Here is a 57671-nt window from a genome sequence, read left to right as displayed (position 1 = left end):
TAATTGTACAATCGAAGAGATGGAAGAGTACGAGCCACATGTGGCACGAGGCAATATCATCTATGCGGGCGTGGATTATGCAGATATTTTAGCGGCAGCGGAGAATGATCCGGACGGTTGTGACGTCATTCTTTGGGACGGCGGAAACAATGATTTCTCCTTCATCAAGCCTGACTTAGCCGTTACCGTATTGGATCCACATCGTCCAGGCCATGAGTTGAAATACTATCCTGGCGAAGTGAGCCTACGAACTGCTGACGTATCCATTATCAATAAAATTGATAGTGCAACGAAGGAAGCGATTGAAATCGTTGAAAATAATATTAAGTTCGCGGCGCCTGCTAGCACGATCATTAAAGCCGAATCCAAGATTACCGTCGACAATCCAGAAATCGTTGCTGGAAAACGAGTGTTGGTCGTTGAAGATGGTCCGACATTGACACATGGCGAGATGAAAATCGGTGCAGGTTCGGTCGCAGCTGAACGTCTAGGCGCGAAAGAAATTGTTAACGCGAAGCCATTTGCAGTCGGTACAATCGTCGACACATACAATAAATACCCACATATCGGGAATATCCTTCCAGCAATGGGGTATGGCGAACAACAATTGAAAGACCTTGAAGAAACGATCAATAACGCAGATTGCGATGCAGTGATTATCGGTACACCGATGGACCTCACTCGTATCATTAACATCAACAAACCTAGCACACGTGTGCATTATGACCTTGACGAAGTAGGAAATCCAAACTTGGGCGAAATCTTAAAAGGCTTCATCCAAGAACATGAACTGACGAAAAGTAATAGTCTATAAAACGATGACCGCCCCCATTCGAAGCGATTTGAATGGGGGCGTTTTTTTGTGACAAGCCATTGATCACTTTGTGTTTTTCATGTCGTATTAGCAGAAACTTGCTTGCTTCAGAGCCACATGCTAAGATGAAAGGGCATATGAAAAGAGTGATAGCCATGAGTAGATTGCATCTCAATGACATATATTTTTTAAAATTTCCCAACCCTTGACTGAAATCAGTCAAGGGTTTTTGTTTCCTTCAAGCAACAATGGAAGGAAGGGGCACCAATTGTTGTCTAGCGTTGGTTACTCAAAGTGATGATGGGGGCGAACGAGTTGAATGAGCAAAAGTATATCGAGCTTAAATTAGGAGAACGAGGCGCCATACTAAGTATAGTCGCTTACATCTGTCTTTCGACCATGAAACTAATGGTAGGCACGATCAGCGGATCAGAAGCTTTAAAAGCGGATGGTTTAAATAATGCAACGGATATCATTGCATCAATCGCTGTGCTGATCGGGTTAAGGCTATCCCAGAAGCCACCAGATAAAAATCATAAATATGGGCACTGGAAAAGCGAAACCATTGCAGCTATGGTTGCTTCGATTATCATGATGGCTGTCGGTATCCAAGTATTCATCAGTGCAGGCCTCTCTTTTTTCAATGAAGAAAAAGAATCACCGGATATGCTTGCAGGATATGTCGGGCTAGCCTCATTTGCGGTGATGTATTTCGTGTATCGATATAATAAGAAATTAGCGCAAAAAATTAATAGTCAAGCTGTTATGGCAGCTGCCAAAGATAATATTTCAGACGCTTGGGTAAGTATCGGGGCAGCAGTGGGGATATTTGGCTCCCAGTTGGGCATGCCATGGCTCGATACATTAACGGCCTTGATCGTAGGGTATTTGATTTGCAAAACGGCATGGGACATTTTCATTCAAGCCTCTCATGACCTAAGTGATGGCTTTGATGAATCAGTGATGAAAGTCTATAAAAATACAATTAAAGCAGTTCCTGGCGTGCAAAAAGTAAAGGAAATCAAGGCTAGAATGTATGGCAATAATGCTGTAGTAGATGTCGTCATCCTTGTGAGGTCAACCTTAAGTCTCGAAGCTGCCCATGATATCTCAACCTTAGTTGAGAAAGCGTTGAAAGACGAAAAAGGTGTATATGACGTTCATGTTCATGTTGAACCCGATGCACCAATCGAATAGTCCTGACGGTTACAGGAACTGCTCCCATTCGAAGTGATTGAATGGGGGCAGTCTTTTTTGCTTTGTGTGTAGGAATGATTTAAGCGCTTACAATTTATTAGAAGGTGGCAATGAAGCCTGAGTTGCTCAGGTGGATGTTTTCATTTCATGATTAATAATGGAATAAATTATTTTTTTAATAGGGGACGCGATAATTGAATTCTTTCGATATTGTACATAGACTCTGTTTGGAATATTTCCGATCTCTTGAATATCTTTAATGACTAAATCACTTTCATTTGATTTATTGATGCCAAGAGAGGGGGTGATTCCAATGCCTAGGCCGCTTTCTGCTATGGTTTTCAACATCTCATTATTATCAACTTCAAGCCGCTTAATATTGGAAATCCCAATGAGTCGTTGGTCAATTTCTTTCCATAGGTTGGAATTTCGACGATAACTAATTAATGTCTCATTTTGCAGATCATGAGGGGTGAGGAATTTCTTTTTTGTAAGTGGATGTTTTTGCCCAAGGACTGCAACTAGTTTGTTATCAAAAAGATATTCTGCGGCGATTTCCGGGCGGTGGGACTGAATGTTTCGGGTGAATACAAGATCGAGGTCGCCCGCCATGATTTGTTCATTCAAATTGCAGGAATCCAATCCTTCCATGATGGTAATGTTTAAATTATCGATCGATATGACAGCGTCTAATAACTCTGTTATGAAAGAATACGAATACCCCGGTGAAAACCCTATTCGTATTTCAGGGTACTTTGTGTATTTAGCGACTTCTTTCGAATGGTTCATGTAGGTCAAGATATTTGTTGCATATTCAAAAAAAACAGTCCCTTCTTTCGATAAAACGGTGTCTCTTCCAACTTTGATAAACAATGGACAGGATAATTCATTCTCTAGATTTTTTATGCGTGCTGTGATTGTAGGTTGGGTGACATTTAGGAGAGTAGCAGCTTTTGAATAACTTTTGTGTTTGGCAATCGTTAAAAAGGTCTCTAATTGGGTTTTGTCCATTTACTCGACTCCTTACCTTATCAGTAATTGAAATTAACGATATATTCAATTTTTACCAATGCTTCATTCATTCTAAGTGTAAAGTTCGGAATTGTCAAAATGATTTTTGCGAGAATTGGAATTCTTCTAATCCAGTAGGTAACCGATTAAGTGGCTAGGTGATGTATAGAAAAAAGTTTAATAAAGTCAGATTATACAAAATATTTTCAATTGGAGTTATAATTTAGCGCCCTTTATACTGAGGTTAAGTCAAATGCATTGCATCTTCACCCTACTCCAACCTTCTGTTCAAAAAGTAATCTTCAATTTGAATGCGATTACATGAAGGTGAACGAAATGAATAAGCACAAACTGGATTATTACTATCAAAAGAAAAGAGATGATCGGGAACAATGACTAACCAACTGTTAGAAGGAAAAGTTGCGATCGTGACAGGTTCTTCTCGGGGAATTGGGAAAGCGATAGCGATCGGTCTAGCGCAACAAGGTGCAAGAGTATTAGTAACTGGAACGAACGCGGAACGTACGAAAGCCGTCGCAGAAGAGATTGTCCAACAAACGGGTCAAGAATCGGAATACTTTATCGGAGATCTATCACAGGAAGAAAATGTGATTGCGATGGTTGAAACAGTTATTCACAAATGGGATAAGGTCGATATTCTTGTGAACAATGCCGGTGGCGGCGTCATTCTCCCTTTCCTTGAGCAAACGTCTGAAACGCTTAAAGCGACAATCGATCGCAACTTATGGACGATGCTTTGGTCCTGTCATAAGGTGTTGCCTTATATGGTTCAGCAAAACTTTGGGAGAATCATTAATATCGGCGCAGATTCGGTTCGTAACGGATTATGGGATCATGCCGCTTATAATGCAGCAAAAGGCGGGGTTCATGCAATTGTTTCTGGATTAGGAAGGGAGTTTGCCAAAAATAATATTACGGCGAATGTGATTGCTCCACCCGCAGTAGAGGGAGAGTTGCTGGATGATATCCGGGATCGGGACACCCGATTGGTAGATCGCTATATTGATATTATTCCGATTGGAAGAGGGGCCTACCCGGAAGAAGTTGCAGATGCAGTTGTGTTCCTAGCTTCTGATAAAGCCACGTTTATTAACGGCCAAGTGATCAGTGTCAATGGCGGTAGTACGATGCAATAAGAAAAGGAAGTTGCTACTAATCGATCATTCATAGGAGGAGAGCGTTAATGAAAAGCTATATTCGTGAAGATCATCAAAAATCCGAGTTTTCAGTGCACCGAAGTGTGTTTACAAGTCATGAGATTTTAGAAAAGGAACGGCAAGAAATTTTCAGTAAATGTTGGATTTATATCGGTCATGAATCGGAATTGCCGAAAAACGGTGATTTCAAAAGGAAAAAAGTAGGCGGACGAAATTTGTTGTTCACACGTGGTAGTGATGGGGTCATCCGGACGTTATATAATTCATGCCCGCATCGTGGCGCTTTGGTTTGTCGAGAAAATGAAGGAAACACAAAAGTTTTTCGTTGCTTTTACCACGCTTGGACTTTTAAGAACGATGGTGAATTAGTAGGTATGCCTGGTAAAGATGGCTTTTCGGAAGAGTTCAATTGTGATGGTTCCAAAAACCTGACGGAAGTGTCACGCTTGGAAAGTTATCGCGGCTTTATGTTTGTGAATTTCGATACAAATGCGATTTCGCTCGATGAATACCTTGGAAATGCGAAGGAATATATCGATTTGGTCGCGGATCAGTCAGAAGTCGGATTAGAAGTCTTACATGACCCACAAGAATATAGTGTCCGTGCGAATTGGAAGCTTATTTCTGAAAACAGTGTCGATCTCTATCACGGCATGCCAACACATAAAACGTATTTTGATATTAAAGCGAGCCAGGATCCAGGGTTGAAAAAAGCAGTACTTGAAGGTAAAGGGATTGACCTAGGAAATGGTCATGCGGTCATTGAATATATTGCGCCTTGGGGAAGGCCCGTTGCCAAGTGGACTCCGGCATGGCCAGAAGAGGATCGAGCTGAAATTGAAGAGCTGAAAAATAAGTTAGTCAAACGATTCGGTGAGGAAAGAGCAGAACGAATTACAGGATACAACCGTAATATTTTGGTATTTCCGAACCTGGTCATCAATGATATTATGGCGATTACTGCAAGGACTTATTATCCGATAGAACCGGGCTATATGGAAGTGACGGGATATTCGCTCGCGCCGAAAGATGAGAGTGAAAAGTTCAGGCTCAGAAGAAATGATAACTTCCTTGAATTCCTTGGGCCGGGTGGCTTTGCGACGCCGGATGATAACGAAGCACTTGAGCTCTGTCAGGAAGGGTATTTAAATAATCTAGAAGTCGAATGGAATGACATTTCAAAAGGAATGATCCGAGATGAGGCGCAGGCAACGGACGAAGAACAAATGCGCAGTTTCTGGCGCAAATGGAATGAAGTCATGACGAAACAATCAGTAAAGGAGGAGGTCTTAACATGACTGGAATACTTCAAGAGATGAAGACGTCCATATCCCATCAAGAAATTGTCGATTTCTTACATGAGGAGTCAGAACTTCTCGATGAATGGAAATTAGTAGAATGGGCGGACTTGTTTTCGGAGGATGGCACGTATCTTGTGCCTCCATTAGGAAATCCTGATGCGGATCCAGCTACATCCATCTTTTATATCAACGATGACCGGACCCGACTTGAAGAGAGAGCCAAACGATTATTGAAAAAAGAAGCCCATGTGGAATATCCGCATTCCACAACCGTTCGGAACATCCACAATATCCGCATTAAACAGCAAGAGGGAAATGTGATCCATGTGCGATGCAATTTTTCAACGTATCGAACGAAACGTGAAGTGCTTGACTGTTTTGTAGGAGTCAATGATTATCGATTGGTTGTGAAAGACCAAAGAATCGTCATTCAAGAAAAGAAAGTGACGCTCAAACTCGATAGTTTACGACCGCACGGGAAAATAAGCCTTATTTTATAAAACGGAAATGGAGATGCCATTGAAACGAGTTTAGTACAATGACGCATAATTGTGACTGAATATTCAATGTATTCTATTTGTACAGGAGGTTTAGATATGGATGAACGGTCTAGGGTAGTGGATATGACGGTTATCGGTGGAGGACCGGTGGGTTTATTTACAGCTTTTTATGCGGGGATGCGGCAAATGTCCGTCAAAATCATCGAAAGTCTTCCACAGTTAGGCGGACAGTTAGCGGCATTGTATCCCGAAAAATATATTTATGATATTGCAGGCTTTCCTAAAGTGAAAGCGCAGGAACTTGTCAATCGATTGGAAGAACAAATGCAGCAATTTGAATCGACGATCTGTTTGAATGAAACAGTGGAAGAACTGGAAAAGCAAGATGACGGTGTTTTCAAACTCACGACTAATCAAGCTACGCATTATACAAAAACCATTGTCATTACCGCAGGGAACGGAGCCTTTCAACCCCGGAAAATGAATGTGGAAGGGGAAGGCGCGTTTGCGGATCATAACTTGCATTATTTCGTGACAAATGTCGATGCTTTTGCCGGGAAAAAGGTTGCGTTATTCGGCGGTGGAGATTCAGCCGTGGATTGGGCATTGATGCTGGAGCGCATTGCAGAAAAGGTCACATTGATTCATCGAAGAGATACATTCCGCGCCCATGAACATAGTGTGGAGCTGTTGAAGCAGTCAACAGTGGAAGTGTTGACCCCGTACATCCCGACAAAGCTCGTCGGGCATGAACGAATCGAAAAAGTCATTGTCAAAGAAGCAAAAGGGGATGCCGTAGTGGAACTGGATGTAGACGACGTGCTCGTGAATTTTGGCTTTGTTTCTTCCCTTGGTCCCATAAATTTTTGGGGATTGGACATTGAAAAGAATTCCATCGTTGTGAATTCAAAGATGGAAACGAATATCGAAGGAATCTATGCGACTGGGGACATTTGCACCTATGAAGGAAAAGTGAAGTTAATAGCAACGGGGTTTGGTGAAGCGCCTATCGCTGTTAGTAATGCAAAGGTGTATATTGATCCAACAGCGAAAGTGCAAGCCCCTCATAGTACAAGCATTATGGGGGAAGAAAAAAGAGTAAAAGAACCAGCCGGTGTCACTTAATGAGACGTATATTTCCGCATACGAAAAGAAAAGAGGAGGTAGCAGATGACCAAATACACAATCGTTGATCAGGACACATGTATTGCTTGTAGTGCTTGCGGGATAGCGGCCCCTGATTTATTTGATTACAACGATGAGGGAATATCTTTTGCTTGCCTGGATGATAACCAAGGAATGACGCCAGTGCCTGAGGAAATGGAAGATGATCTGGAAGATGCTTATGAAAGCTGTCCATCCAATTCGATCAAAATGGCGGATGAACCATTTACCTGTAAGAAGGATGAGGCGAGTTAAACAAGAGCCTATCGTTGCTCCAACTTGAACACTATGTCTATCAAAATAAAGAAAATGGAGATGAATGAATTTATGATTACAAAAACAAAAGTGCAAGCCATCGATTGTCGCCACTTTATAAATGGGAAGTTCGTTGAGTTGGAAAAGAGTAAAAGCTTCGAAAATATAAACCCTGCAACGGAAGAAGTGATTGGACTTGTTGCAGAAGGTGGGAAGGAAGAAGTTGACGTTGCGGTCGCGGCAGCCCGGAAAGCACTCAAGGGTCCATGGAAAAATTACACGTTAGAAGAACGTTCCAAAGTCCTTCGCAGAATCGGTGATTTGATACTGGAAAGACAAGAAGAGTTGGCACGTTTGGAGTCTTTGGATACCGGAAAACCATTCTCACTGGCAAATTCCGTCGATATTCCGCGTGCAGCATACAATTTCCACTTTTTCGCGGACTATATCATTTCTGTCGGAACGGATACCTTCCAGCAAAACGAAGAAGCATTGCACTACGCAATCCGTCGCCCTGTCGGTGTCGTCGGGATTATTAAGCCATGGAATTTACCGTTGTTGCTACTTACTTGGAAGCTGGCTCCATGTCTCGGAATGGGGAATACGGCAGTCATTAAGCCGGCAGAATGGACACCGATGACGGCGACCGTCCTGATGGAAATACTAAAAGAAGCGGGTGTGCCGGATGGCGTTGTGAACCTCGTTCATGGATTTGGTCCAGGCTCTGCGGGTGGAGCGATTTCAGAACACCCGGATGTCGATGCGATTTCATTTATCGGTGAACCAAGAACGGGTGCCGCCATTATGAAAGCGGGTGCGGATACGCTGAAAAAACTATCTTATGAGCTCGGCGGAAAAAATCCGAATATCATATTTGCCGATGCGGATATGGACGATGTCATTGAAACGACAATGAAGTCCAGTTTTATTAACCAAGGGCAAGTTTGTATGTGCGGTTCACGTATTTACGTGGAAAGACCGGCATATGAGGAGTTTCTAGAGAAATTTACAGCGAAAGTGAAAGCATTGAAAGTCGGTCAGCCATTTGAAGCGGATACAAATGTCGGTTCGTTGATCAGTAAAGAACATTATGACAAGGTAACGAGCTATCTGGATATTGCCCGTGAAGAAGGCGGAATATTTTTGACAGGCGGCAAGCGGCCGGAGGAATTGGACAAGGGTTATTTCTTGGAGCCGACGATTATTACCGGTTTGGATAAAAACTCCCGTTGTGTCCGGGAAGAAATCTTCGGTCCCGTTGTAACAGTCATTCCGTTTGATACGGAAGAGGAAGTCATCGAGCAGGCGAACGATACGCATTATGGACTAAGTGCCTCGGTTTGGACGACGAATTTGAAGCGTGGCCATCGCGTTGCCCATCAAATTGAAGCGGGAATGGTTTGGGTGAATACCTGGTTCCTGCGCGATTTGAGAACACCATTCGGCGGTATGAAACATAGTGGAGTCGGTAGGACGGGCGGCATGCACAGTATCGATTTCTATACCGAGTTATCAAATATTACGATCAAAATGTAAAAGTGAGGGAACAATGATGGCAACTGAAGTGACAACGAAACGAAAACAACTTGCAGAACAATTACTTCAGGCCGAAACGACGTTAGTGGGGACGCTGCCGTTAACAGCGGCGGACCCCGATCTGACGGTCGAAGAAGCTTACGCGATTCAACTTGACAATATCAACAGGAAAGTGGCGCAAGGCAAGACAATTGTTGGCAAGAAAATCGGGTTGACATCGAAAGCGATGCAGGACCTACTCGGGGTAAATGAACCGGATTATGGGCATTTGCTTGACGGTATGGTTGTCGAAAATGGCAATGTCGTCCCGAAACAAAAAGTCCTTCAACCGAAAGTGGAAGGTGAAATCGCCTTTGTTTTGAAAAAAGAGCTGAAAGGTCCGAACGTCACGACATTGGATGTATTGCAAGCAACGGATTATATTTTGCCCGCCATCGAAGTGGTCGATAGCAGAGTTCGAGATTGGAAAATTCAACTGCCGGACACGATTGCAGATAATGCTTCTTCCGCCTTCTATGTACTTGGTGGCAAGCCGACCCGAATCGAGGATGTGAACCTTGAATTGTTGGGCATGGTGTTGACAAAGAATGGTCAGCTTGTGAATACCGGGGTCGGTGCGGCTGCACTTGGCAATCCTGCCCAATGTGTAGCGTGGCTTGCGAATCGGTTGGCGGACTTTGACATTTCGCTTCAAGCGGGGGAAGTCATCTTATCAGGTGCCCTTTCAGCTGCTGTGGATGCAAATGAAGGAGATACATTCACAGTGAAATTTGCCCATCTAGGGGAAGTAAGCGTTCATTTTTAATCAGTAAATATTTTAGTAAGGCTTCAAAAGGAGAGGGTCATGGTGAATGCAACAGCTATCAAAGAAATTGCGAATTATTTAGTTGCGGGAGAAGTCGAGAAACGGGAAGTTAAAAAAGTGACGGCCCACTTGAAACCGGATTTGACGGTAGAGGAAGGATATCGCATCCAGGAAGAAATCGTCACGATGAAACTGGCGGAAGGCCGGAAGATTGTTGGCCCTAAAATGGGGTTGACGAGCCAAGCGAAAATGCAGCAAATGAATGTCGACGAACCGATTTACGGATACGTTTTTGATTATATGCTCATTGATAACGGAGGAAAAGTTTCTTTAAGCGATTTGATCCATCCGAAAGTGGAGGCGGAAATCGCTTTTATCATCGGAGAAGATATTGAGGGGCCTGGTGTGACAGGTGCTCAAGTCTTGGCCAAAACGGAATCGGTTCTACCAGCATTAGAGATCATTGATAGCCGTTATGAAAACTTCAATTTTACATTGCCCGATGTGGTTGCGGACAATGCGTCAACCTCGCGGGTTGTCTTTGGAACGACTGTGAAATCACCAGAGCAGTTCGAATTGGATGTCGTCGGTGCGACTCTATCGATTAACGGGGAAATCAAGGAGTTAGGGGCGGGTGCGGCCGTACTTGGACATCCGGCCAATGCGATTGCCATGCTTGCCAATATGCTTGCACGTAAAGGCGACAAAGTCCGAAAAGGGGATGTCATTTTATCGGGGGCATTGACGGGTGCCGTCTTACTTGAAAAAGATGATGTCGTGGTCGGGAAGTTTGACGGGCTTGGCGAAGTGTCGTTCACAGTGACCGATTAACTGGAAGAAAGAAAGAAAGGAAGTAAGGGAATGCCGATTATCCATGTCAATCTAATCGAAGGTAGACCGAAAGAAAAAGTATCTGAAGTGATTCGGAATATTACCGCAACGGTTTCTGAAACATTAGATGCACCCGCCGAAAATGTCCGGGTGCTTGTCACCGAGATTCCTAGCACGCACTGGGGAGCGGCTGGAATGCCCATGTCGGAAAAAAGAGTACTAAACAATTAAATGAATAAAAGATGTAAAAAAACTAATAGGATAGGGGAAATGGCAGATGAGTATTTCAAACGATAAAATGATCGGGGAACAAGCACTTTTGAAAGAGTTGGAAAAATATACAACGAGCATCGCCCATCTCGGTCACGTCGAAATTGGTGTGACAAATTTGGAAAAATCCACATGGTTTTTTACAGAAGTAATGGGCCTTTATGTTTCAGCTGAAGAAGGGGACCGCGTTTATTTAAGAGCGTGGCAAGATTTCGACCATCATACATTAGTACTTAAACAGTCAGATGTATCCGGCGTTAAACAAGTCGGTTGGCGTGTAAGTTCGGAAAAAGCCTTGAACGCTTTTGGAAAACAATTCAAAGATATGGGCATTGAACATACATTGCTAGGTGCAGGAAAGAAAAAAGCGCAAGGAGATTCCATACAATTCAGATCACCGGCAGGTTTGCCAGTTGAACTGTATTGGGAAAAGGAAAAGTATGTGAATAATGATCCTGCGATTGCTTCGAAATTACCGAGTCACCCAAGTAAATATACAGGTAAAGGGGTAGCGCCACGCCGCTTTGACCATGTGAACTTTATGGTAAACGATGTGGAGAAAGAGCAAAAATGGTGGTCTGATCTATTAGGTATTCACCATCGATATTATGTTCAAAATCAGGATGATGTCCGTATCGGTTCATGGTTGAGTCGAACGAATATTGCCCATGAAATTGCATTAATGCGTAATGCGAATCAGAACGGTGCACTTTTCCACCACTTGGCTTACTACTTGGATTCACCGGACGAGTTAATCAGAGCGGCGAACTTAATGGCTGAAAATGATATTAAAATCGAATGGGGACCAGGTAAGCATGGGACAAGTGGTGCGCAGTTCATCTATGTCATCGAACCTTCTGGCAACCGGGTTGAAATTTGGACAGGTGGATTCTTGATCTTTGCACCAGATTGGGAACCGATCGAATGGAGCCCAGAAGTTGGTCTATTAGGACTTGACCTATGGGGAAGTGTTGCTCCTGAGAGTTACTTCACTTACGGAACAAAATTACTGTAATTACGATTCTTAGATGACATTAGAAAGACTAGCAATCGCCATGAATAATGAGATGGATGGAAATTTCTGTCTATCTCATTATTTTTTTAAGACAGTCTTTATTGAAAAGGGGATGTTTTCATTGGCAAACAAAATACTACGTGTGGATTTTCATACACATATTATTCCGGAAGATTTTCCGGATTTGGCGAGTAAATATGGAGATGCGCGTTTTCCAACTTTAACAAAAACCTGCGATTGTGGGGCAGAGATTTTTGTTCAAGGGAAATCGTTTCGGAAAATTACGGATCAGTCATGGGATGTTGAACAAAGAATCGCGGATATGGATAAGGAAGGCATCGATATTCAAGTTTTATCGCCGATTCCTGTTACGTTAGCGTATTGGTCAAGCCCGGAAGCCGGGTTAGAACTAGCGCAAGTACAAAATGATTTTATCGCTTCCATTGCAAAGGAATATCCAGAGCGCTTTATCGGTTTGGGCACCGTTCCATTGCAGCACGTTACGATTGCCATTCAGGAAATGGAGCGGGCCGTGCATGAATTAGGGTTGAAAGGTCTTCAAATCGGTTCCAATGTCAATGGGGTGAATTTGGACGATCCGTACTTGGAGCCATTTTTTGAAGCGGCGGAGAAATGGAATGTTCCGCTTTTCGTTCATCCATGGGCGACATTGGGCGGGGAAAGGATGCCGAGACATAACTTTATGTATATGGTCGGGATGCCTTCGGAAACGGCCCTTGCAGCGGGCAGCATTATTATGAGCGGTCTTTTGGACAAGTATCCGAAATTGAAAATATGCTTTGCGCATGGGGGCGGTTCTTTACCTTATTTATTGCCTCGAATGGATAAAGGCTGGGAAGTTTGGCCCGAAATCCGAAAAACGGAAAAACCACCGAGTTATTATGCCAAGAAACTCTATTATGACTCGCTCGTGTATGACCCCGTGAATCTTCACTATATGATTGAGCGTTTTGGGGCTGAACAAATCATTGCTGGATCGGATTATCCGTTTTTATTGCGCGAAGTCCCTTCGGGGAAAGTAGTGGACGAATTACAAGGGATTTCCGAAGAAGATGCACAATTAATTCACGGTCAAAATGCGTTGAAGTTTTTAGGGGTGCATGAATTGGCGGTTTCGAAGTAAAGTCCGACGTTTTAGCCTATTGATAGATCTGTATTGATAAGGGAGGAAAAAGCTTGAACTCGATCAATATTGCCCGTACTGTTGATGAATCAAAATTTAACCGCTTTCACGGATTAGTTGTATTTTGGTGTGCTTTCATCATTGTATTTGACGGATATGATTTAGTTGTATATGGATCGGTTGTCTCTTTATTAATGGAAGAATGGTCCTTAACATCCGTACAGGCGGGCACTATAGGGAGCTATGCGCTGATTGGGATGATGTTTGGTGCCTTTCTATTTGCACCATTGGCCGATCGGATTGGCCGTAAAAATGTGATTCTTTTTTGCGTCATTCTCTTCAGCCTTTTTACAGGTTTTCCGAACGAGAAAGCCCACTTCTTTAGAGGTGGGATGAAAGTGAGGTCGAAACGGGTCTATCTTTAGATAGGTCAATGTTTCGACTTTTTCGTTCTTTGTACCACATAATAGTTGCTAACGAAACATACGTTCCTTATAATTGAACTATTCAAACAAATGGGAAGGAGGGAAATCCTTGTTTGTCACTCATTCTTTTAAAATTCCTTATGATGAACAACTATATGCAGAGCTAAGGGATATGCAGCAAGAAGCGGCTTCTGTTTGGAATGATATTGTGAGAGAAGCTACTTCCTATTATTTTTCATTTCGTAAATGGTTAAGTAAAACCGACATTCAGGCTGTTCGGAAACAAACGTATCACCTGCATTCCCAAACGGTTCAAGCAATTGCGGACAAATATGTCGCGAATCGGGAAACGATCCGTCAAATACGAAAGACAGACAAGAAAGCCAAATATCCATGGCGAAAAAAAAGGTATTATTGCATTCCATTGAAAAAAGCCTCCATGGATATTTCGACTGACACGATCGCCATTAAAAAAGTCACATATGAACTGTATCTTTCAGCTTTGCTAACGAAAAAGAAAAAGAAAGATTGGCATCAAAAATTTCCAAAGAAAAAACACTCCGTCAAGTTCCCGAATCTTTCCAAAGAAAACTTGGCAAACTGCAATTATGCTGAAGTTGTTTGGCGCAATGGGGCGTACTGGTTTTGTTATGCTATTGCGGTGCCTGAAAAGGACATTTCAACGTATCCTTTTAAAGCCGCCGGAGCAGATTTAGGTGAAATTCATGCGGTGACGGTCGCAACGGAAGAGAAAGCGTTATTAGTATCGGGACGAGCGATGCGCAGTATCTCGCAATTTCGTGCAAAAGCGTTGGCGGAATTGAGTAAATTGATGTCCCGCTGTAAAAAGGGATCCCGTCAATGGAAAAAATACCAGCGTGCCAGAGTGCGAATCCGGCAAAAAACCGCTAATCAATTGGCAGCATTAGAACATCAAACAACGAAAGAAATCGTTGCTTTTTTAGAAGAAGAACAAGTGACCCATCTAGTCATTGGCGACGTTTCGGGCATTGAAAAAAACACCAAGAAAAAAGGTCCTCGAAAAACCAGCCGAGAGCGGCGCCAACAACTTTCCTTGTGGAATCAAGGAAAAGTAAAACAAAAACTGACCTATAAAGCACAATTAAAAGGCATTCAAGTGAAAGAAACGGAAGAAAGCTATACATCGCAAGACTGCCCATTTTGTCACGGTCGCCATCAAGCAAACGGAAGAAACTTCAGCTGTTCTGTTCACAAAACAGAAATCCATCGCGATATCAACGGCGCGCAAAACATCGCACGCAAAAAATATCCGATGGCTGTAAAAACAATCCTCTCGGTTATCTATAAGCAACCGGTGTGGTTAAAAAGGCATCTATCGTTCGAAGACAGACAAAAAGTAAAGCATCCCAACGATCTGCCGAAACAAGTGAAACGTATCGCCGAGTGGACGGCGTAGTTGGCAAAGACCTTGCCCATTCGAGAGAGGAATTCTTTCGACTGTTGTTCGCCCAAGTTTCGCCTCTGCCTCCTCAAATGGGGAAGTGCAAGTGAAATGTTTGCGAAAAAGAATCCCATTGCTTTAGCTGTGGGAGTGGTCAATGGCGGTTCCTTTTCTATACAAATATCTCCCCGAATCACTAGGATTTCTCATGGCCCGAAATAACAAGAAGCGAATCGGTCAAGTAATCGCCCAAATCGACCCATCTTATACACCGCGCGATGAGGACGAGTATGAAATGACCGTTCCACCGAAAACGGGTATTCCTGTCAAAAAGTTATTTGAAAATGGTCGAACGATTAGTACTGTGTTGTTCTGGCTCAATTTTTTCTTATGCTTGCTAATCACGTACGGTTTGGGGACATGGTTACCTAAACTAATGACCGAAGCCGGATATGGGTTTGGTTCAAGTTTGACATTTCTCTTGGCGTTAAATATAGGCGGAATTTTTGGTTCATTGATTGGCGGATGGCTGGCAGATAGATGGAGTACGAAACGCGTGTTGACCATCTTTTTTTGTTTAAATGCCATTTCTTTAACCGTAATGGGCATGCAGCCCACTATCATCGTACTCTATCTATTTGTGGCAGTTGCCGGAGCCACATCCATCGGATCGCAAATTATTCTCTATTCCTTCGCCTCACAATTTTATCCGACCGAAGTGCGTTCAACAGGAGTCGGCTGGGCATCAGGTGTAGGAAGAATTGGAGGGATCATTGGTCCGATGTTGGGAGGAGCACTCCTTGCCTTGAGTTTACCGTTTCAACAAAACTTTATGGTATTGGCAGTGCCGGGATTACTGGCAGCAATTGCTGTTGCTTTTATTTATGAAAAGAGTCCTTCCAAGAACCTGGTAAGAGTTGTTAATAAGCGCTACAAGGCTACTGGTGATCTTGTTGAAAAATAATATGTCTAACTGCATTAAAAAAGCCGTGTAATGGTTTTATAGTATGTTGACAAAGGGGTTGGAATCAATTCGATTTTCAACCCTTTTTGCGCATTCATGAAATAGAGATGCTATACTGTGGTTGACAGAAAATAGAGACATTTAGATTGTTTTATACACGGAAATGTAGAAAGGCAATAGACTAGTCGTTTAATGAAAGACAGAGGTTGACTAGGTTGCTTAGATTTGCTAAGTTCAGATTATCATAAAATGGATTTGTTTTTTCGTATAATGATAAAATAGATTTAGTAATTTCCATGGTAAGTATTGATAAGGGTTAGGGAGTGTAAAAGTGAATCAGACACAGACAGTGGGAAGGGCATTAGATATATTGTTTGTTCTAGCGGAATCAGGCAAAACGTTAACGGTCGGAGAGATTGCGGAAAGGGTGCCTTTACCTGAGAGTACAGCTTATCGACTCGTTAAAACGCTTGAATTAAATGGAGTAATTGAAAGAAAGGAAAAGGGACAGATTAGTTTAGGGATGCGGATTATGGATTTAGCAAGAAGTTTACATCAGCAAATTGATCAGAACCTTTTGACGATTTCTCGCCCGATTATGGACAGTTTAACGGAAAGATTAAATGAAACCTCGCTATTGGTTGTCAGGAGAGGGGATGTAGGTGTTACAGTGCAGTTTGCGGAAGGGAACAGACTCATCGGCTATTTGACTAAAAACGGTAAAATCCATCAACTGGATCGTGGAGCCTCGGGTAAATCAATATTGGCATTTGAAAATACGAAGTTTATTAATGGAATTATCAAGGAAGCAGATGAGACGTTTCGTGAAGAGTTAGTTCAAGAATTGAAGAAAATCCGTCATCAAGGCTATGCACAAACAGTAGGAGAAGTGGATTCAGACACGTTGGCAGTAGCGGCTCCTATTTTTGATGAAAATGATTCTGTCATTGCAAGTCTTTCTATTCTTGGACCGAAAGAGCGATTTCCGGAGGAAATTCTAAGTAAAACTATAGAAGAAGTGGTAAAATCGGCAAATGAAATTACGAAAAAGGTAAAGAAAAATCAATTATCCTAACAAGATGCGGTTGGTTTGTAAAGTAGATAGAATGCTGCGTCACCTTGCTATTCGGGAAACGTGGAATGTACGAGTCATCGATTGTAGATGACTCGTACATTCCACGTTTTTTTTAGGGGAAATCCATTATCTTTAAAGAAAATACAGTTTAGTTGATGATTTTGAAATTAAATAAAATTAGGCTTGCTATTCTTAAATGATTCAATTATGATAATTATCACGTAGTGGATATTTATTATCACAAAATGATAAAAGGGGTGTTGGGATGAAGAAGTTATTGAAAAATACACTTGTTCTAGTCGTTGCATTGATTCTGTTAGTGGGCTGTTCGGGAAATGGAGAAAGTGGCGATGGTGTGCAAACGCTTACTCTTGCACATGGCGGGGCCTTAGACTCTCATTTACATGAAGGAGCTTTGAAATTCCAAGAGCTTGTTGAAGAAAAGTCGAATGGTCAAATTAAAGTGCAGGTGCACCCGAATTCTGAGCTGGGGGCTGAAAGAGAAGCAGCTGAATCCGTTCAATCTGGAAGCATTGATATTGCATTACTTTCGACCGGTCCAATGGGGAACTTCGCCGATAAAGTAAATGCGCTTGATTTTCCATTTTTGTTTACAGATCATAAGCATGCTGAAGAAGTACTAGATGGTGAAGTTGGGGAGGAAATATCAAAACAACTGGAAGAAGCAAACTTTAAAAATCTATATTGGATCGATAATGGCTCGTACCATATTGCAACGAACTCTAAACCTATTCGTAAATTCTCTGATCTAGCAGGTCTGAAGTTAAGAACGCAGGAGAATCAAATTCAGATTGACACTGTAAACGCTTTCGGAGCGTCTGCAACACCGATCCCTTTCAGTGAGTTGTTTCTTTCAGCCCAACAAGGAATTGTAGATGGACAAGGGAATTCACTCGCTGTCCTCATTCCTCAAAAATATTATGAGGTTCATGATTATTTGACAGTGACGAATCACATGTATTCGGCAGGGATGATTTTGATGAATAACGATAAATTCAATTCGTTCCCTGAGGACATGCAACAAGTCTTACTCGAAGCTGGAAAAGAAGCAGGAACCCATCAACGGGAGTTTGTACAAAAACTTGAACAAGAATATAAGGATACAGCGATTGAAAACGGCATGGAAATTATTGAAGGAATCGACCTAGAACCATTTAAAGAAGCTGTTCAGCCGATGTACAAAAAGTATGAAGATAAGTATGGTGAAATTCACAAAGCGATACAACAGTAAAATCGATAGCAAACAAGAGAAACCCACTGAAAGCGGCGGTTTTCAGTGGAGTCTTACTCTATTAATTGAGGTGACGAGATGAAGCTAACTGAAATAGAAATTCCAGGACCTCGCCAAGATTATATTGGCTATGGAAAAGAGGGATTTGCGGCTCGTTGGCCGAATGATGCGCGAGTAGTCGTCAATATTGCGGTCAATTATGAAGAAGGCTCGGAGCAAATGAAATCATTGGGCGACACGGAAAATGAGAGTTTTGTCGAGTTTACGCCGTTGATGCCGCATGATCGAAGAGATTTAGCGGTTGAATCGGTTTTTGAATATGGAAGTAGAGTGGGGATTTGGCGTTTACAAAGACTATTTGATGATTTGAAAGTTCCGTTCACGTTATTTGGTTGTGCAATCGCAATCGAGCGAAATCCAGAAGTGGGAGATTGGATAAAAGAATCTGGAAACGATGTTTGTGCACATGGTTGGAGATGGGAGAAAGTTTGGAGACTCTCGAGGGAAGAAGAGAAGCAACATATGGAATGGGCGGTAAGATCGATTGAACAGACTTGCGGATCTGCTCCACAAGGCTGGTATTGCAGATATGGTCCTTCAGAACATACAAGAGAATTGGTCGTTGAACACGGGGGATTTCTATATGATTCGGATGCCTATAATGATGAATTGCCTTATTACACAAACGTGAAAGGACGGAAGCATTTAGTCGTACCGTATTCCCAAACGTTGAATGATGGGAAATTCGTCCGCCCTCAAGGCTATGGCAGCGCAACAGACTTCTTGGATTCATTGAAAAGAAGTTTGGATTATTTATGGGAAGAGGGAGATACCCATCCGAAGATGATGTCGATCGGATTGCATCCACGGATCATTGGTCAACCTTATCGCATGTCAGCGCTCCGAGAATTTATTGAGTATGCAAAAGAAAAGGAAAAAGTTTGGTTTGCACGCCGCGTAGATATCGCCGAGCATTGGTTAAAAAACTATTGAATTAGAAGCCTATTTGTCTTCATCCCACCACTCATGGAAGGGGGGATGAGGACGAATAAAGTTAAAAGGAGCGTGCAATATGGAAAAAGTGATTAAACTGATTGACCAAATCAATAAAGGATTAAAAGTCCTTCTTGCTTTTAGTTTAGGGACCATGTCAGTTGTCATTATCGCTCAAGTCGTTTTACGTTATTTCTTTCACCATACCATTACATGGGCTGAGGAGCTTTCCCGCTATTTGATGGTGCTATCCATTTTCTTAGGAGCGAGTTTAGCATTGAGAACACAATCTCTCATCGCTGTGGAATTATTGGCAGAGAATATTACATATGCAAAGAAAAGAGTTTTGAAAATACTTGTCTATCTTTTATGTTTGATTTTCTTCTCAACTCTCCTTGTTGTGGGCATTCAAGTTGTCGGAAATGTAGGAGGACAACTCAGCCCGGCACTGCAGATTAAAATGTCTATTCCTTATATGGCGATTCCAATTGGAGCTACTGCATTAGTGATGAATGCAATTGCTGTCATCATGGAATTGATCATCCACAAAGAGCCGATTAATCAAGCTGAAGAAGAGGAGGTCATCTAATATGTTAATCACTCTCATGATATCCCTCTTCGTATTATTGGCATTATCTGTACCGATTGCTGTCTCTATTGGGTTGGCTTCAGTTATCGCTATTGTATTTGCAAGTGATCTTCCGATTAATGTATTGGCTCAAAAAGCCTTCACGTCAATCGATTCATTTTCATTGATGGCTATTCCTTTCTTCATTTTTGCAGGAACATTGATGGAAAAAGGCGGGATTGCTAGACGATTAGTGCGATTTGCAAGTTCATTAGTCGGCGGAATGACGGGAGGACTTGGAATGGTCGTTGTCGTCACTTCCATGTTTTTCGCTGCGATTTCGGGTTCCGGAATTGCTGCGACAGCTGCGTTAGGGTCCATTCTTATTCCGGCGATGATTAAAAAGGGATATGATCGCAGTTACGCAGGAGCGTTGCAGGCAATTTCAGGTGAACTAGGTGTTATTATTCCACCAAGTATTTCCATGATTTTATTCGGAGTGGCGGCGAGTGTATCAATAGGTGATCTATTTATAGCTGGTATTTTGCCTGGTCTTATGATTGGATTCTCGCTTATGTTAGGGGTTTTCATCATTTCGAAGATCAAGGGATACAAGGGAGATAAAGATTTGCCAAAAGGGGAAATATGGGTCTCTTTTAAAGACGCAATTCTCGCATTATTAATGCCGGTTATTATTTTAGGCGGAATTTATGGCGGGATTTTTACGCCGACGGAAGCGGCTGCGGTGGCAGTAGCTTATGCATTTATTATTGGCGTATTTGTTTATAAAGAAATTAAGTTCAAAGATTTAATTTCGATCTTTTCCAGATCCATGATTATGACATCCATCGTCATGTTCATCATTGCCAATGCGGGAATTTTCGCATGGGTACTCACTCGGGAAGGTGTACCTCAAAAGCTAGCGATGTTCTTTGGGAATGTCACGGATTCTCCAATTATGTTTTTATTGATTATTAATATTGTATTATTTGTGATTGGCATGTTCTTTGATGGAAGTGTTGCCATTATTATTTTGGCGCCATTACTTACACCAATTGCTGTCTCTTTAGGCATCGATCCAGTCCATTTTGGAATGATCATGATTACAAATCTAGCAATTGGGATGTGTACACCACCATTAGGTGTAAATCTATTCGTTTCTTGTCAAATTGCGAATATCCGATTGGAACAAATTACAAAAGCGATCTTACCGTTTATAGGAATTATGATTATCAATGTATTGTTAATCAGCTATATTCCTCAAATTAGTCTATTTTTAGTCGAATTGTTCAAGCGCTGAACGTCACCATAGAACCATTCAATTTAGGAGGAATTAGATGCTTACTTCAAAAACAATTAAAGGGAATATCGTCTTGTCAGAAAAAGTATTGTTCAACGCATATTTAACAATTCAAGATGAGAAAATCGTCTCGATTTCAGAAGAAGCGCCTGCAGAGGGTGAGGTAGTGGATGCAACGGGACATTATATTTTCCCGGGTGTGGTTGATGCGCATGTGCATTGTTTCAGCTCATTAGATGAAGGTTTTACAAATGCGACCCGTTCTGCTGCCGCTGGTGGTGTGACGACGATTGTTGAAATGCCTTATGACGCAGATAAGTTAATTTGTACACAGAATCTTTTTGAAGAGAAAAAGGAACGTTTGGTACAAGAGGCGGTTGTCGATATTGCTATGCTGGCAACGATCGCCCCTTATGATGGATTGGATCAAATTGCATTATTGGCAGATTCAGGGGCTTGCGGATTTAAGATCTCTTTGTTTAATACAGATTCGGTCCGGTTCCCGAAAGTCGATGAAGGGGAGCTTTACGAAGCATTTAAAGAGGTACGCAAAACAGGGAGACCTGTCACAGTCCATGCGGAGACGGATGCGATTGTCCGGAAGTTCATTCAAAAATATGAGAACGAAGGGCTAAATAATCCGATGGCTCATTGTCTCAGTCGGCCGAAAGTAGCGGAGTCGACAGCGGCATTGACGATTTTGGAGTTAGCGCATGCTACCGATACGAAAGTTCATTTACATCACAGTACATTTCCGCGTGTCTTCAATCTTGTGGAAGCTTATCAACAGGAGGGAACCGACGCAACGGCAGAGACATGTACCCATTACCTCATTTTCAATGAAAACGATATGGAACGCTTAAAGGCAAAAGGGAAAATCAACCCACCTTTAAGAAGTGAAGCGGATATGCATGCGCTATGGGACTTATTGGCAAGTGGGAAGATTGACATGGTGACGTCCGATCATGCCCCTTGGCCAATCCATTTAAAAAGCGATGCCAATATTTTTAAAAATTCTTCAGGAGCACCAGGTGTCGAAGTATTATTCCCGATTTTATTTAGCGAAGGTGTAGCAAAAGGAAGAATCTCCATTTTACAATTGGCAAAAGTGTTGGCTGAAAATCCTGCCAACCGGTTTGGCCTAGGACATAGAAAAGGAAAGTTAGCCGTAGGTTATGACGCCGATTTTATCATTGTTGATCCGACGGAAGTGTCGATTTTAGATGAAGAAAAAATGCATTCAAATGCAGGCTGGAGTCCGTATCATGGGATGGAAATGCACGGGAAAGTGAAGCGGACTTATGTCAGAGGGAAAGAAGTCTATGATGGTAGCGTGATTGGTGAACAAGGAGACGGTACTTTCATTCCCGCAATCTACGAAAAGAAGGTGTTTGCGGAATGACCAATTTTGAGGTGAATACAGATCGGATAAAAGATAATATCCTAGCTTTAGCGACGATCATTGATGAAGATAAACCAGGCTATACGAGAAGACCGTTCACGAAATGGCATACGCAAAGCCGCGAATGGTTAATGAAGGAAATGAAGAATAGTGGTTTGGATGTCTCGACTGACGTTGCATCGAACCTGATCGGCAAACGCGAAGGGAAAAATCCTGAACTCCCTCCGATTATGATTGGTTCTCATACGGATTCAGTTGTTGGCGGTGGCCGATTTGATGGCATTATCGGTGTGCTTGCCGGAATTGAAATCGCCAGACAGTTGAATGAAAAAGATATCCAGTTGGCGCATACGCTTTTAGTTGTTGATTTTACGGGTGAAGAGGCAAGTGAGTTCGGGATTTCGACGATTGGTAGCAGAGGTATGGTCGGAAATTTAACAGAAGAAGACCTAAACCGAACAAACGGAGACGGGCTTGTTCTTCGGGATGCTTTGGCAAGTGTAGGAGGTAGACCGGAAGACTTGGCGACCGAGTCATTACAGCCGGGCGATCTATCCTTGTACGCGGAGTTACATATTGAGCAAGGGCCTGTACTCGAACAAACGAATCACGAATTAGGTGTTGTAACGGGAATCGTAGGCATTCAACGCCATAAAGTCATCGTTGAAGGACAAGCGAATCATGCCGGAACAACACCAATGAATATGCGATTTGATGCGTTAACGACAGCTTCAGAAATTGTGTTGGCAATCGAAAAAGTTGCAAACGAGATGTACGCAGAACAAGTCGTTGGAACAGTAGGCCGCCTTTTTGTAGAGCCGAATGGTGCAAACGTCGTTCCAGGAAGTGTTATTTTCGAATTTGAAGTACGTTCATTAGATTTACAGGCACTTGATCAGATGATCGAAAAGATTCAAAGAGAAATTGCAGAAGTAGAAAAGAGAAGAGCTGTCTCCATCACGATGAATCAGTTATCCCATGCGAATTCGATTATTGTCGATGAAGAGATCGTACAATTAATAGAAGAAAGTTGTGAAGCTGTAGGAACAACGCATCGTCTCCCAAGCGGGGCCGGTCATGATGGCAACCAATTAGCCAAGATTGCACCGGTCGGTATGATTTTTGTTCCGAGTCAAGAAGGGAAAAGCCATTGCGCTGAAGAGTGGACCGACTTTGAACTCATCGCAAAAGGCGTCCAAGCTTTAGGAAACACAATCGTTCGTTTTGATGAGAGGGTCTGAATGTATATGGAGCATGCTCCGAATTAATTGCTAACGAACAGGGACGTTCCCAATTAATCCTCAACTAGCTCATTTCAAAAGATAATCATTAATAAAGAGACCTGAGGCACAGCCTCAGGTCTCTTTATTTCCCTTCCACTCTCACTAAAAAATAAGCAGTGATCCATGCAGTAATTGGAATGATCAAGGCGACCCCAATACCCGCGCAGAGAATGGTAATCATTTCAGCGCCAAATACTTTGGAATTGACGATTTCTCCAAATGAATAGGACAAATCCTTAAACCAGATGAGCAACCCAAGATAGCTGCCGAAGAAAGCGAAAAATAAGGTGTTTGTGTCCGTTCCTAACACATCCCTGCCAATTTCCAATCCGAATGTAAATAACTCTTTCCGGTCGATGGAGGGGTTATGTTGGAATAACTCGCGCATCGGAGAAGCGATGGAAATGGCGATGTCCGTAATCGAACCGATCGTACTCATGATGATCACCGCAGTTGCGACTTTCACAAAATCGACGCCGATGAAAAGGGAAAAAGCCCCGATTTCTTCAATTTCTTCTTCGCCAAACCCTTGGATCATCGCTTTTTCTGTGATGAACACAATGAACAGGAGAAGGATGACGATAGTGATCATGGAAGAAAAGAATGCCGTTTTAGTGATTCGATTGACGCCATTAATGTAAAACAGATTAATGCAACTGACGACGATACAGGCAATGATGGTTAAGAGGATTGGGTTAACATTAGGAATCGACATGAGAATGATCGTAAAGAAAAGCACACCGAAGTTCAGGAATAACGTGAAAAAAGAACGCACACCTTTTTTTCCGCCAACGAGCGCCATCAGGAGGAATAAAATGATCCCTAGTAATAGTTGTACACTCATGATTTCGCCTTCTTTCGAGTGACAAAGAAAATGGATGCATATAGACTGATCGGAATGGCTAAAACGATTCCGATACCGCCCGCTAAGGCTCGTGCCAGTTCCAATGATAAGTTCATGGGAAGCGTATAGGACAAGGGCACCCCATTATTTAAATATAAGATGATCATCGGAATCGAGCCACTAATATAGACAAAGAATAAAATATTGGTCATCGTCCCCATAATATCTTTTCCGATTTCCAAGCCTGATTGTTGAAGTGCTTTTAAAGAGATCTTGTGATTTTTTTCATAAAGCCCGAAAATCGAAGAGGACATCGTGATGGCTATATCCATGACGCCCCCTAAAGAACCGAGGAATAGACCGGCCATAAAGACTTCCTGATAGGGACGGGTCAAAAATTGCATTTCCTCATAACGAAGCCCGTTTTCGGAAGTGGCCCATAACGCGATATACGCGATGAAAAGCGATAAAAAAGTTCCCAACAGCGTCGCTACAATAGCCGCATATGTTTTTTCATTCAAACCGTTAATGAGCACTAAAGAAATAACGGTAAATAAAACAGCGCTTATACTGCAAATGACGAGCAAGCTCACGCCGAAATGATTTACATAGACATCCAAGGCATATGATAACAAAGCCGCATTCACCGCTAAACTGATGATGGAAAACAGGCCTTGTTTTTTGCCGACGATGAGCAAGGTGAAGATGAAAACCCATGCGACGATCAGCATGTATTTATCACGCTTGACGTCCAGGATCGTTCCGGATAGTTCTCCGTTTTCTTCCTTGCTCGGGTCAATGGAAACAAATAGTTCATTGCCGGGCTGGTAGGCTTGGTCATAGGCGCCTGATGTTGAATACTCATTCTTGATATGAATCAGCTGCCCTTTTTCGGGTCCGTTTTTAAGTTTGGCAATTAATTGTTGGGTGAAAAGAGAATCTATATCGTTGATCAGTGTCGTTTCTACCAAAGTCGCTTCCATCACTTCAGCAACCGGCTTTTGATAGAAGGAATGATTATGATTGACGAAAATGACCGAAGCAACGAAACAAAGGATAAGAATGGCATACGCCAAAATTTGTTTATAGGATCGTTCGTTCCGTTTCAAAATATTCACCTGAAAACCTCCGCGTAAGCAATGTGATGCGATGAATAGGGACTTAGAATAACAAGAATGAATTCACCGGTCAAGGAAACATCGGCTTCCTTATTAAATTCTTGTGCGAAGTAAGAGACGCTTTCGCGCAACAAGCCAACGCCCTCTCTTCATGAATAGACAGTAAACTCCTCCAAATATAAAAATTCGACAAAATCAAACGACATTTGGTGTTGTGTTTCTATAGAACTAGGACTATAATAAAACCAATCAGTATAATAGGTATTAAGAAAAGAGGGGATTAAATGGGAACCCTGAACAAGGAGCAGACGCTAGAGCAGATTTTTGCCGACTTGGAAGCACGTTTTGAAGAGATTGTTAGCTGGAGACGATATATGCATCAGCACCCGGAGCTTTCTTTTCAGGAGGAGAAGACGGCGAAGTTCATTGAAGAGAAGTTAGTGGGCTTTGGGTTGGATGTTCGGACGAATGTTGGCGGTTATGGAATTGTGGCGGTGTTGGAAGGGGAGCAACCGGGGAAGACGATTGCTTTACGGGCGGATTTTGATGCGCTTCCGATTCAGGATGAGAAGGAGGAAGCACCGTATAAGTCGTTGAACCCGGGAGTGATGCATGCTTGTGGCCATGACGGGCATACGGCTGCCTTACTTGGTACGGCCCAAACGCTTAGTCAATATCGGAAAGATCTGAAGGGGCAAGTGGTGTTCCTTTTTCAGCCGGCTGAAGAACTGCCTCCGGGCGGCGCAAAGTTCATGATTGAAGATAACGCGTTGGATGGCGTGGATTATGTGTTTGGTGCGCATCTAGCTTCCGGGATTCCGCTCGGAAAAATTGCGGTTGGGGAAGGGTATAAGCAGGCGGCTGTTGATAAATTCGACATTATTATAGAAGGAAAAGGCGGGCATGGCGCTAGGCCGCATAATACGGTGGATTCGATTGTCGTCGGTAGTGAAGTGGTCAACTCCTTGCAGAAAATTGTGAGCCGAAGAGTGAATCCGTTGCAATCCGCAGTTGTGACAATTGGTGTGTTCCAAGCGGGGAATGCCTTTAATGTCATTGCGGATACGGCCAGATTGGAAGGAACGGTTCGGACGTTTGACAAAGAAGTGCGCGAACAAGTGAAAGAAGAGATCTATACCATCGTCGAAGGCATTACCAAAGGGTCCCATGCCGGTTATAAAATCGATTATCTTCATGGGTATCCTGCTTTGTACAACCACCCGAAAGAGACGGCATTGGTACGTAATTTATTTTCGGAAGTATTTTCTGAAGATGCGGTCATTGATCTGGAGACATCGATGGGAGCGGAAGATTTCGCTTATTACTTACTGGAGCGACCAGGAACGTTTTTCTCTGTCGGTGCCCAAAATGATGATGAGAAGACACATTATCCCCATCATCACCCGAAGTTCGATTTTGATGAACGGGCTTTGTTAAATACGGAGAAAGCTTTTGTGAAAATCATCTCGCATTATTTATTTTAACTTGATTCAGCAGAAGTCCCCCACTTCCATAAGCGGCGGGATGAATGCCAGAATACATTTCAATGAGAGGGAGTCCAACCTCCCTGCTGATTCAAGTTAAGCCTCCGGCGGATGTCACAGATTTTGAAGGGAGTTAATTGCGCAAGCGCAATTCAAAATCTGGACGCAATTACGCCGAGGCGTAATTGATTAATAAACCGAGTTAATCAATCGGAATACATATGTTGGAGTGTAGACAAAAGGAGACGGGAAGTATGAAATTATCAAAAGTCACAAAATTCTTATCTATTGTTGGACTCAGTCTGATGGTGGCGGCTTGCAGTCCGGATACTGCTGAAGAGGATCAAAAAACAACGGATCAGGGGACGGAAGCAGGTGCAGGTGGAATCGTTGTGGAAGATACGCGGATCGAAGCGGAAAATCCGGCTGCATCTCCACAATTGGCGATCAATCGGGGAGACACGGTTGTCGTCGGCTTACAGGAACCGGGTGGCGTGTTTACCCCTTATTTCAATACAAGTGGTTATGATGGCAACGTGCAAGCGGTTATGTTCCCGCCATTGGTTGATATTAATGAGAAGGGCGAATCGATTGCAGGCTTAGCGGAATCATGGGACGTTTCCGAGGATGGGTTAGTGTATACATTTAAACTGCGTGACGGTTTACTGTTTGATGATGGGACACCTTTCACAGCAGAAGATGTGGAATTTACATTAACATTGCTCCACGATCCAAGCTATCCGGGTGATACAGATATTACCGAAGCGAAAGTCGTTGGTGGATCGGATTATAAAAATGGAGATGCTACTTCGATTTCAGGGATTAAAGTGATCGATGAGCAAACAATTGAAATCACGACGGAAGAAGTGAATGCACAATCGTTGCACTTGCTAGGCGGCCGGATTTTGCAAAAGGCTTATTATGGAAAAGATTATCAGAAAGGGAATCTTGACTATTTAAATGACTTGCATTTGAAGCCGGTCGGTGCGGGACCTTTCCGTTTTGTCGCTTATTTACCAGGGCAGGAAATCCGTTTTGAGGCCAATGAACATTTCTATGACGGAAAGCCTGAAGTGTCGCAGTTCATCTATAAAACGACTGAAGGGGACTCTCAGCAATTTTTCCAAACGGGTGAATTGGATTACAGTGCGTTAACGGCCAATCAGGATAATTTCGAGTTCTTGCAAATGTTAGGGTTTGCGGACGTCAATGTATACACGTCTTCAGCTTATGGCTATATCGCGTTTAACCATGAAAAAGAAATTTTTAAAGATCCAAAAGTGCGTCAAGCATTTACGTATGGACTAGACCGTCAAACGATCATTTCTACTTATTATCAAGGGTTTGCTGAAGTAGCGAATATTCCTGTATCGCCAACGTCATGGGCTTATTCAAGTGAAATCGGCAGTACGGCTTATGATCCTGAAAAAGCGAAACAATTGTTAGAAGAAGCTGGATGGACAGAAGGTTCGACTGGTATCCGTGAAAAAGACGGGCAAAAGCTGGTCGTCTATTACTTCACGACTGCCGGAGGGCTTGGAGATACGCTGATACCGATTGCCAAGGAAAATTACAAGGAAATCGGTATCGATCTGCAAGTGGAACAAATGGACTTCAATGCATTAATGTCACGTGTCGGCAATGGCGACCATGATTTGGCTTCCTTTTCAACGGTTATGTTGACGGATCCGTATAATGGCGTTAAAAACTTCCATTCGAAAATTCCATCCGCCACAATTAAAGGCTATGGCGATGATAAAATCGATGCGTTGATCGATGCGACGATTGCGTCCAATGATATCGAGGAACGTACAAAAGCATTCCATGAATTGTACAAAGGATTGGAAGAAAATCCACCGGTCATCTTGATGGAATACAAGAAAGTATTGAGCGGCACGAATGCTAGAGTAGAAGGATTTAATCCGAACGGCTACCGTGGCATTGCATCCAGCTTGAAAGATTTAAAAGTCATCGATGTCAATCAATAAGGATCGATCTTTTAGATAGTAACGCAGATTTGCGAGTATTGGTTGGGGCGTGTCCAGTATCTGATCTGGATACGCCTCTCTTAATGTTTTTAGAAATTTTACGTCTAGCGCAGGGCACGTTGCATTTTCGTTATAAGTCTAAAGTCATGACTTGCAATCAAACTTGAGCTGAGTGCAATCAAACTTGTGCTGAGTGCAATCAAATAGCACAGGGGTGCAAGCAAAACATGCATTTGTGCAATCAAACGCCTTGCGTTTTTGTATTCGACCTCTAAAGGAGATGAAATTTTTGAAAAGCTATGCGTTGAAACGATTACTCTATTTGATCCCGACGCTGTTTGGAGCGTCCGTGCTGATCTTTTTCCTCTATTCCTTAGTGCCGGGGAACTTTGTGGATGCGGACCCCAACTTAACGCTTGAACGCAAAGCTGAGCTTTACGCCTTATATGGTTTTGATCAGCCTGCTATTCAGCGGTATTTCATATGGATCGGGAATTTGTTGAAAGGGGATTTGGGTTATTCCTTGCAGTTTCAACGACCTGTAGGTGAAGTGCTTGGCAATTACATGTGGAGTTCGTTTTTTGTGGCGCTCGCTTCGCTGATCCTTACATGGATCATTGCGGTGTTCATCGGTGTCGTGTCCGCGATTCGCCAGTATTCTTTATTTGATTCATTGATAACGGTGTTGGTGTTTGCGGCGATGGCAACACCTTCGTTTTTCCTTGGTTTGCTCGCCATCAAATTTTTTGCGGTCGATTTAGGATGGTTTCCGGCAGGGGGCATGATTACGACAGGAAGCGACTTGACAGGCTGGGCGTATGTGAAAGATGTGGCGCAGCATATGGTGTTGCCTGTCCTCGTGTTGACAATGCTTGGCATTGGCGGCTTGGCACGCTACTTCCGTACGAATATGCTGGAAGTTATCAAGCAGGACTTTGTCCGAACGGCCAGGGCAAAAGGCTTGAAAGAAAAAGTGGTTGTCTACAAGCATGCGTTGCGCAATGCTTTGCTTCCTGCGATTACGCTCTTCGGATTTGAACTGCCTGCCTTGTTCAGTGGGGCGATCATTACGGAGCAAATTTTCAATTGGCCTGGAATCGGCGCCATTTATATGCAGGCGTTTACGGTCCGTGATTATCCACTGCTCATGGGCTTTACGATGTTCATCGCTTTGTTGACAGTGATTAGTAATTTAATAGCCGACTTATTATACGGTGTCGCAGATCCGAGAGTGCGGCTGAAGTAAAAGCAAGGAGTTGAATTGCGTGGAAAACCCAATCGATTTACCTGTTAGTAAAAAAAAGGTCAAACCAAATCGGAAATCTTCCTTATGGGGACAAGTATTGGGGCGACTATTGAAAAAGAAAATAGCGCTTGTCGGACTCGGATTTCTGATTTTCATATTTTTGTTTTCGTTCATCGGACCATTTTTCTCGCCGTATGTCCATTTAGGCGTCGACCCGACGAAAGTCAATCAGGCCCCGAGTGCGGCCCATTGGTTAGGGACGGATAAATTAGGGCGAGATGTGCTGACAAGACTGATGTTAGCAGGACGGATTTCCCTGACAGTTGGACTTGGCGCGATGGTGATGTCCGTGACAATTGGTGCGTTACTAGGCATTTTAGCGGGCTATTACCGAGGAATTGTCGATCAAATCGTCATGCGAATCGCTGATATCCTGATGACATTACCCGGCATTCCGCTCTTGTTCATTATGGCTGCGGTTATGTCGGAGTGGAAAGTGCCGACTGAGCATCGTCTATATATCGTCATGCTCATGCTCAGTTTAGTCGGTTGGCCCGGACTGGCCAGACTTGTGCGTAGCCAAGTGCTCAGTTTACGGGAAAGGCAATTCATCCAGGCGACGGATGCATTGGGACTGCGGGATCGCAGAAAGTTGCTGAATCATTTATTGCCCAATATTGTACCGTTATTGATCGTATCCGGGACATTGAGTATCGGCGGTGCGATCTTAAGTGAATCGACATTGAGCTATTTCGGATTAGGGGTTGTACCCCCTGAGGCTTCATGGGGCAATATGATTACGTCAGCCAATTCACTCATTGATTTTCAAAAACGTCCATGGCTCTGGATTCCACCAGGACTGGCGATTTTCATGACTGTTATTAGCATCAATTTACTCGGCGATGGCTTGCGTGATGCCATCGATCCGAATATGAAAAGGAGGTAACGAGGTTGAATGAGCCTATTCTTCAAGTGAATCATTTGCTGACGCAATTCCAGTCGGAAGAGGGATTTGTGAACGCCGTGAATGATGTCAGCTTTGAAATCCAAGAAGGGCAAACCGTCTGCCTTGTTGGCGAATCCGGATGCGGGAAAAGTGCGACGGCCATGTCCATCATGGGGCTGATTGATCCAACGTCCGGAAAAGTGAAAAGTGGGGAAGTGCTGTTTAAAGGTCGAGATTTATTGGGCATGAAAAAAGGGGATCTTCGCCGGGCGCGCGGCAATGAATTCGCAATGATCTTCCAAGAACCGATGTCCTCACTGAACCCTGTTTTAACAATCGGCGAACAACTAACGGAGCCGTTATTGGAACATCAAGTGTTGACGAAAAAAGAAGCGAAACAAAAGGCGTTGGAATTGATCGAGCTTGTGGGGATCGGACGAGGCGCTGAAATTTTCGCTTCGTATCCACATCAGTTAAGCGGCGGGATGTTGCAACGCATTATGATTGCGATTGCGCTTTCCTGTAATCCAAGTCTATTGATCGCGGACGAACCGACGACTGCGTTGGATGTGACGATTCAAGCCCAAATCCTTGATCTGCTCCGCGAATTAAAGAAAAAACGCAATATGTCAATGTTGCTCATTACGCATGATTTAGGTGTCGTTGCCGAAGTGGCGGACTATGTCATCGTCATGTATGCAGGGAAAATTATTGAACAAGCACCCGTGATCGAGTTGTTTACGAATCCGAAGCATCCATATACGAAAGGATTACTGAAAGCGAAGCCGGTCATTAATCAACGGCAAGAAGAGCTGTACACGATACCAGGGCAGGTGCCCAATTTAGTTGAGTTGCAGCCATCCTGTTATTTTAGTGATCGTTGTGAACATTGCATGCGCATCTGTACGGAAAAAACGCCACCTGTTAAGCAACTGGAAAACGGTCATCAAGTGGCGTGCTGGTTATATGAAGAAGAGGTGATGGTATGAGTGGGGCATTGCCTTTAATCGAGGTCAAAAATTTAAAGAAATACTACGGAGAGTCCGCAAATATTTTCAAGCGTAATCCATCGGTCGTCAAAGCAGTCGATGGCGTCAGCTTTACGATCCATCAAGGTGAAACATTTGGATTGGTAGGAGAATCCGGTAGCGGGAAAAGTACAATCGGAAAAAGTGTGTTGCGCCTTTCTTCTATCACATCAGGGGAAGTGCTATACAACGGGCAAAACCTACATGGTCTGTCAAAAGATGAAATGAGAACCTTGCGACCGAAAATCCAATTCATCTTCCAGGATCCTTATAGTTCGCTCAATCCCCGCATTCGAATCGGTGATGCAATCGGGGAGGCCCTTCTCGATCATGGCTTATGCAGTAAAAGCGAAGTACGGCAAAAAGTGCTTGAAGTATTGGAAATCTGTGGGCTTGCAACGCATCATATCGATCGCTTTCCACATGAGTTCAGCGGCGGGCAGCGGCAGCGGATCGGCATTGCGCGGGCCATCATTTTACAACCCGACTTCATCGTTGCCGATGAACCTGTTTCCGCATTGGACGTTTCCATCCAAGCACAGATCATTAACTTGTTCAGCAAACTGCAAAAAGAAAAACAGATTACATTTCTATTCATCTCGCATGACTTAAGCGTAGTGGAGCATCTCTGTTCCAGAATCGGTGTCCTCTACCTAGGGACTATGATGGAATTGGCAAGCCGCGACGATCTCTATAGCAATCCGCTCCATCCTTACACAAAAGCATTGCTCTCTGCGGTTCCCATCCCGGATCCGACATTGAAACGGGAGCGGATCATCTTGAAAGGGGACATCCCCAATCCGGCTGATCCGCCAAAAGGATGCAAATTCCACACCCGCTGTCCATTCGCAACGGACATCTGCCGCGCAGAAGTTCCGGAATTCCGGGAAATCGAACCAGAACATTTTGTTGCGTGTCATCTCGTTTAACTTGATTCAATGTGTTCCGTACGCAAAAAAGGTTCCTTTCGGCGATCAAGCCGCAGGAACCTTTTTTCACTTTTAGACAAGCTCGATGGAAATCCTTTTATTCACGGGAAGCGATTCTTGTGTTTTACAGTTTGGAGAGAGTAATTGTTTCAGTACCGTTAAGCAATATTGTGAACGAACAAAAGGCCGCACCCTACATTTAAAATGTGGGGTGCGGCCTTTATAAATCCATTTTTTACAAAGCAAAACAAAAGTGCCAAGTCCATATTGAATTTATTGAAGACGTGCTGCGGGGGAAAACAAACAAACCTCCCATAATACTGATTAAATTATTCACTTCACAGCAAATAACATGTTTTTCCACATAACCAGGGCTTGCCTGTTGTTGTATTTTGTCAGACTTGTCCTGCTGAATAGTGGGAATGGACACAGAACTTTGTCCATTGAATGTACAGATGACCTGCAATCCAAGGTTTTATAGAGGAGCATTAAAATTTGCTCGTAATTGTTGGCGGTTAGTGTGTGTTCATAACTTCCTCCTATTATGCATAATTATTAATGCGTTAACACGTTTATAATTTTAGGATATTCGTAATAGTATTATTTTTAATAACTGTGAAAGAGAGGACTTGCATATGTATAAATGTAATCGTAATCGATTGCAGAGTTTAATTGAACAATTTAGTCAATTTGGTGCAACTACCAATGGAGGCGTAACCCGTTTGTCCCTTTCGAAAGAGGATGTGTTAGCGAGAGATTATTTTTGCACAATTTGTAAAGAGTTGGGCATGGATATTCAAATAGATGATATGGCAAATATCTATGCGACTCTACCAGGAAAAAAAGATTGCCCACCAATCGTACTGGGATCCCATTTAGATTCGGTTGAAAAGGGTGGCAGGTTTGATGGTGTCTTAGGCATTTTAACAGCAATAGAGGCGATACAGACGTTAAAGGAAAATGACATTGAGCTCGAAATCCCATTAATGCTTGTGAATTTTACGAATGAAGAAGGTGCGCGTTTCGATCCGGCAATGATGAGTTCTGGTGTCATTGCTTCCAAATTCAGTAAAGAAAAAATGCTACAGTCTGTCGATAAAAATGGTACATCCTTTCAAGAAGCATTGCAGGCAAGTGGCTATGAGGGGAAGCAAGGAAATCGTTTAACGGAAGCTCTTGCTTATATTGAGTTGCATATTGAACAAGGACCGGTTTTAGAAGCAAAGCAACGTGAAATTGGTGTGGTAGAAGGTGTTTTAGGTATGGTGTGTTATGAAATTACCGTGACAGGCGAATCCAATCACGCTGGCACAACGCCGATGTCGATGCGCAAAGATCCTATGATTGAAGCGTCTCGTATCATTTCGTCTTTACATGAGGAGTTAGGCGAAATCGACGAAGAGCTTGTGTTCACATTTGGGCGTATGCACGTGACACCTAATATTCATACCGTCATCCCGCATGAAGTAGTATTTACTATCGATTCGCGTCATCAAAATCCAGCGGTGATGCGCAAAGTAGAGAAAGTATTGACAGGCTTAGCTTTAGAGAAAAACGGTTGCTACATTCGTCCGGTTAAGCTGTGGGGGAGGGATACGGTATTTTTTGATACAGCCATTTGCAATGAAGTGGAACAATCCTGTCATAAATTGGGTTATTCCTTCCATCGGATGTTCAGCGGAGCGGGGCACGATGCCCAGTATATCGCGAGCCTCATCCCCTCAGCAATGATTTTTGTACCAAGTATGAACGGGAAAAGTCATTGTGAGGAGGAAGAAACGACATTTGAGGACTGTGTAAAGGGAGCAGACGTGCTACTGGAAACCGTGTTGACACTGCAAACGAAATTCAGCGTGGGCAAAAAACAAACACTTAACTCATGATAAGTGCGGGCTAAAATACGATCATTCGCTAGCCTATTGGTTCATCACTAAAAGTAGTTGATACATTTAACTTGATTCAGCAGAAGTCCCTCACTTCTATAAGTGGCGGGATGAATGCCAGAAGGCATTTCAATCAGAGGAGTCCAAACTCCCTGCTGATTCAAGTTAAGCCTCCGGCGGATGTCACAGATTTTGAAGGGAGTTAATTGAGCTTTGCTCAATTCAAAATCTGGACGCAATTACGCCGAGGCGTAATTGATTATTCATTAATTGAAGGGTGAGGGTAGCATGAAAAAAGTGATTACAGGTGGACTCATTGCGACAGCTTCAGATATGTATGAGGCAGATATTTTAATAGAGAACGGTAAAATTGTACAAATTGGAGAAAATTTATCAGCTGACGGAGCGGAAATTGTAGATGCAAGGGGTAAATACGTAATGCCTGGGGGAATTGATCCGCATACGCATTTGGATATGCCGTTTAACAACACGGTGACAGATGATGATTGGAAGTCGGGTACAATTGCGGCTGCCTTCGGTGGGACGACGACCATTTTAGATTTTTGCTTATCTGCGGGTGAAGAAAAACTTGCGACGGCTGTGGAAAAGTGGCATGTAAAAGCAAAGGGTCAATCAGCCATTGACTACGGTTTCCATTTAATGATTAGTGATTTAACGCCTGAAACAGAAGCCGAGTTGCCGTTGTTACTAGAGCAGGAAGGGATTACATCTGTCAAGGTGTTCATGGCTTACGCAAAAGAATTTCAAGCGACAGACCGTACGCTGTTCAAAGCCTTTAAAATCGCAAAAGACATGGGCGCAGTTGTCATGGTCCACTGTGAAAATGGCTCAGTTATCGACGAATTAGTAGAGGAGGCGAAGCAAGCTGGTCAGACGGCGCCCATCTATCATGCACTGACGCGTCCCACCGAATTAGAAGGCGAGGCGACGAAACGGGCTATTGAACTAGCACATATCGCAGGTGCCAAGCTTTATGTTGTACATGTAACGTGTAAAGAGGCGTTAGATGAAATTATCGCAGCGCGAGAAAAGGGCTATGACGTGTATGGGGAAACATGTCCACCCTATCTAACGCTCGATCAGTCAGCGTTAGCACAGCCTGGCTTCGAGGGGGCGAAATATGTTTGGTCACCACCGCTTCGCCCGAAATATCATCAAGAGCATTTGTGGAATGCGCTAAAATCCAAGCAATTGCAAACGATTGGCTCGGACCAATGTTCATTTAGCTTTAATGGGAAAAAGCAATTAGGGTTACATGACTTTTCTAAAATTCCAAATGGTGGACCGTTTATCGAAGATCGTTTTAGCATTTTATTTTCTGAAGGTGTGGCGAAAGGGCGAATTTCCATCCATGACTTCGTCGATATGATTTCGACAAGTGCCGCAAAAATTTTCGGTTTATATCCACAGAAAGGAACGATTGCGATTGGTTCTGACGCGGATATCGTCATTTTTGATCCTACGGTAAAACGTGAAATTTCAGCGAACACCCATCATATGAATGTCGACTACAACCCGTATGAGGGCTGGGAAGTAACAGGCGAACCTATCAGTGTACTTGTGCGTGGTGAATACGTCATTAAAAACAAACAATTTGTAGGGGCACTAGGCAGTGGCCGATACATCAAGCGTGCACTACAGCCGACGACTGCGCAAACAATCAACGTCTAAACATCAATCCATGAGGGGGAATGTTTCAATGACTTCGCAACTCGAACGGAATTTTGTGGAAATGACGAGCAGGATGACAAAAAATGAAGCACTAGAAGAGGCGAATCGCTGTCTGTACTGCTATGACGCACCTTGCATTACAGCTTGTCCAACAAGTATTCCAATTCCGAATTTCATTAAAAAGATAGCTTCCAATAATATGAAAGGTTCGGCCATGACAATTATGGAGGCCAATCCGATTGGTGCAAGCTGTGCGCGAGTATGCCCGACCGAGGAATTATGTGAAGGGGCATGTGTGTTAAATTCCTCGACAAAGCCTATTAAAATCGGACACTTGCAACGTTATGCAACAGATTGGGCGATGGAATCAGATATCGAGCTATTTAAAAAAGGGCAAACAAATGGACAAAAGGTAGCGATTGTTGGCGCTGGTCCCGCTGGTTTATCGGCGGCGCGTGAGCTTAGTCGCTTCGGCTATCATGTCACAATTTTTGAAGCAGAAGCAAAGGCGGGGGGCTTGGGCAACTACGGTATCGTGTCATTCCGATTACCGAATGATGTAGTGGATTGGGAAGTGGCGCAAGTTGTAAAGCTTGGTGTGGACATTCAAACAAACACAACAGTAGGCGTGGATATTTCTGCCGAGGAAATTTTAGCGCAATATGACAGCGTTATTTTAGCGGTTGGTATGGGGTCCGTGCCTAATCTTGGCATTCAAGGTGAGGAACTAGCTGGCGTTCATGATGCCATTGAGTTTGTCAAGCACACAAAAGTGGGTGCACTGACGGAGGACTTAGTCGGTAAACGTGTTGCGGTTATTGGTGCTGGTAACACAGCCATCGATGGTGCAACATGTGCTGTGCGACTAGGCGCAGAGCAAGTGGACATTCTTTATCGAAGAACAGAAAAAGAGATGACTGCTTACCAATTTGAATATGAATTTGCCAAGCAGGATAGCGTTGGATTTAAGTGGCTGACAGCGCCGAAACAAATTATCGGGGATGAGGCAGGGAAAGTAGTGGGACTTGAGTGCGTCAAGATGAAGCTTGGAGAGGCGGGTGCAGACGGCAGGCAACGACCGGAAGTAATCGAGGGATCTGAGTTTGTACTAGAGGTGGACGCGGTCATTAAAGCAATTGGACAAACGCGTTTTGTCTCGCTCATTGAAGCGTTTGGATTACAGCATACGAACGGAGTAGTAGACATTGACGAAACGACTATGCAAACATCGAATGACAAAGTGTTTGCCTGTGGAGATGTCGTGTTCGGCAATGGCCAAGGGGAAGCAATGGTGGTAACAGCTGCACAACAAGGTAAAGATGTTGCTTACATCATTCATGAGCGTTTTAAAAAAACGAGCGAGATTGCATAGGGGGGATGTAGCATGGCGGACTTACGAATTGATTTAGCGGGGATTAAATCACCGAATCCATTTTGGTTAGCGTCGGCACCACCGACGAATTCGGGCTATCAAGTGCAACGTGCATTTGAAGCCGGCTGGGGTGGCGCGGTTTGGAAAACTTTGGGCGAGCCCATTTTAAATGTTACCTCACGCTTTGCAGCTGTCAGCTTTAATGGACAGAGAGTGGCGGGCTTTAATAATATTGAGCTCATTACGGATCGACCGTTAGAGGTTAATTTACAGGAAATTCTTGAAACGAAAAAAAAGTTTCCGAGCCATGCCATTATCGCTTCGTTAATGGTAGAGCCACAGCAGGAAAAGTGGCATGAGATTGTCAAAAAAGTAGAAGCTGTGGGGGTTGATGGTCTTGAGCTTAATTTTGGTTGTCCACATGGGATGGCAGAACGAGGAATGGGAGCTGCCTCTGGTCAAGTCCCTGAATTGGTTGAAAAGCAAACGTACTGGGTGAAGGAAGTTGCACGTACACCTGTTATCGTCAAGCTCACACCAAACATTACAGATATTACGATGACGGCAGAAGCGGCGGTGCGAGGCGGGGCAGATGCCGTTAGTATGATTAATACGATTAACAGCTTAGCGGGTGTCGATCTAGATACATGGAATACGGTGCCGCATGTTGGTGGGAAGGGGTCACATGGCGGATATTGTGGGCCTGCTGTCAAGCCGATTGCATTAAATATGGTCGCAGAATGTGCGCGAAATACTTTCGTCAATGTACCCATTTCGGGCATTGGTGGGATTTCAAATTGGCAGGATGCTGCGGAATTTATGCTGATGGGTGCAACGGGGGTACAGGTTTGTACAGCAGCGATGCACCACGGATTTAGTATTGTCGAAGACATGATTGATGGACTTACTAATTATCTGGATGACAAGGGCATTGCCTCGGTGATGGATCTAGTCGGCCAGTCGGTCCAACGTTATTCTGATTGGGGTGACTTAGATTTAAACTACAAAATTGTTGCTGAAATTAATAATGATGTTTGTATTAATTGTAATAAATGCCATATTGCATGTGAAGATACGTCGCATCAATGTATTGACCTGTACACAGAGAGTGGTCGTCCGATGCTAAAGGTGCGTGAACAAGATTGTGTAGGCTGTAATTTATGCTCGATTGTGTGCCCAGTAGACGGTGCGATTTCGATGGTCGAAAGAAAGTCTACGATTGCGCCAATGACCTGGAACGAACGTCAATCACTTATCAGTAATTTTGCCCGATAAAAAAAGTCAATTGTTTGTTGATCAACTGGAAATCTACTATAAGGGAGAGGCATGAATGGCGAATGGTGGGGATTATTTAAAATCACCAGATTTACTTCCAGTGACACACCAACAAAGAAATATCGGGACATTTGGTTTTGCTGTGATTTGGGTAGGAATGGCCATCGTTTTAGCCGCCTTTGCAATTGGCGGATCAGCTATTATGAGTTTGCCATTGCCGATGGTCATTTTAGCGACAATGATAGGTTCTGTGTTAATCGGCGTATTTATGACGTTAATCGGTGATATCGGTATTGAGCACGGCTTGTCCTTCCCTGTCTATATGCGTGCCCCATTTGGTACAATTGGCACGCATTTACCATCGCTCGTTCGTGGGGTGACAGCTGCTTGTTGGTTCGGGATTAATACCTATTTTGGCGCAATGGCCATCAATGGGATTTTGAATTTATTATTCGGCTTTAATAATTGGTTTTTATGTTTCCTTGTTTTTGCAGCATTACAGTTATTTAACACATCGCTTGGCATTAAATCCATTGAGCGCTTTGCGGATTTAGCGGCGCCGATTATTATTTTAATATCGTGCTGGATGTACGTTACGCTTGCCGATCATGCAACGGCTCAAGGGAAAGATGTGTGGACTTGGGTGGAATCACCGACGACAGGGGTGGCAGCTTTTACAGCATTTATGGTCGTGATTATGGCGAACATGGGATTCTGGGCAACGTTAGCAGCAGATATGCCATCACTATCACGTTTCTTTAAAGCGCCAAAAAATGAACGCAATTGGTTCAAGCGCAATAAAACACAGTTAGTTGGCTCTTTAATCGTGATGCCGATTACCAATACATTTATCGTAACCATTGGTGCAGTGTGTTATATGGCCGTGGCATCTGCTGATCCGATAAATGCTTTGCAGCAAAGTGCAAGTGGATTTGTGTTAGGGATTTTATTGCTGATGATTGTGCTAGCACAATGGTCGACCAATACGTCGGCAAACGTTATTCCTGCGGCAACGATTTTCTCAAACATTGGCGGACCAAAAGTGCCGTTCTGGGCTGGGGTTATCGTCGCGGGGGTTATTGGGGTTTTAGCACAGCCGTGGAGTTTATTTGGCGTCTTAGTCAATGCACTATTAATCATTGGCGGCATTTTAACAGCAATTGTGGGAATATTATTCGCCGATTATTATTTAATCCGTAAACGTCGTGTGAATGTAAAAGATCTGTATGAGTTAGACGGCCAATATAAGTATACGAATGGCTTTAACTTAGCGGGGTTAATCGCTTGGGTGATTGGCGGTGTCTTAGCAAATATGTTCTCAACGTATTCTTCATTGGTGGGCTTTTTCGTAGGGGCACTCGTGTACTATGTATTGGCGAAATATTGGTGGTTCAAAAAGTACCCGCAAGCCGAACTAGACGATCCTAGTGACGCCAAGTATTTAGGGATTACAGTTGGTCACGATTGGGACGATATCGTCGTGCAAGAAATCGAAGTAAAAGGTGCTGAATAAGAAAAGCGAGGTGTGTTTATGTCGGATCATTTACTTAGCATGGATGAAATGAAACAAGTAGATGACTATTTAGACAGGGGCTTTAAAATCCATAATGTGTATGAAAATTTAAGCGGGATGTTTGTCGAGTTTGAACGGCAGGAAGAAGAAGTTTGTTTGCAGATTCAGACCGCCGAAGCGCGTAAATATTTTGCGGCAAAGCTCCAAGAACAAACGCAGTTTTAAGAAAGTATGTCCATTTAACTTGCTTCGGCAGAAGTCCCCCACTTCCATAAGTGGCGGGATGAATGCTAGACATACATTCAATACAGCGGGGGTTCAAATCCCGGCTGATTAGAGGAACTCAGGCTAAGGTCGCCGCGTCCAAAAAGTGCCTTAATTTCTGCAAAAAAAACGCAGAAATACGGCAAATCAAACCCTTCGCTGTTTGATTGGCAACGCCTGAGTGACCAACATCCTGTTGGCCCAAGCCTCCGGCGGACGTCACGGATTTTGAAGGGAGTAAATTGCGCTTATCCAAGTGCCTTAATTTCTGCAAAAGACGCAGAAATTAAGGCAAATCGAACCCTTTGCTGTTCCATTCGCAACGCTTTACTCAAAGTAAACAACGTTGTTTCAGCACACAAAAAAAGGTTCCTCTTGGCAATCTAGCCGCGGGAACCTTTTTTCACTTTTAGACTAGCTCGATGGCAATCCCTTTATTCACGGGAAGCGTCTCCTGAATTTTACAGTTGCGAGAGAGTAATTGTTTCAGTACCGTGAAATCAGATTCTTCCAACTGCAGTCCTGAAATGCCTGTTTCGGTTACTTGGTAATCGCGGTCTACAATCTTATCAAATTTCAATTGCAACAATGTCTGCAATCCTCTTATCGTAATGAATTTCACGGTATAGCCGTCCTGGATGATCGATTCAAAACTAATTCCATCTTGGTCGGCAAGCTCGACAAGATTTGTAAAGTCGAAATTTGAATGCAAACGGTCCCAAGGCGTTACATCCCGTTCTTTGATTTGATGAAGGATTTGTTCATCAGATATGCCGTTACTGCGCAGCGTTTCGATCATATAAGCAGTCGGCAACGAAATACGATTAATCCCCACAATAAAACCTCCAATAAACTAACGAATGAACTTCTTCTATTATCCTGTAAATTGAAAATAAAATCTAGATGCCTGGGTGTGGGGAACTTATATTGCGCGATACATATAATAATTGAGAAACGAGGATCTTTATGAATGGAAAGATGGTGAATGAGATAGAAGGAAAAAAGAAAGTATTGATCGCAAGTCCGGTGCACCAAAAGCCGGAAGTATTAGGGGCATTTTTGTATTCCTTAGAACAACTTCAACAAGAAGATCTCACATTCGCTTTTCATTTTATAGATGATAATAAAAACCAAAAATCCAGTCGGCTTCTTGAAAAATTTCACGCACGCAATCCATCCGTACTCATTGAAAAGTCAACGTATCAAGATGAATATGTAACGGATGGGATTACCCATTATTGGAATGAGCATCTCGTTTGGAAAGTCGCAGATTTTAAAAACTCGATCATTCAATCGGCAAAAGAGCAACAGGTGGACTACCTATTTTTGGTTGACTCGGATCTATTATTATACCCGCAAACGATTACGCATCTCGTTCAGCAGAAAAAGGATATTATATCTGAAATCTTTTGGACCAGGTGGCAACCGAATGCCATCGAGCAACCACAAGTATGGCTCTATGACGAATATATCCAATATCGAAAGCAACGAGGAGAACAGTTATCCGATGAGCAAACTAGGATACGCTTCAACGAATTCTTGAATGAGCTAAGAGTGCCAGGCGTGTATGAAGTGGGAGGGCTTGGTGCATGTACGCTACTGTCACGGGAGGCGCTTCAGAAAGGGGTCAATTTTAACCAAATCCCTAATCTGATGTTTTGGGGAGAAGATCGGCATTTTTGTATCCGGGCAGCTGCTCTTGGATTGCCGTTACATGTCGATACGCATTATCCCGCTTACCATATTTATAGGGACGAGGATATTGTGGGGATTCCTGAGTTTTTTAATCAGGCCTATGACAACGAAAAGGAAGCTCTTGAAAATGTTTACATCGTTAAACCGAAGCTGACTTTATCGATGATTGTAAAAAATGAAGGAAACGGGTACTTACGAGAAGTGTTAAGTAAGCATCTGCCTGTCATTGACGAAGCTGTCATTATCGATGACGGCAGTACAGATCATACTGTAGAAATTTGCGAGGAACTATTAAAGGGCATCCCATTGACAATAATTAGAAATGAAGTTTCCAAGTTTTCCAATGAAATCGACTTGCGCAAGCAACAGTGGGAGGAAACGATCAAGACGGAACCGGATTGGATTTTAAATTTGGATGCCGATGAACTATTTGAGGACAGATTTATTCAAGAGATCAATGGGCTACTGTTGCAAGAGAAATACGACCTTTATTCATTTAGACTGTATGATTTTTGGAATGCGACGCATTATCGTGAGGACGACCATTGGCGCGCTCACTCGATGTACCGTCCTTTCCTATTAAGATACCGAAAAGATTTTACGTATACTTGGAAAGAATCGGCGCAACATTGCGGTCGATTTCCTGAAAATATATTTCAATTGTCCAATCATATTTCTCATTTGCGAGTTAAGCATTATGGATGGGCAACGCCCGAAATCCGTGCTGAAAAATATAAGAGATATATGACGCTTGATCCGCAAGGACAATATGGAGCGAAAGAGCAATATGAATCCATATTGGATGAACAGCCGAATCTTGTGAAATGGGAAGAATAGGGCGATTAAAACTACGACAAACCACTCAAAAAAGTACCAAATTCTAATGCAGTTCAGCGTTAGAATTTGGTACTTTTCAATTATGAATCCACTTTACAAAGCCGGTACTTTGTTAAAACGTTCAAAGCGTAATGGATCAACGGGAATGATCGTGTCCGATTCTTCGCGGATCAATTGTTCAATCAATTTGCCTGTTACGGTGGCAAGGCTGATGCCATCTCCTTCGTGTCCTGCAGCAATGAAGAATCCAGGGATTTCATCGACGGCTGAAACGATTGGCAAATGATCTGCTGTCCACGGTCTAAAACCGGTGTACGTACGAATCATTGTGAAATCATTCAATTTCGGATAGAAACGGATTGCCCTTCTCGCCATCGTTTCCACGACATTGATATCGATTCTTCCGTCATACCCGACAAATTGGCGGCTGCTTCCGAGCAAGAAATTCTGGCTTTCCGTCGGCTCCAGCACCAATGCGACACCGTGTTTTTCCGTTCTTTCATCAACAATGCGCTCCCGGCCAAATTTGTTCATCAAATAACCGAACTCCATGACGTTGCGCATCATGACCGGCTTTTGTCGGGCGCCCACCATGATATGCCCTTTTCTCGGGATGATCGGGATGTCGAGGTCGAGCATTTTGCCGATAAAAGGTGCCCAAACGCCTGCCGCATTGATGACTTTTTTCGCGGTAAATGTTCCATTCGACGTTTCAATCGTAAAATTTTCTTTTTTCGTAATGGCTGTCACTTCAGCATGAGTCTGTAATTTCAGACCATATTGCTTGGCCTTTTCAATCAAGGAATAACAAAACAGATAAGGATTGATGAGCGAATCGGTTTCACATTCTAGCCCGCCTGGAATATCATCTGCAAAATAAGGGGATTCTTGTCGAAGGTCTTCCCGGTCAAGCAAGTTGAATTTCAATCCTGCCGCTGTTTGAATGTCCACCCATTCTTTCGCTGCCTGCATTTCTGTATCATTCTCACAGACGAGCAAACTGCCGAGTGCCCGGTATTCGAATGGTAAATCCAGTTCGTTACTCAACTCTATCGTCAATTCTTGACTTTTCCAGGACATTAAACTATCAAATCCAGGGTCTTTATCCACAATCGTGACATTGCCATCACAGCGTGAAGAGGTGCCGCTTGCGATATCATTTTTCTCGATCAATACACAGTCAATTCCTGATTTGGCAACATAGTAAGCGATTGCACAACCGACAATACCGCCACCGATAATTGCTACTTCAGCATGTTTATTTTGCGACATCTTCCCGGCCTCCTTTGACATGTAAATGTCATGTAGTCTATTCTAGAAAGTAGAATGAATTATAACTTGATTCAGCATTCATCCCCCCACTTCCATAAGTGGTGGGATGAATGCCAGAAGGCATTTCAATCAGAGGGAGTCCAGACTACCTGCTGATTAGAGGAACTCAGGCTAAGGTCGCCGCGTCCAAAAAGTGCCTTAATTTCTGCAAAAAAACGCAGAAATACGGCCAATCAAACCCTTCGCTGTTTGATTGGCAACGCCTGAGTGACCAACATCCTGTTGGCCCAAGCCTCCGGCGGATGTCACAGATTTTGAAAGGAGTTAATCGAGCAAGCTCGATTCAAAATCTGGACACAATTACGCCGAGGCGTAATTGATTGGTTTTTACTAAAATTTGAATATACTTATCTTTTCTTAATGTTAGAATAGAAGAGGATATTGTGTCAACTTTTATCGTTACACTTATTGAAGGAGGAGTTGCCCCGTGGATCAAACGATTATTTGTAGATGTGAAGAAGTTTCGTTGGAAGATATCCAACAGACTGCCAGCCATTATAATTGTTCTGCCCGTGAAGTGAAATTGCGTACGAGAGCTGGAATGGGTTATTGCGGGGGGCGCACATGCAGACCTGCTGTAGACGCCGTTTTGGAAGCGGTAACAGGAGAAAGAGCGGGCCATGACATTCCGTTGAAAGTCCAACCTCCTATTCGGCCTGTATCATTATCCATTTTAGGAGGGGAATCAAGATGACGAACCGTATCATAGATCATCCGGTGTTAGGTAAATTAACCAACCAGACGCCCGTCACTTTTACCTTTGACGGCAAATTATATGAAGGATTTGAAGGCGATACGATCGCATCCGCACTCCTCGCGAATGGAATTAGACAATTACGCGTACATGAAGGGACAGGTGCACCACGCGCCATTTATTGTAATATCGGGCATTGTTTTGAATGTCGTGTAACGGTAAATGATGCCAAAATCGTACGCGCATGTATGACGCCTATTCAAAATGACATGGTCATTGAAAGTGGGAAGATGCAACCTGCTCCATTTAAAGCTTCACCAGAAGAATGGCCGCGTACGTATGCTGAATTCGAAAAAATGAATGACAATCATAAGGAGGGTGTTCCGCATGCGTGATGTCGTGATCATCGGTGCGGGCCCAGCCGGTTTATCCGCCGCAATTGCCTGCCGCGAATCCGATTTGGATGTACTTGTGATCGATGAATTTCCGAAGCCGGGTGGACGGCTTCTTGGACAACTTCATCAAGAACCAAGTGGGGAATGGTGGAATGGAATTGAAGAGACGAAGGCTTTATTGGCGAAAGCTGAGAAGCTGAATACGACAATCCAATGTGAAGTTTCCTGCCATCATCTTGAAAAAATAGAGGGTGGCTATATTGTGCATACCAATCAAGGCCTTTTTGAGACGAAAAATGTTCTGTTGGCAACGGGCGCCGCAGAAACGGCCGCGCCAATCCCAGGTTGGACGCTTCCTGGCGTCATGTCCATCGGGGCGGCACAAGTGATGACCAATGTTCATCGTGTTCGTGTGGGCAATAAAGGAATCATCGTGGGGGTCAACGTCTTATCCGCCGCAATCGCCCGTGAGCTGCAACTTGCAGGTGTGGGTTTGCATAGCATGGCGTTACCTGTTAACAACCCGGTCACGAAAAATCATGCACATCCGGGTAAGGTGATGGAAGGATTGGTACGCATCGCCCATTTAGCGCCATCCGCTTTCCTCCGTTTCGGCAGCAAATTCGCCAAAGCCGCTTGGGTACGTGATTTAGCTGTGAAATTCTATCCAAAGGGCGGCGTGAAAATGTGGGGCATGCCGATCCACATCCGAAAAGCGATTACGCAAATTAATGGGACTGAAAAAGTGGAATCCGTGACGATGTGTGATCTCACGCCTGAAGGAGAAGTGATTCCGGGAACTGAAAAGAAAATCGAGGTCGATTTTGTCTGCATCGCAGGCGGACTGTATCCGTTGACAGAACTTGCTGCGGTTATCGGCTGTCCATTCCAATACGTAGAAGAATTAGGCGGACATGTCCCGATTCATAATGAGCAAATGGAAACACCGCTCGAAGGACTGTACGTCGCCGGGAATATCACCGGCATCGAAAGCGCCAAAGTGGCACGCGCACAAGGAAAGCTCGCCGGATACTCCATCGCCAAACAGAACGAGAACATCCAGCAAGCGATGCAAGAAGTAAAAGCGATCCGCGAAGCGGCCACCATCCAATTCCATCCAGAAATCGAAGCCGGCCGCCACAAAGTGGAACGGGCATTTCATGAATATGTAGTTTCATAGGTTTTAACGTAGTGCAGAAAGTCCATTTACCACTGTTTTTTCAAAAGAAATCTAGTAGCAGGTCTATCAATCGGAATATCCTCTTGAGTCTTTCGGGACTTGAGAGGATATTTGTTTTCTATCGCTGGAGCATTATCCCAACAGAAGACTTAGTCTAGAATAAAAGATTAATAATTAATTGACAACATAGTCAATTGTGAATAGTATATAACTAAAAATGACTAGAGGAGAAACGGATGCTTTCATTAGAACGGAGTCACCTAATATTAGAAAGTATTATCAAATCTTCATTTGACGAAATCTTTGTCACCGATGCAGATGGTAAGATTTTATTTGCCAGTGAACGTTTTAAAGATTTGTTCGGAATCCATGCAGAGGAAGTCATTCATCAAAGTGTTTTTTTGTTGGAGAAACAAGGAATACTGTCACCTTCTGTGACCGGTAAAGTTTTGCAATCGAAAAAAAGCGAGACGATTATTCAAGAAACAAAAAAGGGAAGAAAGCTTGTAGTGTCTGGTCATCCTATTTTCGATGAAAATGAGCAACTTCAGGGAGCGCTTAGCTTTTCAAGAGATATTACAGAATTGGATTATCTGAAGAAGACGAATCAGCAAGTGGCTGAACTGATGGCCCTGTATGAAAAAGAGATTGAAAAGATCAAGAACAATCCGATGTATCTTTCAGCGGCGCATCATGGCAAAATGGGACAAGTGTATAGTATTGTTGAAAAAGTTTCCAGCTTAGACGTCACCGTATTATTAGAGGGCGAGACGGGTGTCGGAAAAAACTTCATTGCCCGCAAAATTCATAAAAAGTCCAATCGGAACAAGGAACCTTTCATTGAAGTGAATTGTGGAGCCATTCCCGAATCCTTGATCGAATCTGAGTTATTCGGATACGAAGAAGGGGCATTCACAGGGGCGAAAAAGGGTGGGAAGAAAGGGTATTTTGAAGCGGCAGGGAAAGGAACGATTTTTCTCGATGAAATTTCCGAGTTACCACTTAGCCTTCAAGTTAAACTATTGTCCGTACTTCAAAACTTAATGGTCCAACGTGTGGGCGGTAGTTCAACAATACCTTTAACATGTCGCATCATTTGTGCAACGAACCAAGATTTACAAAAACTCATTGCAGAAAAACGCTTTCGGGAAGACCTCTATTATCGAATTAATGTCATCAGGATTATGATACCCCCTTTGCGGGAAAGAAGGGAAGAGCTGGTTCGTTTAGTAGTTGAGCTATTGAAAGAGTTCAACGAGAAGCATCAGATGGATAAAGAATTCACTCCTGACATGCTGTCTTGGTTGAACAGACAGGAATGGCCCGGTAATATTAGAGAACTGAGAAATTTTATAGAACGCATTTTAATCACCTCAAATGAGGATTGCATTGATATCGATCAGGTTGGGGTGACGCCTATTCCTAACGATGATCTGACATTGGAGCAATATCTTCAAAGGATGGAAGGTGATTATATTGTGCGAATGTACGAAAAGTATCCAAGTAGTATTAAACTAGCGAAAAAATTGGGCATTAGCCAATCAACGGCCAATCGGAAAATCAATCAATATGTGCAACGGACCTAGTCAACAGCGACTAGGTTTTTTAAGCTTATTTTGGGATTTTACAACTAGGCCGCCCGTGTTTGTAAGCGCAAGAGTCAGTTTGAAATAAAGAATACCATTGAATCCAACCCTTATTATAAAGCACTTTCATAGTCGCAAATGTCTGATGGGTAATCGATGTATGAATTGTTGGCACGGTACTTGCATTTATCTCATTAACAAGAAAATCGGGCTGACTGGGCATTTTCTTGAAAATAAGCATATGAGGAGAATGTACAATGACCAATCCATCTGAAAAACAAATTCTGAATCTTCCGTTTACGGGAATTAGTTCGTTTGGAAAATATCCAATCTGCACAGATCTTAATGAGCTCGACGCAGATGTCGCGGTGATTGGAATTCCATATGACATGGGGACACAGTGGAAATCAGGAACACGAATGGGGCCCCGCGGTATGCGGGAAGGATCCACGCTATATAGTTTTGGTTTAGATGGGGCTTACGATATCGAAAAAGATATTATGTATTTAGGTCCTGATTGCAAAATCGTCGATTGTGGCGATGTAGATATGGTGCATGGTGACTTGGAACAAAGCTTTGAAAATGTGGAAGAATCTATTCGAAAAATTGTTTCCACTGGTGCGCTGCCTGTTGTGATGGGAGGAGACCATTCCGTTACCATTCCGGTCGGAAGAGCGTTGGACTCTGTTGGACCCTTCCATGTCATTCAAATCGATGCGCATTTGGATTGGGCGGATCACCGTTCTGGTCAAAGGTATGGGCACGGAAGTACGCTGCGTCGTTTAGCAGAAATGGATCATGTCGACAAGATGTTCCAGTTCGGAATTCGTGGAATCAGCAGTAGTAAAAAGGAAGATGTAGATGCGGCTAGGGCATACGGAAGCGAGATTTTATCCCCACGCCAAATGCGAAAACTGGGAATCGATGCACTATTGGATTTAATTCCGGAAGGGGAAAACTATTATGTGACAATCGATATCGATGGCCTGGATCCATCTTTGGCACCGGGTACGGGCACTCCATCTCCGGGCGGATTGTTTTATGATGAAGTAAATGAGTTACTGGAGGGAATCGCAAAACGAGGAAATGTTATCGGTTTCGATCTAGTTGAAGTATCCCCTCCATATGACTCGACTGGAATTACGAGTCAAGTAGGTGCGAGACTTATTCTCGACTTTATCAGTTTTATTTTGAAGGAAAAGGAAAATAAGCCGGCGTTAGAATTAACGGCACACACGAGCAATTAAAGAGGAAGAATGGAATGAGGCCGGGAAGGGAAATCACACCCTTCCCGAAAATTTTATCTCTATGACTTCATATAGGTCAAAAATCTATATAAAAAAACCGGCGATAAACAAAGTGAGGAGGTTTATAATGAAAACAAGCAACCAAGGGGCAACTAAAATGACGATTGGCATCGTTCTTGCCGTGCTCACATTTTGGCTTTTTGCGCAGTCGATGGTAAGCGTCGGACCTGCAATTCAAAAAGATTTAGGTATTTCTCTCGGTACGCTAAATATTGCAGTTAGTTTAACCGCTTTATTCTCAGGAATGTTTATTGTGGCAGCTGGTGGAATTTCGGACAAAGTCGGTCGTAAGAAGCTGACATATATAGGATTAGTGTTAAGTATTATTGGATCACTCTGTCTCGTTTTGGCGCAAGAGTCTATCCTTTTAATCTCGGGTCGTGTACTTCAAGGTTTTTCGGCAGCATGCATTATGCCATCGACCATTGCTTTAGTAAGAGCAACTTTTCAGGGAGCAGATCGGCAACGGGCACTTAGTTATTGGTCAATCGGTTCTTGGGGAGGCGGTGGTTCTACGTATTTGATCGGGGGAGCGATCGCTACTTATATGGGGTGGAGATGGATTTTTATTCTCGCCATTGTGATTTCACTCGTTTCAATGTACTTATTGAAAGACATCGCTGAAAGTAAAGCAAAGCAATCGAGCAATTCCAGATTTGATTTTACTGGATTTTTCATATTTGTCGGGATTATGCTCGCTTTGAATGTCGCCATTACTCGCGGAGAGGAGTTAGGCTGGACCAGTCCGCTGACGCTCACTTTGTTTGGCGTGGCTTTGGTGGGGGCTGCTTTGTTCTTTATCATTGAAATGAAAAAATCAAATCAGTTTATTGACTTTTCGTTATTTAAAATTAAACCATATATGGGTGCGACGACTTCCAATTTTTTGTTGAATGCTGTTGCGGGCACATTCATTGTTACGAATATGTATATACAACTATCAAGAGGTTTTTCCGCATTTCAGTCTGGTCTTTTAACGATCGGCAATTTGGTCGCTCTACTGGTGATGATTCGTATCGGCGAGCGATTGCTACAAAAAGTAGGGGCTAGAAAACCGATGATTGCGGCGGCCATCATGTCATCACTTGGCATATGTTTGACGGCTCTCACTTTTTTACCAGATGTAGCGTATGTCATTGTCGTCTTTTTCGGCTTTATGCTTTCTGGAGCTGGTTTGGGATTATATGCGACTCCATCGATCGATACGGCTGTCGCAACTGTGCCATTCGATAAAACCGGAGTAGCTTCAGGAATTTATAAAATGTCAAGTTCACTTGGTTTTTCATTTGGATTAGCGATTTCGGCAGCCGTTTACGGAGCGATACTTGCTACAGGAAACGAGGCAATTGCGGCACCGGCAGGAATCATGGTCAACATCGTCTTTGCCATTCCTGCACTTATCGCTATTATGTTGACTATTGGAAAAGCGGATAGTAAAAAGGTTCCGAAGATCTCTATTGAGAAAAGTATTGCGGAGCAATAGATTATCATCACGGGAGCCAGTGTTGATTGTGCTAGCCATAATTCATCTTCATTTTGTTGGAAGCGCTTTCAATTAATTGGATTCATTACTGAATTATTCACAAGATACCTAGATAGGAACGTGAAAAAGCAGAACCGGCATTGCTTTCAATATGCCGATTCTGCTTTTTTTCACGGGGAAGTAAGCAACGTTTCCTCTCATCATTTCTCCTTCAACGCAACAAGTGCATCATGGATGGCGACGAGTTTTGTTTCGAGCCGGTGCAATAGATAGAACGAAACGAAAATCGGGAAGCCGATTTCCTGTATGAGTTGTATCCATTGTTCCATCCCGTTTCCTCCTCTCTTGGATAAGATGAAAAACCGGTTCCCAGTCCGAAAACTGGTGAACCGGTTGTAGCAAGTTAGCTTCCTACAATTTCGGTGACATTACGCTCGACGATGCGGGCGTTCTTCGCTGTTTCCAATGGTGATCCATCCACTTCGAATACACCGGAAGTGATGATATCCTGCATGACTGCTTCGATTTCGGGAGCCGTCAGATCTTCACGTGGTTCATCCACGGTCAGCATCACATTTTTGCCGGTAGCTGTACTGAAGTTCAGTTGTAAGGTTTTAGCCATTTCCGAATCCTCCTTTAAAATGAGTGTTGCATGATAGCGTTAGCCAATTGGCAGGCTTAGCCCATCACACTTGAAGTTTCCACTTTTTCCGCCCCAATGAATGGAAGTTCCGATAATTGTCCAAGTGCTTGCAGTGCATTGTACAAAGCATCTGCCTCGACGTTTTCTACAATATTCCGATACGTTTTCGATTTGCGGATGAGTTTTCCATCTTCCGTTAACCCGCCATCGAAATAAACTCGACCGACCGCTTCTTTAAATTCGATTGTCGCCATCTCGATCACCTCCTTTCACCCTTTATATAGAACGAAAGGGGAAGAAAGTGGACAAAAATTTTCAAAAAGAAAAACGGCTGGCAATTAATGCGCAGCCGTTTCCAAATTAATCTTGCAACTTACTAAGCTCATTCATGACTGTTCCATTCTGCTCCGTCTTGATCAAACCGATATCAGGCGCATAAAAGAACGTCCATCCATGAGAGGCATCCACTTGGACGACATCATGGAACGTGCCTGCTTTCACCGTGACATCCAGATCCATCGCCGTGACGGTGTACGTATTGAAGTCGATTTCTTCATCAGAAGTATCCCAAGTTTTCCCTTCAAATAAAGGATACCTTAAATCAGAATAATATTCGGAATAAGGGTATCCCGTATACAAACCTTCTTCCGTTTCTTTCATAAGAAAGTAGCTCGTTTCACCGTCTATCGTTTCTTTCCATTGATCCCACTCCGGTTGTTCTTCGTAAATTTCATCGGAATAGGCGATAGTTGAAAGAGTCGTTTGGCCGTCAACATAGGAAGTCCATGTATATGTTTTGGATGTATCCAACAAATAACTGGTAGAGCTTGGTTCAGGCGATTCGTCGGTTTCCTTATCAATAGTGGGCTCAGCATTGGCGATTCCTTCTGTATAGTCGGTTGTCCAACTTAAGGCCATAAAGGAATAAAAATAATCCTGCAAGTTTTTGAAGGAGCCTATATCGAACAAAAGTAGCGAGGTGTTGATGGAATCATGGTTTGTCTGTGTTCCGTCAGGCATATGATAGGCTGTCGCTTGTGTCATGGGTGTCTGAGTCAAAAGCAAAACAAGTACGAGCAGAGAAAGACATAATCTTTTCATCTAACCATCCCCTAGTTTTGATATTCACTAAAACAAATTCCTACTTACTCTATTACATTCCCACTCAGCAGAGAAAATACCTTCAAATTATTAAATTTTTTCATTTTTATTAAAAAAAACAGCAGAAGGCCCACTTATCGAAATAAGAGGCCTCCTGCTGATTATTTATAGTTGTTCCTATTAACGGGCGATTGCTTCTTCCGCGCGGAAAGGATCGTCACTTAATCCGGCTTCCACAACCATCTTCGCATATTCTTGTGCGGCGAAGAGGGAGTGATCGCGGTAGTTTCCGCATTCGAGGGCGGAGACTGCAGGGATATGCTCGGTTGTGATCACTTTTTCCAACACTTTTGTCAGCGCAGCAGCGATTTCTTTTGGCTCATGCTCATCCCAGATGATCATGTAAAATCCAGTTCTGCACCCCATTGGTGAAATGTCGACAATCCCTTTGAGTTCATCGCGCATATACGTCGCGAGCAGATGCTCGAGTGTATGAACTGCGGAAGTCGGCATTGCGTCCTGGTTGGGTTGTAAAAATCGTAAGTCGTACTTTTGGAGGGAACTGCCTTTCTCATGCTGTTCGGTTCCCGCAAGACGCACGTATGGGGCTTTCACTTTTGTATGATCGAGTAAGAAACTTTCAACTTGTGCCATGTTCATCATCCTTTCACTGTATCCTTTTAAACTATCACATTTTCCAATGTAAAGGAAATATATTTCACTGAATAATGAGAGAAAAGAGTGTTGCTTCGATTATGAAAAGCGTTGAGAAGTTCGCCTAAGATGTTATGAACTTTCTACGATACATTGTTTAGTAAATGGTCGACTTTAAGATTCCTTACGTGTTGGTAAGTGCTGCTTGGTCGATTTTAAGAAACTCCTCTATGGCAAAAGCAGATACACCAAGTGCTGCCGAGTAGTCGGATAGCTTTGAAAAACGGATGTTCATATCGGCTTGGTGAAAGGGCATCAATTCTTGTTTAGCGGTTTTGATAATGGCGTTTTGTATCCAGCTCTCCGCTTTAGCTAACCGATTTCCTATGATGACAAGTTGAGGATTGAATGTCTTGATCAGGTTTGTAATTCCGGTGCTCATATTACAACCGATTTCTTCTAAGAGAGCGCGTGCATCTTTATCATTGTTTTCCGCAAAACCGATCAATTGTTCAAGACTGGCTTCTGCTAAATGTGAGAAGTCCTTTGCTTGTCGTAAAAGTGCATGCTCGGAAGCATAGGCCTCCCAGCAACCGTTACTGCCGCAATTGCATTTTCGGCCATTTTTGACAATGGTCATATGACCGCTTTCGCCCGAGTAACCATTCATGCCACGGTAGAGTTCTCCATTTAAGATGATGCCCACACCAATTCCTATTCCGGCACTTACATAGATTAGATTGCTGCATTCCAGTCCCGCTCCAAACCGCATTTCTCCGTAGGCCCCAGCATTTGCCTCATTTTCGACAAGGATAGGATAATCAAATTCTTCTTCAAGCATTTTTAATAAATCTACATCCTCCCACTTCAAGTTTGGTGCCAGCAATACTTTTCCATGGTTATCAACAATCCCAGGTACACCAATACCGATGCCGATCACACCATACCTGCTTTTAGGTGTGTGGCTGATAAGTGTTGTGATTGTATCAATAACAAGTTTCATTTGCTCTTGAAATGGAAGGTCAGTATCCATGGTTTGATTTACTTCATAGATGACATTCCCAACCAAATCTGTCACAATGCCTAGCATATAATTTACCCCTATATCGAGGCCAATTGAATAACCCGCTTGTTCATTAAATAAAAGGATGACAGGTCGTCTACCTCCGCTTGATTCACCGGTGCCTGACTCATAAATCAGTTCTTCCTCGATCAGTTCGTTTACCAAGGAGGAAACGGTAGCTTTGTTTAAGCCGGATCGTTGTGCAATTTCAGCGCGGGATAAAGGGGCGAGTCCGATAATGGATTGTAAGACGATCTCTTTATTCATTCTTTTGACGACATGTTGATTCCAAGTAATTTGTTTCATGACTTCACCATTTTCTATATTATTAACAATTCTGTCTGTTGAAAATATTGTACTATAAACTTAGTTTATTAGATAGACAAACTAAGTTTTTGGTGCTAAACTCAAAATAGATTGTTAGGTAGCACAATTTGGAAAAGGGGGATTTTTCAATTATGAAAAGATGTAAGGGGTTACAATCGATCGTTTTACTTTTAATCATGATGCTGATTCTTGCGGCTTGTGGACAAGATGCTGGCACACCAGCAGAAGAAACGGACAAAAGTGGAGGGGAAAAGCCCGATGGCAAACTAAAAATTGGACTTTCCGTATCTGACTTGACGTTGGAACGCTGGCAGCATGACCGTGATTTCTTTGTTGCGAAAGCAGAAGAACTTGGAGCAGAGGTCGTTGTACAATCTGCAAATGGGGACGAGGAAAAACAATTATCGCAAATTCAGAACATGTTATCACAGGATATCGATGCATTGGTCATCATCGCAATCAACTCGGATGCCTTATCACCGGTTGTCGATAAAGCAAAGAGCGAAGGGATCCCTGTATTAGCGTATGACCGTCTTGTGAACGGAGCGGATATTGACGCTTATGTCTCTTTTGACAATGTCCGTGTAGGTGAAATGCAAGCCGAATATTTGGTGGAGAAAGTACCGACTGGAAAGTATTTCTTGATGGGCGGATCACCAACAGACAACAATGCAAAAATGTTCAGAGAAGGCCAAATGAACATTATCCAGCCACTCGTTGACAAAGGGGACATCGAAATTATCGGTGATCAATGGGCAAAAGGTTGGGATGCGAACGAAGCGCTGAAAATCACTGAAAATGCATTAACAGCCAATAAAAATGACATTGATGCGATTGTTGCCTCAAATGACAATACGGCTGGCGGAGCTATTCAGGCGCTAGACGCTCAAGGATTGGCAGGTAAGGTTGTGATTTCGGGACAAGATGCAGACCTTGCGGGTGTTCAACGAATTGCTGAAGGAACGCAAACGATGACTGTCTATAAACCGATCAAAGCCATCGCGACCAAATGTGCTGAAGTGGCAGTGCAATTGGCGAAAGGTGAAACCATAACTTCGGATTCCACGGTTAACAATGGAAAAATTGATGTTCCTTTCATTAAATTAGATCCGATCAAGGTCGGTCAAGAAAATATCGTTGACACATTGATCAAAGACAAATTTCATGCTTATGACGATGTTTATAAAAATGTTCCAGAAGATGAGCGTCCATCACGCCCATAATTAGACCTTTTCAGGGGGGATTGTATTCCCCCTTTCAATTTATCTATTTTAGGAGTGGAAATCTGAAATGGAAAATTACGCACTTCAAATGAAAGCCATTACAAAAGAATTTCCGGGTGTACGTGCACTTGATCATGTCACATTTTCAGTGCGGAAAGGTGAAATTCATGCTTTATGTGGTGAGAATGGCGCGGGTAAATCCACTTTAATGAAAGTGTTAAGCGGCGTCTATCCACACGGGACGTATGACGGTGACATTTTGATAAACGGTCAAAAGGTAGAGCTTAAATCGATTAAAGAATCGCAAAATGCAGGTGTGTCCATTATCTATCAAGAGCTTGCCTTGGTGGAAGAAATGTCAGTAGCTGAGAATTTATTTTTAAGCCATGACCTAATGAGAGCGAAAATTATTGATTGGAATAAAATCTATGCGGAAGCCCAAAAGTGGTTGAATCATATTGGATTGGATATTGACCCACAAACAAAAGTGGGGCATTTGACAGTAGGGAAACAACAGCTGATTGAAATTGCGAAGGCGTTGACCCAAAAGACAGAGATTCTTATATTGGATGAACCTACAGCTGCCTTAACAGAAAGCGATGTCGATATTTTAATAAAATTGCTCAATGATTTGCGCGCAGAGGGTGTCACTTGCATCTATATTTCTCATAAATTGGGCGAAGTCATGACATTGGCGGATACTGTGACGATCATAAGAGACGGGCAAACCGTCAGTACGGACCGGATCGAAGACTTGTCGGAAGAAATGATTATCACGAAAATGGTAGGCCGTGAATTGACAGAGCTTTTCCCTTATGAAGCACGCCCGATCAGTTCTGAAAACATACTCGACGTCAAAAATT

General features: G+C 43.2%; 55 protein-coding genes (2 of these 55 running past the window's edge). 44 read left to right on the top strand and 11 right to left on the bottom strand.

Translation table 11 applies throughout. From position 1 onward, the window contains the following. Together MHZ95_RS15120 and MHZ95_RS15115 are read left to right on the top strand one after the other, a co-directional pair. Positions 1-814: the 3' portion of a cyclic 2,3-diphosphoglycerate synthase gene (locus MHZ95_RS15120; protein ID WP_239391620.1), read on the top strand. 542 nt of this gene lie to the left of the window's left edge; the window shows 814 of its 1356 coding nt (coding positions 543-1356); the start codon falls outside the window, past its left edge; the stop codon is at positions 812-814. A gap of 315 nt (positions 815-1129) precedes the next feature. After that, on the top strand, positions 1130-2011 hold the full coding sequence (locus tag MHZ95_RS15115; RefSeq protein WP_304649394.1) for a cation diffusion facilitator family transporter: 882 nt from the start codon (positions 1130-1132) through the stop codon (positions 2009-2011). A gap of 126 nt (positions 2012-2137) precedes the next feature. Here the strand turns inward: MHZ95_RS15115 and MHZ95_RS15110 are convergent, their stop codons facing one another. Beyond that, the gene (locus tag MHZ95_RS15110) at positions 2138-3022 is read right to left on the bottom strand and encodes a LysR family transcriptional regulator (protein WP_239391619.1); all 885 of its coding nucleotides are present in this window, start codon (positions 3020-3022) and stop codon (positions 2138-2140) included. 392 nt (positions 3023-3414) lie between these two features. Here MHZ95_RS15110 and MHZ95_RS15105 point away from each other — a divergent pair, with 392 nt between their 5' ends. From MHZ95_RS15105 to MHZ95_RS15005, 21 genes are all read left to right on the top strand, one after another. Beyond that, entirely contained in the window at positions 3415-4179 is a 765-nt protein-coding gene (locus MHZ95_RS15105) for an SDR family NAD(P)-dependent oxidoreductase (RefSeq protein WP_239391618.1), read from the top strand. Positions 4180-4226: 47 nt separating this feature from the next. After that, complete coding sequence (locus MHZ95_RS15100; protein WP_239391617.1) at positions 4227-5498, top strand: aromatic ring-hydroxylating oxygenase subunit alpha; 1272 nt, start codon at positions 4227-4229, stop codon at positions 5496-5498. After that, positions 5495-6001, top strand: a complete 507-nt coding sequence (locus MHZ95_RS15095) for an aromatic-ring-hydroxylating dioxygenase subunit beta (protein ID WP_239391616.1) — start codon at positions 5495-5497, stop codon at positions 5999-6001. Before MHZ95_RS15100 ends, MHZ95_RS15095 begins: the two co-directional genes overlap by 4 nt. 96 nt (positions 6002-6097) lie before the next feature. Continuing rightward, positions 6098-7126 (top strand): NAD(P)/FAD-dependent oxidoreductase, encoded by a 1029-nt coding sequence (locus MHZ95_RS15090; RefSeq protein WP_239391615.1) that lies wholly within the window; start codon positions 6098-6100, stop codon positions 7124-7126. Positions 7127-7171: 45 nt separating this feature from the next. Continuing rightward, on the top strand, positions 7172-7420 hold the full coding sequence (locus MHZ95_RS15085) for a ferredoxin (protein ID WP_239391614.1): 249 nt from the start codon (positions 7172-7174) through the stop codon (positions 7418-7420). Between the two features lie 72 nt (positions 7421-7492). Then, entirely contained in the window at positions 7493-8956 is a 1464-nt protein-coding gene (locus tag MHZ95_RS15080) for an aldehyde dehydrogenase (protein WP_239391613.1), read from the top strand. Positions 8957-8972: 16 nt separating this feature from the next. Next, positions 8973-9761, top strand: coding sequence for a 2-keto-4-pentenoate hydratase (locus tag MHZ95_RS15075; RefSeq protein WP_239391612.1), 789 nt, complete (start codon positions 8973-8975; stop codon positions 9759-9761). 39 nt (positions 9762-9800) lie between these two features. Next, positions 9801-10592 (top strand): 2-keto-4-pentenoate hydratase, encoded by a 792-nt coding sequence (locus MHZ95_RS15070; protein ID WP_370643062.1) that lies wholly within the window; start codon positions 9801-9803, stop codon positions 10590-10592. 30 nt (positions 10593-10622) lie between these two features. Then, on the top strand, positions 10623-10823 hold the full coding sequence (locus MHZ95_RS15065) for a 4-oxalocrotonate tautomerase (RefSeq protein WP_239391610.1): 201 nt from the start codon (positions 10623-10625) through the stop codon (positions 10821-10823). Positions 10824-10869: 46 nt separating this feature from the next. Then, on the top strand, positions 10870-11877 hold the full coding sequence (locus MHZ95_RS15060; protein ID WP_239391609.1) for a VOC family protein: 1008 nt from the start codon (positions 10870-10872) through the stop codon (positions 11875-11877). Between the two features lie 121 nt (positions 11878-11998). Next, a complete protein-coding gene (locus MHZ95_RS15055; protein WP_239391608.1) occupies positions 11999-13021 on the top strand; it encodes an amidohydrolase family protein in 1023 nt (340 codons plus the stop codon). Between the two features lie 53 nt (positions 13022-13074). After that, on the top strand, positions 13075-13446 hold the full coding sequence (locus MHZ95_RS15050) for an MFS transporter (RefSeq protein ID WP_239391607.1): 372 nt from the start codon (positions 13075-13077) through the stop codon (positions 13444-13446). Between the two features lie 109 nt (positions 13447-13555). Next, the gene (locus tag MHZ95_RS15045; protein WP_239391606.1) at positions 13556-14884 is read left to right on the top strand and encodes an RNA-guided endonuclease InsQ/TnpB family protein; all 1329 of its coding nucleotides are present in this window, start codon (positions 13556-13558) and stop codon (positions 14882-14884) included. Between the two features lie 142 nt (positions 14885-15026). Next, positions 15027-15833, top strand: coding sequence for an MFS transporter (locus MHZ95_RS15040; protein ID WP_239391605.1), 807 nt, complete (start codon positions 15027-15029; stop codon positions 15831-15833). Positions 15834-16164: 331 nt separating this feature from the next. Next, positions 16165-16908 (top strand): IclR family transcriptional regulator, encoded by a 744-nt coding sequence (locus MHZ95_RS21010; protein WP_239391604.1) that lies wholly within the window; start codon positions 16165-16167, stop codon positions 16906-16908. A gap of 265 nt (positions 16909-17173) precedes the next feature. Further along, positions 17174-18160, top strand: a complete 987-nt coding sequence (locus MHZ95_RS15030) for a TRAP transporter substrate-binding protein (protein ID WP_239391603.1) — start codon at positions 17174-17176, stop codon at positions 18158-18160. Positions 18161-18238: 78 nt separating this feature from the next. Then, a complete protein-coding gene (locus tag MHZ95_RS15025; RefSeq protein WP_239391602.1) occupies positions 18239-19153 on the top strand; it encodes a polysaccharide deacetylase family protein in 915 nt (304 codons plus the stop codon). A 79-nt stretch (positions 19154-19232) separates the two neighbouring features. Continuing rightward, on the top strand, positions 19233-19742 hold the full coding sequence (locus MHZ95_RS15020; protein ID WP_239391601.1) for a TRAP transporter small permease: 510 nt from the start codon (positions 19233-19235) through the stop codon (positions 19740-19742). A 1-nt stretch (position 19743) separates the two neighbouring features. Further along, on the top strand, positions 19744-21021 hold the full coding sequence (locus tag MHZ95_RS15015; protein WP_239391600.1) for a TRAP transporter large permease: 1278 nt from the start codon (positions 19744-19746) through the stop codon (positions 21019-21021). Between the two features lie 37 nt (positions 21022-21058). Beyond that, positions 21059-22423 (top strand): dihydroorotase, encoded by a 1365-nt coding sequence (locus tag MHZ95_RS15010; protein WP_239391599.1) that lies wholly within the window; start codon positions 21059-21061, stop codon positions 22421-22423. Beyond that, positions 22420-23664 carry a Zn-dependent hydrolase gene (locus MHZ95_RS15005; RefSeq protein WP_239391598.1) on the top strand — a complete coding sequence of 415 codons (1245 nt, stop codon included), beginning with the start codon at positions 22420-22422 and terminating at the stop codon, positions 23662-23664. Before MHZ95_RS15010 ends, MHZ95_RS15005 begins: the two co-directional genes overlap by 4 nt. Positions 23665-23788: 124 nt before the next feature. Here the strand turns inward: MHZ95_RS15005 and MHZ95_RS15000 are convergent, their stop codons facing one another. After that, positions 23789-24550 carry a YibE/F family protein gene (locus MHZ95_RS15000; protein WP_239391597.1) on the bottom strand — a complete coding sequence of 254 codons (762 nt, stop codon included), beginning with the start codon at positions 24548-24550 and terminating at the stop codon, positions 23789-23791. After that, positions 24547-25668, bottom strand: a complete 1122-nt coding sequence (locus MHZ95_RS14995; RefSeq protein WP_239391596.1) for a YibE/F family protein — start codon at positions 25666-25668, stop codon at positions 24547-24549. The genes MHZ95_RS15000 and MHZ95_RS14995 overlap by 4 nt, the downstream gene beginning before the upstream one ends. A gap of 284 nt (positions 25669-25952) precedes the next feature. On the opposite strand from MHZ95_RS14995, the gene MHZ95_RS14990 reads away from it, so the two are divergent. The 12 genes from MHZ95_RS14990 (at position 25953) to MHZ95_RS14935 (ending at position 41249) form a co-directional block, all read left to right on the top strand. Then, the gene (locus MHZ95_RS14990; protein ID WP_239391595.1) at positions 25953-27152 is read left to right on the top strand and encodes a M20 family metallopeptidase; all 1200 of its coding nucleotides are present in this window, start codon (positions 25953-25955) and stop codon (positions 27150-27152) included. Between the two features lie 254 nt (positions 27153-27406). Further along, positions 27407-29140 carry an ABC transporter substrate-binding protein gene (locus MHZ95_RS14985; protein ID WP_239391594.1) on the top strand — a complete coding sequence of 578 codons (1734 nt, stop codon included), beginning with the start codon at positions 27407-27409 and terminating at the stop codon, positions 29138-29140. Positions 29141-29429: 289 nt separating this feature from the next. Beyond that, complete coding sequence (locus MHZ95_RS14980; RefSeq protein WP_239391593.1) at positions 29430-30386, top strand: ABC transporter permease; 957 nt, start codon at positions 29430-29432, stop codon at positions 30384-30386. A 19-nt stretch (positions 30387-30405) separates the two neighbouring features. Next, on the top strand, positions 30406-31332 hold the full coding sequence (gene opp4C, locus MHZ95_RS14975) for an oligopeptide ABC transporter permease (protein ID WP_239391592.1): 927 nt from the start codon (positions 30406-30408) through the stop codon (positions 31330-31332). Positions 31333-31337: 5 nt separating this feature from the next. After that, positions 31338-32321: an ABC transporter ATP-binding protein gene (locus tag MHZ95_RS14970; RefSeq protein WP_239391591.1), complete on the top strand. Its 984-nt coding sequence runs from the start codon at positions 31338-31340 to the stop codon at positions 32319-32321. After that, complete coding sequence (locus MHZ95_RS14965; RefSeq protein WP_239391590.1) at positions 32318-33289, top strand: ABC transporter ATP-binding protein; 972 nt, start codon at positions 32318-32320, stop codon at positions 33287-33289. The genes MHZ95_RS14970 and MHZ95_RS14965 overlap by 4 nt, the downstream gene beginning before the upstream one ends. Positions 33290-33924: 635 nt before the next feature. Next, positions 33925-35172, top strand: coding sequence for a Zn-dependent hydrolase (locus MHZ95_RS14960; RefSeq protein ID WP_239391589.1), 1248 nt, complete (start codon positions 33925-33927; stop codon positions 35170-35172). A gap of 288 nt (positions 35173-35460) precedes the next feature. After that, positions 35461-36864, top strand: a complete 1404-nt coding sequence (gene hydA, locus MHZ95_RS14955; RefSeq protein ID WP_239391588.1) for a dihydropyrimidinase — start codon at positions 35461-35463, stop codon at positions 36862-36864. 28 nt (positions 36865-36892) lie between these two features. Further along, positions 36893-38236, top strand: coding sequence for an NAD(P)-dependent oxidoreductase (locus MHZ95_RS14950; RefSeq protein ID WP_239391587.1), 1344 nt, complete (start codon positions 36893-36895; stop codon positions 38234-38236). Positions 38237-38248: 12 nt separating this feature from the next. Beyond that, a complete protein-coding gene (gene preA, locus MHZ95_RS14945; protein WP_239391586.1) occupies positions 38249-39511 on the top strand; it encodes an NAD-dependent dihydropyrimidine dehydrogenase subunit PreA in 1263 nt (420 codons plus the stop codon). Positions 39512-39566: 55 nt separating this feature from the next. After that, complete coding sequence (locus tag MHZ95_RS14940) at positions 39567-41024, top strand: NCS1 family transporter (protein ID WP_239391585.1); 1458 nt, start codon at positions 39567-39569, stop codon at positions 41022-41024. An 18-nt stretch (positions 41025-41042) separates the two neighbouring features. Then, positions 41043-41249, top strand: coding sequence for a hypothetical protein (locus tag MHZ95_RS14935; protein ID WP_239391584.1), 207 nt, complete (start codon positions 41043-41045; stop codon positions 41247-41249). Between the two features lie 448 nt (positions 41250-41697). Here the strand turns inward: MHZ95_RS14935 and MHZ95_RS14930 are convergent, their stop codons facing one another. Beyond that, positions 41698-42123: a hypothetical protein gene (locus tag MHZ95_RS14930; RefSeq protein WP_239391583.1), complete on the bottom strand. Its 426-nt coding sequence runs from the start codon at positions 42121-42123 to the stop codon at positions 41698-41700. A 131-nt stretch (positions 42124-42254) separates the two neighbouring features. On the opposite strand from MHZ95_RS14930, the gene MHZ95_RS14925 reads away from it, so the two are divergent. After that, entirely contained in the window at positions 42255-43820 is a 1566-nt protein-coding gene (locus MHZ95_RS14925; protein ID WP_239391582.1) for a glycosyltransferase family 2 protein, read from the top strand. 93 nt (positions 43821-43913) lie between these two features. On the opposite strand, the gene MHZ95_RS14920 is transcribed toward MHZ95_RS14925, so the two are convergent. Continuing rightward, the gene (locus tag MHZ95_RS14920) at positions 43914-45092 is read right to left on the bottom strand and encodes an NAD(P)/FAD-dependent oxidoreductase (RefSeq protein WP_239391581.1); all 1179 of its coding nucleotides are present in this window, start codon (positions 45090-45092) and stop codon (positions 43914-43916) included. Positions 45093-45579: 487 nt separating this feature from the next. Between MHZ95_RS14920 and MHZ95_RS14915 the strand changes: the two genes are divergently transcribed. The 6 genes from MHZ95_RS14915 to MHZ95_RS14890 all read left to right on the top strand — a co-directional run bounded on the left by MHZ95_RS14915 (position 45580) and on the right by MHZ95_RS14890 (position 51797). Beyond that, positions 45580-45846 carry a (2Fe-2S)-binding protein gene (locus tag MHZ95_RS14915; RefSeq protein WP_239391580.1) on the top strand — a complete coding sequence of 89 codons (267 nt, stop codon included), beginning with the start codon at positions 45580-45582 and terminating at the stop codon, positions 45844-45846. Further along, the gene (locus MHZ95_RS14910) at positions 45843-46241 is read left to right on the top strand and encodes a (2Fe-2S)-binding protein (protein ID WP_370643061.1); all 399 of its coding nucleotides are present in this window, start codon (positions 45843-45845) and stop codon (positions 46239-46241) included. Before MHZ95_RS14915 ends, MHZ95_RS14910 begins: the two co-directional genes overlap by 4 nt. Beyond that, positions 46234-47421 (top strand): NAD(P)/FAD-dependent oxidoreductase, encoded by a 1188-nt coding sequence (locus MHZ95_RS14905; protein WP_239391579.1) that lies wholly within the window; start codon positions 46234-46236, stop codon positions 47419-47421. Before MHZ95_RS14910 ends, MHZ95_RS14905 begins: the two co-directional genes overlap by 8 nt. Before the next feature lie 236 nt (positions 47422-47657). Further along, positions 47658-49007: a sigma-54 interaction domain-containing protein gene (locus tag MHZ95_RS14900; protein WP_239391578.1), complete on the top strand. Its 1350-nt coding sequence runs from the start codon at positions 47658-47660 to the stop codon at positions 49005-49007. A gap of 257 nt (positions 49008-49264) precedes the next feature. Then, on the top strand, positions 49265-50254 hold the full coding sequence (gene speB / locus MHZ95_RS14895) for an agmatinase (protein WP_239391577.1): 990 nt from the start codon (positions 49265-49267) through the stop codon (positions 50252-50254). A 124-nt stretch (positions 50255-50378) separates the two neighbouring features. Beyond that, entirely contained in the window at positions 50379-51797 is a 1419-nt protein-coding gene (locus MHZ95_RS14890; RefSeq protein ID WP_239391648.1) for an MFS transporter, read from the top strand. A gap of 200 nt (positions 51798-51997) precedes the next feature. Here the strand turns inward: MHZ95_RS14890 and MHZ95_RS14885 are convergent, their stop codons facing one another. The 6 genes from MHZ95_RS14885 to MHZ95_RS14860 all read right to left on the bottom strand — a co-directional run bounded on the left by MHZ95_RS14885 (position 51998) and on the right by MHZ95_RS14860 (position 55564). Then, positions 51998-52126, bottom strand: coding sequence for a YvrJ family protein (locus MHZ95_RS14885; protein ID WP_239391576.1), 129 nt, complete (start codon positions 52124-52126; stop codon positions 51998-52000). Positions 52127-52200: 74 nt separating this feature from the next. Further along, complete coding sequence (locus MHZ95_RS14880; protein ID WP_239391575.1) at positions 52201-52419, bottom strand: DUF2922 domain-containing protein; 219 nt, start codon at positions 52417-52419, stop codon at positions 52201-52203. A gap of 56 nt (positions 52420-52475) precedes the next feature. After that, positions 52476-52694 (bottom strand): DUF1659 domain-containing protein, encoded by a 219-nt coding sequence (locus tag MHZ95_RS14875; RefSeq protein WP_239391574.1) that lies wholly within the window; start codon positions 52692-52694, stop codon positions 52476-52478. Positions 52695-52800: 106 nt separating this feature from the next. Continuing rightward, complete coding sequence (locus MHZ95_RS14870; protein WP_239391573.1) at positions 52801-53541, bottom strand: hypothetical protein; 741 nt, start codon at positions 53539-53541, stop codon at positions 52801-52803. A 180-nt stretch (positions 53542-53721) separates the two neighbouring features. Beyond that, positions 53722-54195 carry an S-ribosylhomocysteine lyase gene (locus MHZ95_RS14865; protein ID WP_239391572.1) on the bottom strand — a complete coding sequence of 158 codons (474 nt, stop codon included), beginning with the start codon at positions 54193-54195 and terminating at the stop codon, positions 53722-53724. Between the two features lie 184 nt (positions 54196-54379). Continuing rightward, positions 54380-55564: an ROK family protein gene (locus MHZ95_RS14860; RefSeq protein ID WP_239391571.1), complete on the bottom strand. Its 1185-nt coding sequence runs from the start codon at positions 55562-55564 to the stop codon at positions 54380-54382. 152 nt (positions 55565-55716) lie between these two features. Between MHZ95_RS14860 and xylF the strand changes: the two genes are divergently transcribed. Together xylF and MHZ95_RS14850 are read left to right on the top strand one after the other, a co-directional pair. After that, a complete protein-coding gene (gene xylF / locus MHZ95_RS14855; protein WP_239391570.1) occupies positions 55717-56808 on the top strand; it encodes a D-xylose ABC transporter substrate-binding protein in 1092 nt (363 codons plus the stop codon). Positions 56809-56875: 67 nt separating this feature from the next. Next, on the top strand, positions 56876-57671 hold the 5' portion of the coding sequence (locus tag MHZ95_RS14850) for a xylose ABC transporter ATP-binding protein (protein WP_239391569.1). Its footprint extends 725 nt past the window's final position; the window shows 796 of its 1521 coding nt (coding positions 1-796); the start codon lies at positions 56876-56878; its stop codon lies beyond the right edge, outside the window.

It is taken from the genome of Sporosarcina sp. ACRSM (genome assembly GCF_022346545.1).
Lineage (GTDB): Bacteria > Bacillota > Bacilli > Bacillales_A > Planococcaceae > Sporosarcina.
This window is presented reverse-complemented; position numbering and strand designations above follow the sequence as displayed.

Coding starts and splice junctions, on each gene's coding strand:
- MHZ95_RS14985 (WP_239391594.1), top strand. CDS start 27,407: ATGAAATTATCAAAAGTCACAAAATTCTTATCTATTGTTGGACTCAGT.
- MHZ95_RS14860 (WP_239391571.1), bottom strand. CDS start 55,564: ATGAAACAAATTACTTGGAATCAACATGTCGTCAAAAGAATGAATAAA.
- MHZ95_RS14965 (WP_239391590.1), top strand. CDS start 32,318: ATGAGTGGGGCATTGCCTTTAATCGAGGTCAAAAATTTAAAGAAATAC.
- MHZ95_RS14900 (WP_239391578.1), top strand. CDS start 47,658: ATGCTTTCATTAGAACGGAGTCACCTAATATTAGAAAGTATTATCAAA.
- MHZ95_RS15020 (WP_239391601.1), top strand. CDS start 19,233: ATGGAAAAAGTGATTAAACTGATTGACCAAATCAATAAAGGATTAAAA.
- MHZ95_RS15015 (WP_239391600.1), top strand. CDS start 19,744: ATGTTAATCACTCTCATGATATCCCTCTTCGTATTATTGGCATTATCT.
- MHZ95_RS14870 (WP_239391573.1), bottom strand. CDS start 53,541: ATGAAAAGATTATGTCTTTCTCTGCTCGTACTTGTTTTGCTTTTGACT.
- xylF (WP_239391570.1), top strand. CDS start 55,717: ATGAAAAGATGTAAGGGGTTACAATCGATCGTTTTACTTTTAATCATG.
- MHZ95_RS14885 (WP_239391576.1), bottom strand. CDS start 52,126: ATGGAACAATGGATACAACTCATACAGGAAATCGGCTTCCCGATTTTC.
- MHZ95_RS15005 (WP_239391598.1), top strand. CDS start 22,420: ATGACCAATTTTGAGGTGAATACAGATCGGATAAAAGATAATATCCTA.
- MHZ95_RS15010 (WP_239391599.1), top strand. CDS start 21,059: ATGCTTACTTCAAAAACAATTAAAGGGAATATCGTCTTGTCAGAAAAA.
- MHZ95_RS14940 (WP_239391585.1), top strand. CDS start 39,567: ATGGCGAATGGTGGGGATTATTTAAAATCACCAGATTTACTTCCAGTG.
- MHZ95_RS14910 (WP_370643061.1), top strand. CDS start 45,843: ATGACGAACCGTATCATAGATCATCCGGTGTTAGGTAAATTAACCAAC.
- MHZ95_RS14935 (WP_239391584.1), top strand. CDS start 41,043: ATGTCGGATCATTTACTTAGCATGGATGAAATGAAACAAGTAGATGAC.
- speB (WP_239391577.1), top strand. CDS start 49,265: ATGACCAATCCATCTGAAAAACAAATTCTGAATCTTCCGTTTACGGGA.
- MHZ95_RS14960 (WP_239391589.1), top strand. CDS start 33,925: ATGTATAAATGTAATCGTAATCGATTGCAGAGTTTAATTGAACAATTT.
- MHZ95_RS15000 (WP_239391597.1), bottom strand. CDS start 24,550: ATGAGTGTACAACTATTACTAGGGATCATTTTATTCCTCCTGATGGCG.
- MHZ95_RS15100 (WP_239391617.1), top strand. CDS start 4,227: ATGAAAAGCTATATTCGTGAAGATCATCAAAAATCCGAGTTTTCAGTG.
- MHZ95_RS15070 (WP_370643062.1), top strand. CDS start 9,801: ATGGTGAATGCAACAGCTATCAAAGAAATTGCGAATTATTTAGTTGCG.
- MHZ95_RS14905 (WP_239391579.1), top strand. CDS start 46,234: ATGCGTGATGTCGTGATCATCGGTGCGGGCCCAGCCGGTTTATCCGCC.
- MHZ95_RS15030 (WP_239391603.1), top strand. CDS start 17,174: ATGAAGAAGTTATTGAAAAATACACTTGTTCTAGTCGTTGCATTGATT.
- MHZ95_RS15025 (WP_239391602.1), top strand. CDS start 18,239: ATGAAGCTAACTGAAATAGAAATTCCAGGACCTCGCCAAGATTATATT.
- MHZ95_RS15040 (WP_239391605.1), top strand. CDS start 15,027: ATGGCGGTTCCTTTTCTATACAAATATCTCCCCGAATCACTAGGATTT.
- MHZ95_RS15095 (WP_239391616.1), top strand. CDS start 5,495: ATGACTGGAATACTTCAAGAGATGAAGACGTCCATATCCCATCAAGAA.
- MHZ95_RS14880 (WP_239391575.1), bottom strand. CDS start 52,419: ATGGCTAAAACCTTACAACTGAACTTCAGTACAGCTACCGGCAAAAAT.
- MHZ95_RS14875 (WP_239391574.1), bottom strand. CDS start 52,694: ATGGCGACAATCGAATTTAAAGAAGCGGTCGGTCGAGTTTATTTCGAT.
- MHZ95_RS14925 (WP_239391582.1), top strand. CDS start 42,255: ATGAATGGAAAGATGGTGAATGAGATAGAAGGAAAAAAGAAAGTATTG.
- MHZ95_RS15075 (WP_239391612.1), top strand. CDS start 8,973: ATGGCAACTGAAGTGACAACGAAACGAAAACAACTTGCAGAACAATTA.
- preA (WP_239391586.1), top strand. CDS start 38,249: ATGGCGGACTTACGAATTGATTTAGCGGGGATTAAATCACCGAATCCA.
- MHZ95_RS15090 (WP_239391615.1), top strand. CDS start 6,098: ATGGATGAACGGTCTAGGGTAGTGGATATGACGGTTATCGGTGGAGGA.
- MHZ95_RS14990 (WP_239391595.1), top strand. CDS start 25,953: ATGGGAACCCTGAACAAGGAGCAGACGCTAGAGCAGATTTTTGCCGAC.
- MHZ95_RS15085 (WP_239391614.1), top strand. CDS start 7,172: ATGACCAAATACACAATCGTTGATCAGGACACATGTATTGCTTGTAGT.
- hydA (WP_239391588.1), top strand. CDS start 35,461: ATGAAAAAAGTGATTACAGGTGGACTCATTGCGACAGCTTCAGATATG.
- MHZ95_RS14950 (WP_239391587.1), top strand. CDS start 36,893: ATGACTTCGCAACTCGAACGGAATTTTGTGGAAATGACGAGCAGGATG.
- MHZ95_RS15110 (WP_239391619.1), bottom strand. CDS start 3,022: ATGGACAAAACCCAATTAGAGACCTTTTTAACGATTGCCAAACACAAA.
- MHZ95_RS14920 (WP_239391581.1), bottom strand. CDS start 45,092: ATGTCGCAAAATAAACATGCTGAAGTAGCAATTATCGGTGGCGGTATT.
- MHZ95_RS15105 (WP_239391618.1), top strand. CDS start 3,415: ATGACTAACCAACTGTTAGAAGGAAAAGTTGCGATCGTGACAGGTTCT.
- MHZ95_RS15080 (WP_239391613.1), top strand. CDS start 7,493: ATGATTACAAAAACAAAAGTGCAAGCCATCGATTGTCGCCACTTTATA.
- MHZ95_RS14865 (WP_239391572.1), bottom strand. CDS start 54,195: ATGGCACAAGTTGAAAGTTTCTTACTCGATCATACAAAAGTGAAAGCC.
- MHZ95_RS15060 (WP_239391609.1), top strand. CDS start 10,870: ATGAGTATTTCAAACGATAAAATGATCGGGGAACAAGCACTTTTGAAA.
- MHZ95_RS15065 (WP_239391610.1), top strand. CDS start 10,623: ATGCCGATTATCCATGTCAATCTAATCGAAGGTAGACCGAAAGAAAAA.